This window comes from Sabulicella glaciei, assembly GCF_026183895.1.
GTDB classification, from domain to species: Bacteria; Pseudomonadota; Alphaproteobacteria; order Acetobacterales; family Acetobacteraceae; genus Roseococcus; species Roseococcus glaciei.
In genome coordinates, this window is record NZ_JAPFQI010000024.1 from 1 (window position 1) to 54,118 (window position 54,118).

Consider the following 54,118-nt stretch of genomic DNA (forward strand, 5'->3'; position numbering starts at 1 on the left):
AGGTTGCGAAGAACCGCCTGGCCAGCCGCGCCCACCCCGGCCCCGCCGGCCGAGCCGCCGCCCCCGCCCATCGGCCCCGTCACCGGCCTTCCCCTGCCGCGCTTCTCCGCGCTGCGCTCCAACGACGTGAACCTGCGCGTGGGGCCGGAGCGGCGCTTCCCGGTGGAGTGGCGCTACCAGCGCTCCGACCTTCCGGTGCAAATCATCCGCGAGCACGAGCAGTGGCGCCGCATCCGCGACCCGGACGGGGTGGAAGGCTGGGTGCATTCCTCCAACCTCCAGCCCGGGCGCCGCACCTTCCTGGTGAAGACGGAAGGCGACGTGCCGCTGCGCCGCCGGCCGGAGGATGGCGCCGCCCCCGTCGCGCGGCTGCGCCCCGGCGTGATCGGCCGCATCCGCGGCTGCGACGGCGACAGCGCCTGGTGCGAGGTGCAGGTCCAGGATCGGCGTGGCTTCATCCGCCGCGCGGAGATTTTCGGCGTTCTGCCGGAGGAGGAGATCCGATGACGGAAGTTCCCCTGAAGCACGATCTGGGCGGGTCGCCCCGCTTCCGCTGCACGCCGGTGGAGCCGGATGACGACGCGCCGCCGAATGATTTCGACAAGCGCGTGGACGCGGTGCGCTCCGTCCTGCGCGACAAGAAGCTGTTCACCGTGGACGAGATGCGGCTGAACATCGAGCGTCTGCACGAGACCGAGTATTTCGGCCTCACCTACTACGAGAAGTGGCTGCGCTCCGTGGTGGCCGTCATGGTCGCCAAGGGCGTCGTGACGTGGGAGGACCTGGCGTGAGCCGCTTCGCGCCCGGCGCGCGGGTCCGGGTGCGCGACGCCTGGCCGGAGCGCTCGGCGCCCATGCACCTGCGCACGCCGCACTACCTGCGCGGCCGCGAGGGCGAGGTGCAGCGGGTGCTCGGCACCTTTCCCAATCCCGAGGCCATCGCCTTCGGCCGCCCCGGCGAGCCGCGTCCCCTCTACCATGTGCTGTTCGAGCACAAGCCCATCTGGAACGAGGGCCAGGAAGGCGACACGGTGATGGTCGAGATCTTCGAGCATTGGCTGGAGGAAGCCTGACATGGCCGGCGAACCCACCGCGGAAAGCATCGCGCTCCTGGACAAGCTGGTCGCCGCGCTGAAGCGCCGCGGCGTCATGACCGAGGAGGACATCCAGGCCCGCGTGGCCTCGGCAGACCGCGCCTCGCCCGAAACGGGGGCGCGCATGGTCGCCCGCGCCTGGACCGACCCTGCCTACCGCGAATTGCTGCTGCGCGACGGGTCGGCAGCGGCGGAGGCGATGGGCGTCCGCATGGCGGGCAACCCGCCGCTCGGCGTGCTGGAGGACAAGCCGGACCTCCATCACCTCGTCGTCTGCACCCTGTGCTCCTGCTATCCGCGCGCGGTGCTGGGCTACCCGCCGCACTGGTACAAGTCGGTCGCCTACCGGGCCCGCGCCGTGCGCGAGCCGCGTGCCGTGCTGGCGGAGTTCGGCACCGCCCTGCCGGCCGGCGTGAAGATCCGCGTGGTGGACAGCACCGCCGACTACCGCTGGATGGTGCTGCCGCTGCGCCCCGCCGGCACGGAAGGCTGGGCGGAGGACCGGCTGGCCGCGCTGGTGACACGCGACCACCTCGTCGGCGTGTCCCTCCCCGCGCTCCAGGGAGCGACGCAGGCGGCGTGAGCGGCGCCACGGACGGTCTGCCGCAGGGGCGGCGCGCCGCCTCCGCGGCCGCGATCGCCGCTGCCATCTCCGTCACCGTGCTGGATGCGGCGATGGTCAACATCGCCCTGCCCTTCGCCGCCGCCGACCTCCACCTGACGCCGGCCGAGGCGGTGTGGCTGGTCAACGCCTACCAGATCACCGTGGTGGGTCTGCTGATTCCCGCATCGGCCCTGGGCGAGATCCTGGGCTTCCGCCGTGTCTGGGCCTGGGGCCTCGCCCTGTTCACGCTGGGAGCGGTGGCCTGCGCCTTCGCGCCCGGCTTCGCGCCCTTGCTGGCCGCGCGGGTGGCGCAGGGGGCGGGCAGCGCCGCGGTGATGGCGCTGACGGCCGCGCTGGTGCGCCACACCTATCCGCAGTCGCAGCTCGGGCGGGCCATCGGCGTCAACGCCATGACGGTGGCCGCGTGCTCGGCGGTGGGACCCAGCCTGGGGGCGGCGGTGCTGTCCGTCGCGCCCTGGCCGGCCGTGTTCGTGGCACATGTGCCGATCGGCCTCCTCGCCCTGCTCGCCGGGACGCGCCTCCTGCCCCGCCCCGAACCCGAAAGCCGGCCCTTCGATGGGGTGGCGGCGGCCCTGAACGCCGGGGCCTTCGGAGCGATGTTCCTGGGCCTCGACCTCTTGCTGCACGTGCCCGTCGCGGGGGTGGCGGCGCTGGCCGTGGCGGTGCTGTGCTTCCGGGCGCTGCTGCGGCGGGAGCTGGGCAAGCCGGTGCCCATGCTGCCGCTCGACCTGCTGCGCATCCGCGAGGTGCGGCTGGCCGTGCTCGCCTCCTCCTGCATCTTCGCGGCGCACATGGTGACGGTGGTGGCGCTGCCCTTCCACCTTTCCGCGGCGGGGCTGCCCGCCTGGCAGATCGGCTTGGCCCTTACCCCGTATCCCATCGTGCTCGGCGTGATGGCGCCCTTTGCCGGGCGCTGGGCCGACCAGGGGCATTCCTCCGCCCTGTCCTGCCTGCTGGGCGGGGTGGTGCTGGCGGTGGCGTTGCTGGCGCTGGCCCTGCTGCGGCCCACCGCGCCCCTGGCGGTGGGGGCGATCCTTGCCGTGGCGGGGCTGGGCTTCGGCTTCTTCCAGGCGCCCAACAACCGCACCATGCTGGCCGCCGCGCCGCGCGCCCGGGCCGGTGGCGCGGGCGGGATGCAGGCGACGGCGCGCGTGCTAGGGCAGAGCTTCGGCGCCGTGCTGGCCGCCATGGCCTTCACCCTGGCCGGCCCGCCCATGGCCTTCGTGGCGGGAGCCGTTCTTGCGGCGGGTGCAGGCCTGTTCAGCGCGCTGCGCCGTTGAAGCACGCGGGGCGCATTCCTATCTCCGCCCCATCGCAACAGAGCGGCCCGCCCCGGCGGCGCCGGCAATTCGGCCGGCCTTCCCCGCGCGCCCGAATCGAAAGGAGGTGATCCGGTGTCTCATCACTCGTACGGTCTCGCCAGCATCCAGTCCCGGGTCACCGTTCCCGCCATCGTGGGGACGGCCCAGGTCTGATCGCGGCCGCGAGGCCCGATTGATGGAAGGGCTCCGCGGCATCGCCGCGGGGCCCTTTGCATGTCCGGCGCCCGTCAGGCCGGGAAGTGCCGGCAGCGCGGGAATTCTAGCAGGAAGCGAAGCTGCGAGGCGTGGTCCGCGACCTCGCACAGCATCACGGCGCGAAGCTGCGCGTTCAGCCGCCGAACCTCGCCGGGCGGGACGGCGCTGCCCGACGTGTCGAACTCGACCAGCGCATCGCCTGCCGGCAGCGGGGGCAGATCCACGACCAGCAGCCGGTCCTCGGACGGAGCCAACGGCATCTCCCGCCAGGGCGAAGCCTCGCCCGAAGCGACACGCACCCGCAGACCCAGCGTGACCGGGGCGGGCGGCGCCGCCGCCTCCAGGAACAGGCGCGGCTGCTGCAAGCCATCGGGCAGCCGCAGGCGCAGGCGGGGCGGGGCGCCGCCTTCGGGCGGGTCCAGCAGCCACACGCCACTGCCCTCGGCGGCGGCCCAGCCCTCGCCCTCGCGCAGAAAGAAAGGCAGCAGCGCCCCCGGCTCCGGCAGGCCGTCGGCGAGGAGCGGCGCCTTGAAGGGCAGGCGCCAGCCCAGGGCGAGGGGCGCGCGCTCCAGCGGTGGGGGCGGCGCCTCCTCGCGCAGCAAGTCCTCGCGCAGCGCCTCCGCCACCTCCCGCCAGGATCGCAGCCGCAGGCGCGGCAGGAGGCGCCGCTCCGTCGCCTCGCGATGAGCGTCATCGGCGCAGAGCGGCCAAAGCAGGGACAGGAAGGACTCCTCCTCGCCGGGGGCGAAATACAGCCCTGCCTCGCCCCCAGCCTCGCGCAGGCTGGTGTGGTCGGGGGTGAGGACGAGGCGCCCGGCGGCCAGCGCCTCCGTTACCGGAAGGCCCCACCCCTCGCCGAAGGAGTTGAAGACGCAGAGCAGCGCGGCGCGGCGCAGCGCAGCCAGCGCGCCGTCGCCCAGGTCGCGCAGCCAATGCACCTTGCGGCGCAGCTCCGGCGCCTGGGCCAGCAGGCGCAGCGCCGCCTCCGCGCCGAACCCCTCCCGCCCCGCCAGGACGAGGTCGGGCACCGCCACCTCGCCATGGCGACGGATCAGCGTGCGCCAAGCGCGCAGGAGGAAGGCGTGGTCCTTGCGGGATTCCAGCGTGGCGACGCACAGCACAAAGCGCCGCCTGTCATCGAGCGGCGCGGGCAGGTCCTCGGGCGGCGGGTCCGGCAGCGTCGCGTCGAGCCGGAGCACTCCGGCGGGGATCTCCAGCGCCGGGAGGAAACGGCGCTGCCAGTGAAGGAACTCGCGCCGCGCATGCTCGCTCACCGCGATGACCCGGTCGGCGCCGAGGCACAGCACGCCGAAGAACCGGCCGAAATCCTGCACCAGATCCGGCGGGACGTGCTCGGGCAGCGAAAGCGGGAGCGCGTCGTGGAACAGGACGGCAAGCCGCGCTCCCGCCTCCTCCTGCCAGGGGCGCAGGCGCAGGAAATCCTCCGCGCCGCCGGGGCCGGGAAAGAAAAGGCGGTCGCCGCTGGCAATGGCCGGCGCGGGCGCGGCGTCCAGGCTGTCGTGCAGCCGGGTCAGCGCCGCGAGCCATTCGGGGTCGTCGGTCGGGCCGCCGGCCCCTGCCGCGTCCAGCACCGGGCGCAGCGCGGCGGGATCGACCCTGCGCAGCTCGCCGGCGCGCGCGAAGGCCACCGGCTGGAACAGGGCAGGCGGCTCAAGCCCCGCATCGAGCAGGGCCATCTGCACCCGGGCCATGCCCATGGGGGCCCGGTGCCCGCGGAAGAACCCGATCAGCCCCGAGACGTCGAGGAACAGCGCCGCTTCGCCCATGCCAGCCTTTCCCCCGCCCGGTGCCTCCAGGCTTGCCGCAAGCGGGGGCGGCGGGCAAGTTGCCGGCATGCCGCCATCCTCGCCGCGTATCTGGATCGACGGCTTTCCGTTGTCGCACCCGCTCGGCACGGGCATCACCACCTATACGCGCAACATGGTCCGCGCCCTGCGGCGCGAGGGCGCGCGCGCCGGGCTGCTTTTCGGTCATGTCCTTCCGAGCCGCCTGAAAGCGGCCGAGCGCGAGATCCGGTTCTTCGATGCCGTCCGCGCACGGGCGCCGACCCTGCCGGGCCGGCTGGTGCGGATGGCCCTTCAGCCCAACGGCCCCTGGGCACACGAGATCCCCCTCGGGGGAGTGGTGGACCGGCGCCTTTCCGCCGCGGCCGTCTATGAGGCCTTCTCCACCGCCAATGTGCCCGAGGCGGAGGAGGTGTGGAACGCGCGCGACCTGTTCGGCCGCTCCTGGGTGCATGTCGGGCTGACGCGGGGGCTGATGAACGTGCGCGTCGCCGGCGCGCCGCCGGCCGTGATGCATTGGATGCAGGTGCAACCCCTGCGGCTGCGCGGGGCGCTGAACGTCTACACGGTGCACGACCTGATCCCGCTGCGCATGCCCTGGGCAACCATGGAGCGGAAGCGCATCTGGCTCGCGGCCGCGCGCGCCATCGCGCGGGACGCCGACCACATCATCACCGTCTCCGAGCACGCGAAGCGCGACATCATATCGCTCCTCGGCGTGAAGGAGGAGCAGGTGACCAACACCTACCAGCCCGTCGCACCGCGCGAAGCCATGGCAGACGGCCCGGTGGCTGAGGCTCGGCTGCGCGGCGCCCTGCGGCTGGAACCACGCGGCTATTTCCTGTTCTTGTCCACGGTGGACCCGCGCAAGAACCTGTCGCGTCTGCTCGATGCCTATTATGCCTCGGGCAGCACGACACCCCTGATCATCGTCGGCAAGCGCGGCACCTACGCCGATGAGGAGTTGCGGCACCTGACCGAGGCGGGCGGCACGCGCTCCGCCGACGGACGGGTGCGGCACATGGGCTACCTGCCGCGCCTCGACGTGGACGTGCTGCTGCGCCACGCCAAGGCGCTGCTCTTTCCCTCGCTCTACGAGGGGTTCGGCCTGCCGGTGGTGGAGGCAATGGGGGTGGGCACGCCCGTCCTCACCTCCTCCACCACCTCGCTGCCCGAGGTGGCGGGGGATGCGGCGCTGCTGGTGGACCCGCTCGACCCCCGCGCCATGGCGGAGGCGATCCGTGCCCTGGACGGAGACGACGCGCTGCGGGCGCGGCTGGCGGCGATGGGCCCGGCCCAGGCCGCGCTGTTCAGCCCCGAGCGCCACGCCGCCCGGCTTCGGGAGGTCCATGCGCGGATCGGCGTGAAGCTCGGCGGAGTGGGATGACGCCGCGCGCATCCCTTCTGCTGCAGGGCAGCGACGAGGAGGTGGTGGAGAAGCTCTACCTCGCCTTGCTGGGCCGCTTCCCGGATGAGGGCGGGCGCCTGCACTACCTGGCCCGGCTGTCGGGAGGCCCCGGGGCGCGGGAGGCGGCGCTGCAGGAGATCCTCGATTCGGAGGAAGCGCGCGGGCGTGGAACGACGCTGCCCCCGGACCGGCCCGGAACGGCGGAGGAAGCGAGCCTCGCCCATCTCGCCCTGCAGGTCGCGGCGCTGCGGGAGGAACTGGCGGCGCTGCGGGCGCGGCCAGAAGGCGCGGGGCCGGAGATCCACGGCGAGATGGTGGCGCTGCGGCTGGAGCTCGAGGCGCTGCGCGCCGAGCTGCGCGAATCGGTGGGGCCGCAGCCCTAGGGCGGGAGAAAATGCGGCCCGGCTGGAAGGTTCCAGCCGGGCCGGGGCCCAGGGGCCAGTCTGGCGACGGCTTGCCGGGAAATGGCCGCCACCTGCGCCCCCGCACCCTGCCCGAAGACGGGCGGAACGGCGGCGAGGGAAATGCTGCGACGGAACGGCCTTCCCATGAATGGGGAAAAGATGAACATGCGGCCAGGAATCCCATGATTCGGCATTTAGTCGTGACTTGCGGATGCCCCCAAACCTCCTAGCCTCCGGGGAACAGGAGGAAGCGCCATGGAAAACCGGCCCGAGATCCGTCCCCTTTCCCCCGCGCTGGGCGCCGAGATCCTCGGCGTGGACCTGCGCGAGGACATGCCGGACGCCCTAGTGGCCGAGCTGCGCGACACCTGGCTGCGGCACGGCGTGGTCTTCTTCCGCGACCAGAACCTGCCGCCGCGCGAATTGGTGCGCGTCGCGCGGCGCTTCGGCGAGGTGGTGGAATACCCCTTCGTGAAGGGGCTGGAGGAAGCGCCGGAAGTCATCCCGGTGATGAAGCTGGAGCACGAGAAGGTGAATTTCGGCGGCGTCTGGCACACCGACACCGCCTATCTCGATCGCCCGCCCATGGCGACGATGCTGGTGGCGCGGGAGATCCCGCCCGTGGGCGGCGACACCATGTTCGCCTCCGGCGTCGCCGCCTACGAGGCGCTGAGCGAGGGGATGCGAAAGCTGATCGACCCGCTGCGCGCCGTGAACAGCAGCGCCAAGGCCGATGTGAGCAAAACGCGCGAGGATCGCCGCAAGGACAGCGGCCGCGACGACGCGAAGCAGGTCTACGAGGCCTTGCACCCCGTGGTCCGCACCCATCCCGAGACGGGGCGCAAGGCGCTCTACGTCAATGCCGGCCACACCAGCCGCTTCGAGGGGATGACGGAGGAGGAAAGCGCCCCGCTGCTGGAGTTCCTGTTCCGCTGGCAGGTGAAGCCGGAATGGACCTGTCGCTTCCGCTGGCGGGAAGGCAGCGTCGCCTTCTGGGACAACCGGCAGGTGCTGCACTACCCGCTGAACGACTACCACGGCCACCGCCGGGTGCTGCACCGGGTCACGCTGGAGGGCGACGTGCCGGCCTGACGGCCCCCTACCCTCCACGCGGCCCTGCCTGATGCTTTTGCGAGGCCGATTCGCCGCCGCGGTGATTTCGCCGCGGCGGATCAGGCTCTAGGATCGCGCGCATGAGCAAGCCGCGCGTCGCCCTTTTCGTCACCTGCCTCGTGGATCTGTACCGCCCGAGCGTCGGCTTCGCGGCGATCCGCCTGCTGGAGGAGGCGGGGTGCGAGGTGCTGGTGCCCGAGGCGCAGACCTGCTGCGGCCAGCCCGCCTACAACACCGGCGACCGCCGCACCGCGCAGGATCTCGCGCGGCAGGTGATGGATGCCTTCGCCTCCTGCGACTACGTCGTCGCGCCCTCCGGCTCCTGCGCCGCCATGATCGCGCATCACTACCCCGCCCTGTTCGACAACGACCCGCACGAGCGGGCGCGCGCCGTGGCGCTGGCGGCGCGGACGCATGAACTGGTCTCCTTTCTCGTGGATGTGCGCGGCATGAAGGAGGTGGAGGCGCGCTACGACGGCGTCGCCGCCTATCACGACTCCTGCTCCGGCCTGCGCGAGCTTGGGGTGAAGGCGCAGCCGCGCGCCCTGCTGGCGAGCGTCGACGGGCTGACCGTGCGGGAACTGGCCGAGCCCGAGCTGTGCTGCGGTTTCGGCGGCACCTTCTGCGTGAAGTATCCCGACATCTCGACCCGCATGGTGTCGGACAAGGTGGCTGACATCGCCGGCACCGGCGCCGACACGCTGCTGGCGGGCGACATGGGCTGCCTGCTCAACATGGCCGGGCGCCTGCGCCGCGAGGGGCGGGAGGTGCGCGTGCGCCACGTCGCCGAGGTGCTGGCCGGCATGGCGGCCGACACGCCGCCCATCGGGGAAGCGCCATGAGCAAGCTGCCGGATCGGGTGCGGAAGGACGGCTTCGCCCGGCTGCGGCCGGAGGAGGCGCAGGACGCGCTGGGCCTGCCCGCCTCCTGGCTGGCCGAATGGGCGCGAAGCTGGAACCGGCTGGAGACGGACGGCTTCATGGCCGATGGCGGGCGCTACCGCCGCCGCCGCCTCGCCAATTTCACCGCCCTGCCCGGTCTGCCCGGGCACCGGCGTGGCCTGCACCGCCCGCATTTCCAGGCCGAGGTGCATAACAAGCTGAATGGCGGGCTGGATCGCTGGTTCGCCCCGGTGGAGGATGACGTGGCCTGCCATGCCGCCACCCAGGGCCTGCTCACCCTGGGGCGCGAGGTCGCGGACGCCTTGCGTCCCGGCGCCCGCTTCTTCGTGGAGATGCATCAGTTCCGCGTCGAGGCGGCGCCCGGCACCCCTGGCCTGCCGACGCCTGAGGGCGTGCATCATGACGGGGTGGATTGCGTGCTCATCGCCATGATCGCCCGCGCCAACCTGCGCGGCGGCGAGACGGTGGTGACGGATGCGGAGCGGCAGGAACTGGCGCGCTTCACCCTGGAGGGGCTGCTCGACCTCGCGGTGATGGATGACCGCCGGGTGATGCACGGGGTCTCGCCGGTCGAGCCGGAAGACCCTTCCCGCCCCTCCTGCCGGGACGTGCTGGTCCTGACCTGGAAGGCGTGCTGACGCGCCTCAGGCGCTGCGCGTCGCCACCAGCCGCCAGGACGGGTCCCCCGAGGTCACGTCGCGCTGGAAGGTCCAGATATCCGTCACCTCGGTGATGGCGTCGGACCCGGCAACGATCTCGCCATTGCGGCCGGTGGTCAGGTTCACCTGGTCCGAGGTGATGCGCACCGTGACCTCGGCCGTGGTGCCGCGCAGGTCGGCGCCCTCGATCGCCATCTCGTGCATGGAACGGATCTCGGTGCGCTGGCTCTCGCCAGCATTCTCGCGGGAGCTGATCGCGCCCTCGAACCCGGCATAGGTGTCGTCCGAGAGCAGGGGACGCAGCGTCGCGCGGTCGCCCGCGGCGAAGGCGCCAACGATCATGCGGAAGGCGCCCTCGGCCCCATCCAGGAAGCCGTTCGGCTCGAAGCTGGGATCGGCCGCGCCGATCCGCGCGAGGCCCTGGCCCACCGGGCCGCGCGGGTCGGGGATGATGCGACGCGCCTCGCGCCGCGCGGGCGCGATCTCCTCCACCACGCCATCGGCGCGCGCCACGCGGCCATCGGGCAGGGGCTGAGGCTGGGGCTGGCGCTCGAAACCCTGCCGCTTGCCGAGCACCGACCGCAGGCGCAGCACCAGAAAGGCGGCCACCATGGCGAACAGAATCAGGTCAATGGGAAAACCGCCCTGCATCGGGACCTCCAGCCTAGGACATTACTTAGGCATGGCATGGCAGCCACGCAACATTGCCGCGCTGGACGTGCGCAAGGAAGCGAGGCTACGCCCATGCGCATGATCCTGCTTCGACACGGCCAGAGCGAATTCAACCTCCATTTTTCCGCCACCCGCCGCGATCCCGGCATTCCCGACCCCAAGCTGACGCCGCTGGGCCACCAGCAGGCGGAGGAAGCGGCCGAGGCCCTGGCCGGGCGGGACATCCGGCGCATCGTCGTGTCGCCCTATACGCGCGCCTTGCAGACCGCGCTTCCGGCGGCGCGGCGACTCGGCCTGCCGCTCACCGTCACGCCGACGGTGCGCGAACGCTACGCCTTTGTCTGCGACGTCGGCACGGCGGTGAGCGAGCTGCGCCTGTCCTTTCCCGACCTGGATTTCCCCGCGCTGGACGAGATCTGGTGGCCCGCGGTGGAGGAGCCCGCCGACCAGGTCGAGGCGCGCGCCGCCCTGTTCCGGGCGGAAATGGCGGCGCTGGACGATTGGCAGCACACGCTGGTCGTCTCGCATTGGGGCTTCATTCTCGCGCTGACGGGGCAGAGCGTGATGAACGGCCAGATGATCGAACTCGACCCCACCGCCCCGGGTCCCGACCGGATCGTCTGGCGCGCCTGACCCCTCGCGCAGCGGCCCGACGCGGCACGAAACGGGCAACAGCGCGAAGTATATTTTTCGGGTGGGATGATCACGGATATGCAGCTTATACGTGCATGTCGTAGTTCATCCGCACTCGACCAGGGTTTCATGTCGTGCCTCGCTGCCGCCGCACGCTTCTTTCCGCCATGGCCTCGCTTCCGGTCTGGGCGGCTCTTTCCGGCCCCGCACTCGGACGGCCGGACCGAGGCGATTCCAGGGCGGGCACCGACCGCGTCCCACGCAGCGAATGGAGCGCGTTTCAAAGCCGCTACATGACACCCGAGGGTCGGGTCGTGGACACGGCCAAGGCCCACATCTCGCACAGCGAGGGCCAGTCCTATGCCATGCTCCTCGCCGTCCACATGGAGGACCGCGCCGCCTTCGACCTGGCCTGGGACTGGGCGCGGCTGCACCTGCACCGGCGTGGCGATCACCTCCTGTCCTGGCGCTGGGATCCCCACGCCCGACCGCATGTCGCGGACCCCAACAACGCCAGCGACGGTGACCTCGTCGCCGCCTGGGCCCTGGCCCGCGCCGCAGCGCTTTGGCGGGAGCCGAGCTACCGGGAGCAGGCGCGTCGCATCGCCCGCGACCTGCTGCGCCTCTGCACCGTGGAGTGGAACAACCGCCTGCTTCTTCTCCCCGGCGCCCATGGCTTCCGGTTCCACGACCGGGTCGTGATCAACCTGTCCTACTACTCCTGGGCCGCGATGCGTGGCCTGTCGCGGGTCCTGCCGAGCCCGGCCTGGTCTAGGCTGGAGGCGGACGGGCTGGCCCTGCTGGAACAGGCGCGCTTCGGCCGCTTCGCCCTGCCGCCCGACTGGCTGGAACTGGGCGCGCGGGGCGCGATGCGTCCTGCCCCGGGCTGGCCACCACGCTTCTCCTGGGATGCGGTCCGCATCCCGCTGCATCTCGTCTGGGCCGGCCGCGGCACCGAGGCGCTGCTGCCGCGGGTGGAGCGATTCTGGTCGGCGCAGCGCCGTCGGGATGGCACGCCGGCCTGGGCGGATCTGGAGTCCGGCGACCTCGCCCCCTATCCGGGCCATGCCGGGCTGCGCGCCGTTGCGCGCGCCTCCCGCCACGCGCTTGGCCTTCCGGCCGGCCCGCCCGAATCCGTGGCCGATGCCACTGATTACTACGGCGCGGCGCTGGTGCTGCTGTCGCGCGTGGCCGCCACGGATGCGGCGGCACCGGCCACCGCCGGCGCCCTCCCGGCGCCTCCCGCCGAAGTCTCGGTCCCGGGCACCCAGGTCGCGGGGGCGGGCGAAGCGCAAGCGACCCCCACCGCCTCCTGGCGCGGCCGGGTCGAGGCGGTGGCCCCGGACGGGCTGCCGTCTTCCCTGCCGCTCGGCCTGCGCGTCGGGCCGCCGCTCTGGACGCCCAGCGCCCCCTGAGGGGGCTACTTCTTGGGTTGGATGGCGCCTTCGGCGAGGAGCACTTCGTGGGCGGCCTTGAAGGCGTCCAGCGCCGCGGGGATGCCGCAATAGGCGGCGGCGTGCGACAGCGTCGCCTTGATCTCGTCCACCGAAACGCCGTTGTTCAGCGCGCCCTTCACGTGCAGCTTCACCTCCGGGATCTTGCCCAGCGCCGTCAGCATGGCGAGGTTGATGATCGAGCGCGTCTTGCGGTCCAGCGTCGGGTCGCCCCACGCCATCCCCCACGCCCAGGAGGTGGTGATGCGCTGGAAGGCCATCATGAAGTCGTCGGCCTTGCCCAGCGAGGCGTCCACGTACTCCGCCCCCAGCACCTCGCGCCGGATCGGCAGCCCCTTCTCGAACAGCGCGTCGTCCTCGCCACCCATCGCCCTCTCCCTTTATCCTGCTGGCAGGACAGCACGGTCACCCGCGAACGCCACAGGGTCAAGGCGAGCGCCACCCCGCACGAGAATTGACCCGGCCCCGGCGCCCTGGCATCCCGCCATCATGCCCGACGCCGCCTTCGAGACCATTCCCGCCTGGCCCTTCGCGGAGGCGCGCCGCCTGCGCGAGCGCCTCCTGGCCAGCGGCAAGAAAGAGGCGCTGTTCGAAACCGGCTACGGCCCCTCGGGCCTTCCGCATATCGGCACATTCGGCGAGGTGGCGCGCACCTCGTGGGTGCGGCGCGCCTTTTCCCTGCTGACCGGCATGCCCTCGCGCCTCGTCGCCTTCTCCGACGACATGGACGGGCTTCGGAAGGTGCCGGACAACGTGCCGAATGGCGACGTGCTGCGCCAGCATCTCGGCAAGCGCCTGACCGAGGTGCCAGACCCCTTCGGCACGCATCCCAGCTTCGGCGCGCACAACAACGCCCGGCTGCGCGCCTTTCTCGATGCCTTCGGCTTCGAGTACGAATTCGCCTCCTCCACCGACTACTACACCTCCGGCCGCTTCGATGACGCGCTGCTGCGGATGGCCGCCCTGCACGCGGAGGTGCGCGAGGTGATCCTGCCCACCCTCGGTGCCGAGCGCCGCGCCACCTACTCCCCCTTTCTGCCCATCCATCCCGAGACGCGGGTGGTGATGCAGGTGCCGATGGAGGAGGTGCGGGCCGACGGCACGCTGGTCTGGACCGACGAGGACGGGAAGCGCTGGGAAACCCCGGTGACCGGCGGCCACTGCAAGGCACAGTGGAAGGCGGACTGGGCGCTGCGCTGGTACGCACTCGGCGTGGATTACGAGATGTCGGGCAAGGACCTGATCGACAGCGTGAAGCTCAGCAGCGCCATCTGCCGCGTGCTGGGCGCGGAGCCGCCCGTCACCCTCACCTACGAGATGTTCAACGACGAGCACGGCGGCAAGATCAGCAAGAGCAAGGGCAACGGCCTCACCATCGAGCAATGGCTCGATTACGGCCCGCCCGAGAGCCTGGCGCAGTTCATGTTCCCCTCCCCCGGCTCGGCCAAGCGGCTGCACAAGGGGGTGATCCCGCGCGCGGTGGACGATTGGCTCGCCAATGCGGAGAAGCTGCGCGGCAACCCGGACGATGCTGCCAACCCGGCCTGGTACATCCATGCCGAGGGCGCCCCGCCCGCCCCGCCGCCGGTTTCGTTTGCCACGCTGCTCAACCTCGCCGGCATCGCCAACACGGACGATCCGGCGCGGCTCTGGGCCTATCTGCGCAAGTACTACCCGGAGGCGACGCCGGAATCGGAGCCCCTGCTGGACCGGCTGGTGCACCATGCCTGCGCCTATTGGCGCGACTTCATCGCGCCCGAGCGCCGCTTCCGCGACCCGACGCCCGACGAGGCCGAGGGGCTGCGCCGCCTCGCCGCCCTGCTGCGCGAGCGGGAGGTGGAGTTCCTGGCCATGCCCCCGGGGCCGGAGCGCGAAAAGGCGCTGCAGGACACGGTCTATGACGCGGGCCGCTTCGGCCCCTTCCTCACGAAGAACAAGGACGGCTCGGACGGCGTCGGCCGCGCCTGGTTCCAGGCGCTCTACGAGGTGCTGCTGGGCAAGAGCGAAGGGCCGCGCTTCGGCGGCACGGTCGCGGTGATGGGCATCGAGGAGGCGGTGCGCCTCGTCGAGGGCGCGTTGGCCCGGGCGTGAAATCCGCCCTGCCCCTGCTGAAGCGCCACGGGCCGACCGTCTTCGGCCTGCTGCTGCTGGTGGGGGCGGTCTACGTGGTGCAGCGGGAGTTCCGCTCGCTTTCCGTCGGCGACGTCACCCGCGCGATGGGCGAGATCACCTCCGGCGCGCTGTGGCTGGGCGCGGGGTTCACGATCCTCGCCTACTTGGTGCTCGCCATCTACGACTGGCTGGGCGCGCGCTATGCGGGGCGCCCCTCCTCCTGGGGACGGGCGCTGCTGGCCTCGTTCTGCGGCTACTCGCTGGCGCACAATCTCGGCTTCGCGGCGGTGTCGGGCGCGGCGGTGCGGTTCCGGCTGTATTCCGCCTGGGGCTACACCCCGCTCGAGGTCGGCAAGGTGATCGGCTTCACTTCGCTCACCTTCGGCCTTGGCGGCATGGCGCTGGGCGGCGCGGTGCTGACCTTCGAGCCGGAGGTTCTGCCCTGGGTGGGCGACCACGTGCCACGCTGGGCGCTGCAGCTCACCGCCGTGCCGCTTTTCGGCGTGGTCGCGGCCTATGTGCTGCTGTCGCGCTTCCGCCGCTCGGTCCGCCTGTGGGGGCATGAGGTGGAGCTGCCCTCCACCTCCATGGCGCTGGCGCAGACTGTGCTGGCGGCGGTGGACGTGGCGGTGACGGCGGCGATCTTCTACGTGCTGCTGCCGCCCGTCGAGGGTCTCACCTTCCTGCGCTTCATCGGCATCTACCTCGCCGCCTATGCCGCCGGGATCGCGGCGCATGTCCCGGGCGGGCTCGGCGTCTTCGATGGTGCCATCATGATCGGCCTCGCCCCCTATCTCGGCACGGCGGAGGTGGTGGGGGCGCTGCTGGTGTTCCGTCTCTTCTACTACATCATTCCGCTCTTCGTGGCCGGGTTCCTGTTCGCGGGGTTCGAGTTGGGCCAGCGCCGCGCCTCGCTGGCTGGGCTGTCCGCCTTCGGGCGCGGCGCCATGCCGCTGGAGGTGCCGGTCCTCGCCGGGCTGGTGGCGCTGGGCGGCGGGCTGCTGATCTTCCTGGGCGCGCTGCCGGTGCGCCAGACGGTTCTGCTGCAATGGGCAGGATACGAGGCGGCGGTGGCGTCGCAGCTTGCAGCCTCCGTGGTCGGCTCGCTGCTGCTGGTGATCTCCTATGGCCTCCTGCGCCGCCTCACCCTGGCCTGGGGCGCGGCGATCTTCCTGCTGCTGAACGGGGCCGCCATCGCGGGGCTGCGAGCGGAGGAATGGTGGACCTGGGGCGCCTTCCTGCTCGTCGCCGGCTTCCTGGCGACGATGCGCGGCGCCTTCTACCGCGACTCCCGACTCATCGCGGAGCCGCTGTCGCAGCCCATGGCCCTGCCGCTGCTGGCTGTCGTGATCTGCGGCCTCACCCTGGCGCTGGTCGCCTATGCCGGGCGCGTGGCCGACGCGGCGTGGTGGGAGGTGCCGCTGTCCCGCATCGCCCCGGCGCAGCTTCGCTTCACCGTCGGGCTGACCGGTCTCCTCCTCCTGTTCGGGACGCTGCGCCTGCTGCGCCCGGTCCGCATCCGTCCCGCCCCCTTCGACACGGCGGCGCGGCTGTCCCTGCTGGCGGCGCACGGCAAGGCCCCCGTCGCGGGCGACGCAGTGATCCGCGGCGAGCGTGGCGAGGCGGCGCTGGTCTTCACCCGTGGCGAGGAGGTGTGGGCGGCGCAGGGGGATCCGCAGGGACCGCATGGTGACGCGGTTTCCGCGATCTGGCGCTTTCGCGACCTGTGCGAGCGCAACGGGGTGCGTCCCGCCTTCCTGGACGCCACGCCGCGCTTCCGCCGGGTCTATGACGATATCGGCCTGCAGATGGTGGAGGACCCGGCGCGGCCCGGCCGCCTCGTCGCCTGCGTGGCGGAGCGCGACCTCGCCGCGCTTACAGGTAGCGCCCCCGCTCCATGATCTCGAGCGCGTATTCGCGGTAGCTCATCCCAAGCTCCTCCGCGCGGGCGAGGCGGCGCAGCGCGATCTCGCGCGGCGGGGTCTTCCACGCCTTCTTGTGCGCCCGCTTCCAGTTCCAGTGCCGCCAGGAGGCGTGCGGGTCCTCCTCGTCCAGGGGCGGGCCGCCATTGTGGCTGCGCGGCGGAAGGGCATCGCTTGGCATGACAAGAGCCTATCCACTAAAGTTTCCGCATGTCCACCATGATGACAGAGCCCGACCCGCTCGGCGCCCTGCTCGCCGCCCGCATCCGACGGGAGCGCGAGGCGCGGGGCTGGAGCATCGCGGAGCTGGCCGAACAATCCGGCGTGTCGCGCGCCATGATCTCCAAGGTGGAGCGCGCGGAGGCCAGCCCGACCGCCTCGCTGCTCGGTCGGCTTTCCGGCGCGCTGGGCCTCACCGTCTCGACGCTGCTGGCGCGGGCGGAGGCCGATGGCGGTGCGGGTCGCCTGGCCCGCGCGGCGGAGCAGCAGCTCTGGACCGATCCCGAGACCGGCTATCTGCGCCGCTCGCTGACGCCGCCCGGGGCCGATCCGGAGCTGGTGCTCGTGGAATTGCCGCCCGGCGCACGGGTGGATTACCCCGCCGCGTCCTACGCCCTGCTGCGCGGGCAATGCGTCTGGGTCTTGTCGGGGCGCTTGGTGGTGACCGAGGGGGAAGAGGACACGGCGCTCGGGCCCGGTGACTGCTTGGCCTATGATCTGTCGCGGCCGCAGGACTGCGCCCTGTCGAATCCGTCCGGACGCCAGGCCTGCCGCTACCTGGTCGCGCTGGCGCGGCGATGAGGAGGCCGCCGCCCTCCTTTTGGAAGGGCGGCGGGGTGAAGGGGCGGGACGCGGTCCCGGCCTTGTCAGCCTACCTTGCGGCGACGGCGCATCGCGGCGACGCCGGCCAAGCCGAAGCCGAGCAGCGCCAGCGAAGCGGGCTCCGGCACCGGAACCGGATCGATCGGCTTGCCGCCCACCGTCACGCCGGCGATCGCCATGCCGGAGGCGAACTGGGTGTCGTTCCAGTTGGTGACGCCGAACTGAAGCTTGTAGTTGCCCGCCGCGGCGATCGTGTAGTTCGACAGGATCCAGCCGGTGTTGCCGCAGCCAGCGGTCGGGCCGTTGAAGCAGCGACCGCTGTCGGCACCGAGCGGCGACCAGATGGTCGCACCCGGGTTGATGGGGGTGGATGCCGGGGACAGCGTCGCCGCGGGGGTAGGCATGCCGAAGCCCGGCACGGTGTCGCCGCCCGGCGTGGTGCGCGCGGTGAAGAGCAGCGCCACTTCCACGTTCGCATCGGTCACCAGACGGGCCCAGGCATAGTCGGCGTACCCGGAACCATCCGAGGTGACGTAGTTGAAGGCGAAGTTCAGCGCGTCACCCGCCTGCGCCGCGAAGACCGGCGTGCTCAGCGTGGAGCCGTCCGTCGGAGACCCTGTCCCGCCGACACCCGGCAAGGAACCAACACCATTGGTCCCGCCCCAAGTGCTGACATACTGATAGGTGCTGCCGCCGACCGGGGGCGCCGTCACGACGCCATCGGCGCCGAGGGTGCCGCAAGCGCCAACGCAGGAATAGCCGGCCGGAATGGGGGCCGCTTCCGCGGCTTGCGGCAGGGCCAGGAAAGTAGCCCCGGCCAGCGCCGAAAACGCCACGCCGGAGCGCAGCCAGCGGCGCCACGTCAAATACTCACGCATGATATTCCTCCATGATGCGCAGCCTTGGTGACAGGCGGAGGAAAGAGCACCGCCCTCCCGGAAAGGCTGCGGCAGGGGGAAGGCAACAACTATGCCAAAGTGTCTTTTCATGCAAAATCAATTCGTTGCGACAGTATCTTTTTTGAAAGCATGCAACTTTGTAAGTTTCTCCGACGCAACAAATGCCCGGCGCCGTTCAGGTTGGTTCGATGGGCGCGTTTCCCATGGATATCGGTGAGCGCGGGCAGGTCCACACGGCCGCAAGGCCACGGATCGCCGCCAGCCAAATCCGTGCTCAATCAAACCTCAGGCCTCGATCTCGCGCAGGATTGCCTCCGTATGCTCGCCCAGCGCGGGTGCGGGGGCCGTCCAGGGCCCGATGCCCGGGATGGAGGCCATGGGCATGGCGCCCAGCCCCGGCTGCTCCATGGACGGCGCCACCTGCATCGCCTGGGCATGCGGATCGGCCAGGAAATCCAGCGGCGAGTTGACGCGGTCGCACAGGAGCCGCGCCGCCTGGAACCGCGTCACCCAATCCGCGGCCGTCCGGCCTTGCAGCAGCGGGCGTAGGATCTCCATCAGCGCCGGCTTGTGGCGCGCGCGCTCCGCGAAGGACACGAAGCGCGGATCCTCGGGCAGTCCGGGCACTCCGGCCTCGCGGCAGAAGGTCACCCATTCCTCCTCGCGCACCATGGCGATCATAAACCAGGCGCCATCGCTGCCCTGGTAGGTGCCGGCCGGCACATTCAACTCGGCCGGCATCCGGCCCAGCAGCCCGGACTCCGCGATGGGCAGCACCAGAAGCGCCGCCGCCGACTGCATCAGCGACACGTCCAGGTGGCGCCGCCGGGGCGGATTGCCCTCCCTGCGGTCGCGCGCCTGCTCGGCCAGGGCTGCCTGGCAGGCGGCGAAGGCGGACAGGCCGGTGAACACGTCCACCGGCAGCGTGTTCAGCCGGTGCGGGATGCCGTCCGCGCCCACGTTGCAGGCGACGAGGCCGGTATAGGCCTGGGCGACGCCATCCGTGCAGGGACGCTCGCGATGCGGCCCGCCCTGGCCGAAACCCGAGACGGAGATGCACACCGCATCCGGCTTCGCCGCTTCCGGCCCCAGCCCGATCCGCTGCGCCACGCCAGGGCGGAAGGCCTCGATCAGCACGTCCGCCCTCGCCGCCAGCGCCCGCGCCCGCTCCTGGTCCCGCGGGTCGGCAAGGTCGAGCACGACCGCCTCCTTGCCGCGGTTGAAGCAGGAATGCATCACGCTGTGCGAGTTGGCGCGCGTGGTCAGCCCGCGCGACCAATCGCCCTTGGGCGGCTCCAGCTTGATCACCCGCGCCCCCGCCTGCGCGAGAAGCTGGCCGCAATGCGGCCCGGCGATGCCCTGCGCGGCATCAAGGACGAAAATCCCCTCATAGGGTCCTGGCATTGGCGCGTTTCCTCCTGCGCCGGTATCGTGCCGCAAAACCACCGGATGGGAAGGGACGACCATGCGAAGCACGAGACGCGCGGCGCTGCTGCTACCGCTGGCCATGCCGGCCCTGGCGCAGCAACCGGAGTGGCCCTCGCGCCCCATCCGCTTCGTCGTGCCCTATCCGCCCGGCGGCCCCACCGACCTCGTGGGCCGCGTCGCCGCCGCCGCCATGCCGGTGCCGACGGTGGTGGAGAACCGCGCCGGCGGCAGCGGCTCCATCGGCGCGGGGGAAGTGGCGCGCGCCACGCCGGACGGCACGGTGTTCATGGTCAACGCCTCCGCCCACGTCATCGTGCCGCACCTCCAGCCGAACCTGCCCTATGACGCGCTGGCCGATTTCACGCCGGTGACGGAGCTGGTGAAGGTGCCGCTGGTGGCGGTGGTGCCTTCCGCCTCGCCCATCCGCGACATCGCAGGGCTGATCGAGGCGGCGCGGGCGCGGCCGGGGCGGCTCACCTACGCCTCCTCCTCCATCGGTGGCGCGCCGCACCTGGCCGGCGAGCTGTTCAAGCTGCTGGCGCGGGTGGACCTCACCCACGTGCCGTATCGCGGCTCGGGCCCCGCCCTCACCGACCTGCTCGGCGGCACGGTGGACGTGATGTTCGACAGCCTCGCCAGCAGCGCCGGGCATGTGCGCGAGGGGCGGCTGCGCGCCATCGCCGTTTCCACCGCCGCGCGCCTGCCGGAAACGCCCGATCTTCCCACCGTCGCCGAGGCCGGCGTGCCGGGCTACGAGATCGCCACCTGGTACGGGCTGTGGGGTCCGCCGCGCCTGCCCGACGCGGTGGCGAAGCGCATGCGCGACGCGCTGGCCCAGGGGATGGCGCAGCCCGAGGCCTCGGGACGCCTCGCCGCGATGGGCGCCATCCCGATCCTGTCCGAGCCCGCCGAGTACGCGCGCTTCGTCCGCAGCGAATCCGACCGTTGGGGCCAGCTGGTGCGCGACGCGGGGATCCGCGCCGAATGAAGGCGCTGGTCTGCCCCTCCTGGCGCTCCTGGAACGAGCTGGAGCTGCGCGACATCCCGCCGCCGCCGCTGCGCGAGGGCGCGGTGCGGCTGAAGGTGGAGGCGGCGGGCGTGTCCTTCGCCTCGCAGCTCGTCGTGGCGGGCAAGTACCAGCGCAAGCCGCCCTTGCCCTTCACCCCGGGCACGGAGGCGGTGGGCACGGTGCTGGAAGGTCCCCTCCCCGCCGGGACGCGCGTCTTCGCCGTGCTGGACTGGGGCGCGATGGCGGAGGAGGCGGTGGTGGACGCCATCCACTGCATCCCCATCCCCGAGGGCGTGCCCGATCCCCTGGCCGGGGTGGCCATGCCCATTTCCTATCCCACCGCCGCCTCTGCGCTGATCTGGCGCGGGACGGTGCAGCCGGGCGACTGGGTGCTGGTGCACGGCGCGGCGGGCGGCGTCGGCCTCGCGGGGGTGGAGGTGGCGAAGGCGCTGGGGTGCCAGGTCGTCGCCCGCGCCGGCGCCGCCAAGCACGCGATGCTGCACGAGCGCGGCGCCGACCTCGTGCTGGACAGCGCCCTGCCCTTTCGGGACGCGGTGCGGGAGGCGACGGAAGGCGTGCATTGCGTGCTCGACGTGTTGGGCGGCGACACCTTCGACGACTCGCTGCGCTGCCTCCGCGATGGCGGCACGCTGGTGACGGTGGGCTACGCCGCCGGTGGCATCCCGACCGTCGCGGCCAACATCCTGCTGCTGAAGAACATCGGCGTCGCCGGCCTGAACTGGGGCACCTATGTCGGCTGGTCGCCCGGCGACAACCGCCGGCTTCACGCCCCACGCGCCCGCGCCCTGTGGGACCGGCTGTGCGGCTGGTGGGCGGAGGGCAAGCTCCGCCCCGAGATCCACGCGCGCTTCCCGCTGGAGCAGTTTCGCGAGGCGATGGACGAGGTCGCCTCGCGCCGCTCCGCCGGGCGGGTGGTGATCACCCCGAACGGTTGAGGAACTGCCGGAAGATCGCCTGCGCCTCCTCGCCGCGCAGCATGCGGCCGAAGCTGTCCCGCTCGGCTTGCATCGTCGCCTCCAGCGCTTCCTTCTCGGCGGCGAGGACGAGGCGCTTGGTTTCGGCCATGGCGGCGGGCGGCAGGGCGGCCAGGGTCTCGGCCATGGAACGCGCCTCCTCCTCCACCGCGTCATCCGGCACGGCGCGGGTGACGAGGCCGGCCTGCGCCGCCTCGTGCCCGCTGACCGGGCTGCCGGAGAGCAGCCACCAGCGCGCCCGCGCCGCGCCCACGCGCCGCGCCAGCAGCATGGAGGACCCCGCCTCCGGAACCAGCCCAAGCTTGGTGAAAGGCATCACCAGACGCGCGGATTCCGAGGCGACCACCACGTCGCAATGCAGCAGCAGAGTCGTGCCGATGCCGACCGCATGGCCGCGCACCGCTGCCACCACCGGCTTCCGGAAGCCCACCAGCGCGCCGAGGAAGTGGAAGGCCTCGCTCGGCCCCTCCTCCTTGCGGGCAGCGAAGTCGGCGATGTCGTTGCCGGCGCAGAAATCCGTCCCGCCCGCCAGCAGCACGACGCGCACCTGCGGGTCGGCCTCCGCGGAGCGCAGCCCCTCGGACAGGTCGCGGTACATGGCCTGGGTGAGGGCGTTCTTCTTCTCGGGGCGGTCGAGGCGCAGCGTGGTCACCGCCCCCTCCCGCGTGACGGAGACGGTCACGGCGCTTCCTTTCTTTTCTAGAACAGGGAGGAAAAGGGAAGCACAGCCAGAGCGTCGCCGGGAGACACCTCCGTCACCGCTTCCGGCAATTCGGCGAAAGCATCGGAAAGGGTGAGCGAGGACAGCAGACCCGCCCCCTCGCGCGGAAATTTCTCCGCCTGGAGACCAGCTTCGCCGGACCATAGCGCGACCCGGACATATTCACGCCGCCCGGCCTTCTTGCGGTAGCCGAAGCGAGAAGATGCCGCAAAGCGTGAAAGGACTTCCGGCCGCGCGCCGGCAAGGCGCAGGATCAGCGGCCGCGCGAGGTGGAGGAAGGTGACCACCGCCGCGACCGGATTGCCCGGCAGCCCCACCATGGGCGTGCCGTCCACCACTCCCATCGCCGCCGGGCGCCCCGGCTTCAGCGCCAGCCGCCAGAAGACCAGCCGCCCCGCCGCTTCCACCGCCGCGCGCACGTGGTCCTCCTCGCCGGTGGAAACGCCGCCGGAGGACAGGAGCAGGTCGTGACGCGATGCCGCATCCCGCAGTGCCCGCGCCGTCGCGTCGCGGTCATCGGGCAGGATGCCGAGGTCGGACACCGCGCAGGGCAGGCGCGCGGCGAGCGCCATCAGGGTGAAGCGGTTGCTGTCGAAGGTTTGTGCGGGTCCGAGCGCGGCGCCCGGCTCCGCCAGCTCGTCGCCCGTGGAAAAGACGCCGACGCGCAGCTTCGGCCGCACCGGCAAGCTGGCATGGCCCAGCGCGGCGGCGAGGCCGATCTCCATCGCCCGCAGCCGCACCCCCTCGGGCAGCGCCTCGGCGCCCCGCGCGATGTCCTCGCCGGCCGGGCGGGCATTGCTGCCCGGCTTCAGCCCCGGGGGAAGCAGGAGCGCATCGCCCTCGGTGCGCGCATCCTCCTGCATCATCACCGTGTCGGCGCCTTCCGGCATGGGCGCGCCGGTAAAGATGCGCGCGGCCGTGCCGGGGGCGAGGGGGGAGGCTGCCTCCCCCGCCGCCACGCGTCCGGCGAGGCGCAGGCGGGTCTCTCCCCCGGGTGTGAGGTCGGCGTGGCGGAAGGCGTAGCCATCCACGGCGGAGTTGAAGAAGGGCGGCAACGGCGTGTGCGCCAGGAGCGGCCGGGCCAGCACCCGCCCGGCAGCCTCCGTCAGCGCCACCGCCTCCTCGCCGCCCAGCGGGGCGACGCGCTGGAGGATCAGCGTCTGCGCCTCCTCCACGCTGAGAAGGGGGCCGCCAAAGACGAAGCAGTCATCCGAGAGCTGGGCCATGGCTCAGAAACGCTCGGCGTGGCGAAGCATGGCGCGCGCGATGGCCTCGATGTCGTCGAGGCGCAGATGCGGCGGCGCGCCCGCCGGCGGGGCCACGTCGCTGGCGACGGCGAGGATGCGCGGGTCCTCCGGGTGCAGCCAGGGCTTGCCGTTGCCGGCGCGGTGCACCTCGATCTTCGGGTGGGCGTCGCGCTTGAACCCCTCGATGATGACGAGGTCCACCGGATCAAGCCGGCGCAGCAACTCCGCCAAGGGCGGCTCGGGCGCGCCGCGCAGTTCGGTCATCAGCGCCCAGCGCCGGGCCGAGGCGACCAGGACCTGGTGCGCCCCCGCCTCGCGATGGGTGTGCGAGTCCTTGCCCGGCTGGTCCAGGTCGAAGCCGTGATGGGCATGCTTGAGCGTGGAAACGGAAATCCCCTGCCCGGTCAGGCAGGGGATTACACGCTGGAGGAGGGTGGTCTTGCCGGCTCCGCTCCAGCCGGCAAGCCCGATCAGCCGCATTCAGTCGCCAGCGGGGCGGGCCCCGGCAGGGGCCACGACCTCGCGGGCCTTGGCCATCTCCTGGTCCACCCAGAGGCCGTGATGCTCGCGCGCCCAGTTCAGGTCCACCTGGCCGGAACCCATGGCGTCATAGGCACCCTCCATGCCGATGGAGCCGATGTAGATATGCGCCAGCATCGCGGCGATCATCAGCACCGACAGCACGCTGTGGACGATGTGCGCCAGCTGCATGTCGTTGACGTCGAGCGGGCCCCAGAAGGGGAAGATCAGGAAGTAGCCCGAGGCCGCGACGAGGCCGCCGCCCAGCACCGTGATCCAGAACACCACCTTCTGCCCGGCGTTGAACCGCCCGGCCTGGGGATGGGCGCCGCCGAAGAACCCGCCGAAGGACTTGAACCAGTCGACATCGGTCCGGTCGGGAATGTTGTCCCGCACCCAGAGCAGCAGCATCACGATGAGGCCGAGGGTGAAGGGGAAGGCCAGGAAGTTGTGCGCGATCTTGCCGTATTGCGAGACGAGGTAGAACGCCTCCGGCCCGATGAGCGGCAGCAGCAGGTAGCGGCCAAAGGTGATGTTCAGCCCCGACAGCCCCAGCACGATGAAGGAGGAGGCGACCATCCAGTGATTTGCCCGCTCCAGCGCGTTGAAGCGCTGGATCGTGCGGCCGGAGCGGCCTTCCGTCATCGCCATGCGCCCGCGCAGCAGGAAGAAGGCGACGAGGAGCAGCAGCATCCCGCCGACCGCGATGCCGCCCACCCAAGTGAGGGTGACGTTGTGGAACTGGCGCCAGGATCGCCCTTCGGGCTGCACCAGAATCCCGGCGGACTGGTTCGGGATGGTGACGCGGCCTTCGATGCGGCCGCCCTGGAGGGCGCGCTGCAGTTCCAGTTCCTCGGCCGAGGGGCCGCGCGCGGTCATCGGCGGCGGGGCCGGGATGGGCGCTGTCGGGGTGGGTGTCGCCTGCTGCGGCACGGGGCCGGGCGCTGCGCCGGTGGCGCGCTCGGGGTTGGCGGCTTCCGGATTCTGGCGCGCGGGCTGGCCGTCGCCCCGGCTTTCGCCGACGCCCGGCGCCGCGCTCTGCACGTCCGAGGCGCCAGGATTCGGACGCTCGGTCGGCATGGCCGGCGAGGGCGCGACGGTCTGCGCAGCCACCGGCGCCGCGAGAAGCAGCGCCGCGAGGAGAAGGGAGGAGATTCCGCGCATCAAACGTTCACCGTCTCGCGATAGGCCGTGCGCCAGCCCCAGGCGCCCGAGCCATAGCCGCGGCGCTGCACGCGCTCGCGATAGATCTGGGCGATGATCTCGCCATCGCCGGCCAGCAGCGCCTTGGTGGAGCACATCTCCGCGCAGAGCGGCAGCTTGCCCTCGGCGATGCGGTTGGAGCCGTACTGGATGTATTCCACTGCGCTGTTGTCCTGCTGCGGACCGCCGGCGCAGTAGGTGCACTTGTCCATCTTGCCGCGGCCGCCGAAGTTGCCGACGCGCGGATATTGCGGCGCGCCGAAGGGGCAGGCGTAGAAGCAGTAGCCGCAGCCGATGCAGGTGTCCTTGTCGTGCAGGACGAGGTGATCGGCCGTGAAATAGAAGCAGTTGGTCGGGCACACCGCCGCGCAGGGGGCGTCGGTGCAGTGCATGCACGCCATGGAGATGGAGCGCTCGCCCGGCTTGCCGTCATTGATGGTGACGACGCGTCGGCGGTTGATGCCCCAGGGCACCTCGTGCTCGTTCTTGCAGGCCGTGACGCAGGCGTTGCACTCGATGCAGCGGTCCGCGTCGCAAAGAAACTTCAGGCGGGCCATGGTGGTCTCTCCTTATGCCGCGCGGATCTGGCACAGCGTGACCTTGGTTTCCTGCATGTAGGTCACCGGGTCATAGCCATAGGTCGTGACGGTGTTCGCGCTCTCGCCGAGCACGATCGGGTCGGCGCCCTGCGGGTATTTCGCGCGCAGATCGTCGCCCTGGTACCAGCCGCCGAAGTGGAAGGGCATGAAGGCGACGCCCTTGCCGACGCGCTCCGTCACCAGGGCCTTCACCCGGACGCGGGCGTTGTTCTCGGGGCCCATCACCCAGACGAACTGCCCGTCGCGGATGGAGCGCGCGGCGGCGTCCTCCGGATGGATCTCGACGAACATGTCCTGCTGCAGCTCGGCGAGCCACTTGTTGGAGCGCGTCTCCTCGCCGCCGCCCTCGTACTCGACGAGGCGGCCGGAGGTGAGGACGATCGGGAAGTCGCGCGACACCGTGTTGGAGCGCGCCTGCACCGACTGCCCCAGATGAGGCAGGCGGAAGGCCCGGCGGTCCGGCATGGCCGGATACTGCGAAAGCAGGTCGGTGCGCGGCGTGTAGATCGGCTCGCGATGCACCGGCACCGGGTCAGGCAGGTTCCAGGCGACGGCGCGCGCTTTGCCGTTGCCGCAGGGCGAGCAGCCATGCTCCATCGCCACGCGGATGATGCCGCCCGAAAGATCGGTCATCCAGGACACGCGGTCCTCGTTGCCCTCGCCCACGCGGGCGATGGTCGCCTTCTCCTCCGCCGTCAGCTCGTCGAACCAGCCGAGGCGCTTGAGCACTGCGACCGTGAACTCCGGATACCCGTCCTGGATCTCCGACCCGCGGGAGAAGGAGCCCTCGGCCAGCAGGGTCTGCCCGTTGCGCTCCACGCCGAAGCGGGCGCGGAAGGCGCCGCCGCCCTCCTTCACGTGCAGGTTGGTGTTGTAGAGGATGTGCGAGCCGGGGTGGCGCATCTCGGGCGTGCCCCAGCACGGCCAGGGCAGGCCGTAGAAGTCGCCGCGGATGCTTTCTGGCGCGTCGTCCTTCGCGCGCAGCGTCACCAGGTCGAACTTGTCCTGGTTGGCCATGTGGGCCTTCAGCCGCTCGGGGCTGATGCCGGTGTAGCCCGTGCCCCAGGCGCCGCGGTTGATCTCCTTCAGGATGCTCTCGGCCGTCGGCTCGCCGTTGACGATCTCGTACGGCTTGAAGATGTCCTGGGCGAAGCGGATGGTCATGTTCGCCCGCTCCGCCGCGCCGTCGAGCGCCTTGGACAGGTCGAACATCACCCGGTAGTCCGAGCGGCTCTCGAAGATCGGGTCCACGATCTTGTTGCCCCACTGCACCGAGCGGTTGGAGCAGGTGCGCGAGCCATTGGTCTCGAACTGCGTGCAGATGGGCAGGAGGTAGGTGTTCTCCCGCCGACTGCCCATCACCGCGAGCGTCGTCGGATGCGGGTCAGCGATGACCAGCAGGTCCAGCGCGTCGAGGCCCTTCACCGCCTCCGGCATGCGGGTGACGGTGTTGCCGCCATGGCCGAACACGACCATGCCCTTGATGTTGTCGCGCTGCTGCACCTGGTCGCGCGGCAGGAGGATGCCGTCGAAGTAGCGGGTGGTCGGGATGCCCGGCGTGTTCATCATGGCCGGCGTGTCGAAGCGCGCGCGCATGCTTTCGAAGGACACGTCCCAGACGCGCGACCAGTGGCGCCATGCCGCCTCATCGATGCCGTAATAGGCGGGCAGCGACGCGACATCGAGGCCGAAGTCGGACGCGCCCTGCACGTTGCAGTGGCCGCGGAAGATGTTGGCACCCGTGCCCGGCGCACCCACGTTGCCCGTGGCCAGCAGCAGGATGCAGTAGGCGCGGACATTGGCCGTGCCGACTGTCTTCTGCGTCGCGCCCATGCACCAGATCAGCGTCGAGGGCTTCTGGGTGGCGAACATCTGCGCCACGCGCTTCAGCTGCTCAGCGGGAACGCCGGTGACGCGCTCCACCTCGGCCGGGTGCCACTTCGCGACCTCGGTGCGCACCTCCTCCATGCCGTAGACGCGCTGGCGGATGAACTCCTTGTCCTCCCAGCCATTCTCCAGGATGTGCCACAGCATGCCCCAGACGATGGGAATGTCCGTGCCCGGGCGGATGCGGATGTACTCGGTGGAGTGGGCGGCGGTGCGGCTGTAGCGCGGGTCGATGACGATGAAGTTGGCGCGGTTGATCTCCTTGCCGCTCAGCACGTGCTGCATGGCGATCGGATGCGCTTCCGCGGGATTCCCGCCCATGACGATCATGGTCTTGGAATTGCGGATGTCGTTGTAGGAATTGGTCTGCGCGCCGTAGCCCCAGGTGTTGGCGACGCCCGCCACCGTGGTGGAATGGCAGATGCGCGCCTGGTGGTCGACGGAGTTCGTGCCCCAGAAGGCCGCGAACTTGCGGTACAGGTAGGAACCCTCGTTGGAGAACTTGGCGGAGCCCAGCAGGAACACGGAATCCGGGCCGGAGCGGCGGCGGATCTCGATCATCTTCTCCGCGACCTCGCGCATCGCGACGTCCCAGGAGATGCGCTGCCACTGGCCGTTCACCAGCTTCATCGGGTATTTCAGGCGCCGGTCGCCATGCACCAGCTCACGCACCGAGGCGCCCTTGGCGCAATGCGTGCCGCGGTTAATCGGCGATTCCCAGGTCGGCTCCTGGCCCACCCAGACACCGTTCTGCACCTCGGCCGTCACGGTGCAGCCGACGGAGCAATGGGTGCAGACATTCTTGATGCGCTGCACCGGCGCGCCGTGGTCGATCACCCCGGCGGCGGCGCCGACGCGGATCGCCTGGGCATCGGCCATGCGCGGAGCGATGCCGGCCAGCGCCGCCACGCCTGCGCCGGCAAGCCCGGCATTCTTCAGGAAGGAGCGGCGGTCCAGCCCGCCGGAGGACAGGCCCTGATAGGCCGAGGCGAGGCGCTGGCGGGAGGCGCGGCCGTCGGTGCGCTTGATGAGCATGGCGGCGTTTCCTCAGTACTCGTAACGGTTGGTGCGGATGAAGGCCTGCACGCCCGGCGCATTCGGCTGGAATCGCGCGGCGCGGCGGTTCTCCTGGCTTTCCTTGCGGGCGTCGCGCGCGGGAACGGCATCGGCGCGCGGATTGGCGGCCAGGGCCGGGGCGGTGGAAGCCGCGGCGGCAGCGGTGCCCAGGCCCAGCGTCTTCAGGAAGCCGCGGCGCCGGCTCGCGTCTTGTTGGTCGTTCGGCATGGCCTCACCCTTTCCGCTCATTCAGGCCGCCAGCTCCGCCGCGGCCAGTTCCACATCCATCAGGGCACGGCCCAGGCCGCCGACGGCACGGTAGAACACCGCGGCCTCGGCCAGCTCCAGGTCGGCGAAGAAGCGCATCGCCCACGGGCGAAGATGGCGGGCGAAGAAGGCATCCACCTCCTCCGGCGCGCCGCGCAGCAATCCGGCCATCACCTCGCACTCGAAGGCGATGTGGTCCTCCGGCTCCGGCACCGCGGCGGCGCGCGCGATGCCGAGCCGGGCGAGGTCGCCGCGCAGCTCGGCCAGGGGCCGCTCGTGCAGGAAGCCGGTCAGGTAGTAGGAGGCGAAGGGCAGCAGCTCGCCGCGCCCCAGCCCGATGAAAAGGTCGTGATACTCGCGCCCGGCCGAGATCGGGTCGGCGGCCCGCGCCGCTTCCCCTAGCGCGCCAAGCGCGGTGCCCACCGGCGTGTCGTCCCCCGGCAGGGCGGAAAGCCGCCGCAGCATGGCGGAATCCGGGGCGGCGGCAAGGAGATGGCCCAGCAGAGCGTAGAGATTGGCCCGGCCTTCGCGCAGCGGATCGGGCGCGGCGACGGGGGAAGCGGCCTCGGGCCACAGGTCGGGGCGAAGGCGCTGGCGGGGAATGCCCGTCGCAGCCTCCACCTCGGGCACGCGCTCGGCCGGGATGCCGGACTGCTTCCACAGGAAGACGGTGCGGCGCGCGATTCCGAGCTTCGCCTGGAAGGATTCCATCCCTCCGGCGGCCGTGATGGCGGCCTCCAGACCGTCCACAGGCAATTCCCGACCCATGCGATAAGTTGTGCAGAAGTTTTGCACCATGGTCAAGCAAACCATGACGCAAGGGGGCCCTTTGACGACCGAATTATTGCGTCGCAACAGGGTTTTATAACGGACTCGTGTCGTCCTGTTTCCCGTTACTTGCAATTGCGAGTAATTCTCAAAAGAGGAGTTCTAGGCCGGCAGGGCGCCCCCGTGCCGCCGGCGCGGCATCGCCTCATCCCCGTCCACCTCCGGCGAGAGGGCAGGCGGCACCTCCGCGACCAGCAAGGGCGGCTCCGGCTCGGGCGCGGCTTCCTCGACCGGAACGGGGGCATCGGCCTCCGGCTCGGCTTCCTCCGCCGCGGCGACGAGCTCGGGCTTCTCCGCCTCCGGTTCCGGCTCGCCGATGGCGCGGCGCAGCAGTTCCTTCACCTTTTCCGCCGTCTCGCCGAGCGTGTCGGAGAAGCCAGGGGGCAGGCCGCCCGGCGTGTTGAAGTCCCAGCCGTAATCGAGCGGCGACAGGTAGTCGCGGATCAGCGGGTCCGCCACCCAGGCCTTGCGCAGCGCCGCGTGGCGCAAGGCCAGCGGCACGCCCTTGCGGAGAAAGGCCGTGAAGTCCGAGCCCGCGTGCAGCGCATCCAGCGGCGGCAGGCTCGCGAGGCCGAACTCCTCTTCGGTCTCCGCTTCCGGTTCCGGCGCGGCGACCGACGCCTCCGGAGCAGCTTCCGCCACGGGTGGAATGAAGGCAGGCGGCAGCTCCACCTCGACGGCCGGCGGGGCGGGCGGTGCCTCGGTCTCGGGCACCGTTTCCTCGCCGCGCAGCGCGGCGCGCTTGCGCTGCGACCAGCGCCCGAGGAAGCCGCTCATTTCGGCTGCCTCCGGCCCATGGAGTCCGGATCCTGCCGGTCACGCTTGCGCTTGTGGAACACGCGCTCGACATGGTGCTCGCGCACGAACTCCGCCAGCAGGGATTGGATCCCCGGCGGCATGGGCAGGGATTCCAGGATGTCGCGCGGGCCCTCGGTGAAGATCTCCGCCTCGCCTGGATCCACGGTGACCGCTTGCAGCATCACCCCCTCGCCATCCGGCTCCGGGCGCAGCAGCACCCAGATCAACGGCTGCGCGGCCTCCAGATTGTCCTTGTAGTTGGGCGTGTCGGTGCGGTGCAGCGTCACCTCGGCGGCGCCGGCAAAGAACACCTCTCGCCCAGCCTCCTCGCGCAGCCGCGTCCAGGCGGGGACGGGCGGGGCTTCCTCCAGCACCGCCAGGGGGCGCCAGACGCGCGCCTGCCAGACCGTCACGCCGGGCCGGCTTTCCGCCAGCACGGCGACGGGCACGGACAAGGTCGGCGGCAGGCTCATGCCGCGTCCGCCGCCGCGACCAGCGGCAGGTTGGTGGCGAGGTTCTGCGCCTTCATCCGCACGCGCTGCGCCGCATCCATCGCCAAGGCCAGATAGACCGGCTTCCCTTGGGCGCGCGGCAACACCCGCGTCGCATCCTCGAATTCCAGCACGCCCAGCCACAGGATGCGCGCGAGCTCCGCCTGGGACACCTTCTTGCCTTCCCACAGCGCGTTGCTGATGCGCGTCGCCTCGGCATCCAGCCCGACATGCCAAGTCCAGTTGCGGTCCTCGATGACAGGCACGGGGCGGATCGCGACGCGCTCGCCGAGCAGGTGGTGGATGAAGCGCTCCAGGGCCCGGGCCATGCCGTGCTGGCCGGGCCGCCCCTCAGCGATGTCCAGCGCCAGGTCGTGCGCGTCGGAACGGGCGCGATAGCCAGGGGCGAGCGCCTCGCTCAGCACCTCCAGCTCCACCTCGCGCGGCGGTGCGCCGGCCTCGGTGAGCAGCCGGCCCAGGGCGCCGAGGTCGCCCCCGGCGTGACGGGTGTCCACCACCTCCTCATCGGCGAGCAGGGTCGCGCCCACCGTGATGGCGGCGCGCTGGGTGCGGAACAGGCACTCCGCGGCGCGCAGGGTGAAGGCATCGCCTTCCCCTTCCATCGCCGCGCGGGCGACGAGGTGGGTCAGCATGCCGAGAAACAGGGGCGGCACTCCCGAAACCCCCTCGCGGAACAGGCGCAGCCACGCCGCCTCCAGCGTCGGCGCGGCGGACACGCGGTTGCGGAAGGACAGGAAGACCTGCCAGTTCTCCACGGCATCCGGGTCGGCGAGGCGCGTGGGGTCCACCGCGGCGCCCGGCTCCTCCAGGAGCCGCGCATGCAGGGCGCGCTCGGCGTCGCAGGCCTCGGGCGGCGGGAGGAGTTCGGGCCGGGCCAGGAAGGCGCGCCACAGATCGGGGGTGGCGAGCAGCCGTCCCTCCTCCGACACGTCGCAAAGATGGTGGCCGGAGGCGACCCAGAAATCGCCGGGCGACAGCAGGCTCATTGCCGGTCCTTCAGCAGCGCGGCGAGGTCGGGACGTTCCTCCGCCGCCTCCTCCACCTCGGCGATGGCGAAGACGGGCAAGGCGCCGAAATCGCGATGAGGCACCTCGCGCCGGTGCAGCGTGCGGAAGGCCTCGCGCTGCTCGCCGTTCTCGTCGTGGGAGCGGTGCAGCGCCAGCACGGTTCCGGCGGGCTGGTCGCGGCACAGGGATTCCGCGAAGCCCAGCTCCTCCTCCGCCGCGCCAGTCGCCGCCGCCTCGTCCGGCGCGCCATAGGCTTCGCGGATATGCGCTGTCAGGGCGTGCAGCGCGGCCGCGCGCCCCTCCGGCGGGCAGTCCGCAACCTCCACCAGCGTGGACCAGCCGAAGGATCCGAGACCCAGGAAGCCGGAGCGGAAGGCCTGCTGCCGCTTGCCGGACAAGGAGGCCGGCGCGTCGTCCCAGAAGGCGAAGCCGCCGGGAACCGCCCATTCCCCCGGCTCGGCGGCGACAGGAAACACCAGCGCGTCCGACGCGTCGAGGCGCAGCGTGCGAAGCAGCTTGCCGCTCACGGCAGCGCCCTCGTTTCGCGCTGGCCATCCTGCTCGAGGACCAGGGCGCCGGTCGCGGGGTCGATGCCGCGCTTCGTCCCCTGCCCGTCCTCCAGCCTCGCCAGGTACTTGTCGGAAACGCGGCGCAGGCCCCGCGCCTCCCATTCATCCATGTTCGCCATCAGGTGGCGGGCGAAAAGTTCGGTGACGATCGCCGGATCCAGCTCGTCGAAGCCTTCCTCGAAAAAGGACGTCTCGCCCGGGCGCTCGCCGGGAATGACGCTGGCGGGCCAGCGCAGCCGCAATTCGAAGCCGAGTACCAGCCAGGCGGGGATCTCGCCTTCCGCCGCATCGGGGGGCAGCGCCATGCGCATCTCCCCCACCACGCCGTCATTCACCGTGAGCGTGCCGGGCCAGCGCCAGCGCACCGGCAATTCGGGCGGGGCGATGGCGCAGACCGCGTCGGCCAGGGCGTTGCACCCGGTGAGGAAGGCGATGCGCGCCAGGCCGAGCGGACGATCCGGCTCCAGCACCACCGCCGCCTCCGCCCGCTGGGCCGAGCCGACCCAGCACAGCGTCCCGGCCCCGCGCGTGGGCGCCAGCGCGATGGCGCGGGCCATCGCATCCCCCGCCTCGCGCAGGCGAAGTGGCGAAAATACGCTGGGCAGCGGCGGAAGCCCTTCGACCTGCAAGCGGAAATCCCCATCTATCCCGAGTGTCGCGGGGGGATATAAGCGCCCGCAAGCCCGCCGGGAAGAAAGACCACCACCATGACCGCTCCCACGCGCCTCAACCTCGTCTGCTCCTGCGAGGACACGATGGACCTCGACGGCCGCGCCATCGCGCGCGGCTGCGGCGGCGAGGTGCGGACGGCCGAGCAGCTGTGCCGGACGCAGCTGGATCGCTTCCTCGCGGCGCTGGGCGAGAACCGTCCCGTCACCGTCGCCTGCACCCAGGAAGCGCCGCTTTTCGCCCAGGAGGCGGAGGAGGCGGGGTTCCGCCATCCCCTCGACTTCGTGAACGTGCGCGAGCATGCGGGCTGGTCCGCCGAGGGGCGCGAGGCGGGGCCGAAGATGGCCGGGCTGCTGGCCGGGGCGGCGGTGCCCATGGGCGACACGCCGCTGGTCGCGCTGGAGAGCAAGGGCGTGGCGCTGATCCTGGGCCGCGACGCAGCGGCACTGGAAGCGGCGCGCGCCCTGATGGACCGGCTGGACGTCACCGTTCTGCTGACGGGCGAGGCGGAGGTGCAGCCCCTGCGCCGCGCCGAGTTCCCGGTGGCCAAGGGCCGCGCCCGGGCGGCGACGGGCTGGCTCGGCGCCTTCTCTGTCACGGTGGATGGCTATGCCGCCCCCTCCCCTTCCTCGCGCGGGACCTATGCATGGGGGCCGGAGAAGAACGGCGCCAGCTCCCGCTGCGACCTGATCCTGGATCTTTCCGGCGGCACGCCCCTCTTCCCGACGCATGAGCTGCGCCAGGGCTACCTGCGCGCCGCGCCGGGCGACGCGGCTGCGCTGACGCGCGCCATCGCCGCTGCGGGCGAGCTGGTCGGCACCTTCGACAAGCCGCGTTTCGTCCACTTCGATGCCGGGCTCTGCGCCCATTCGCGCAACCGCCGCACCGGCTGCACGCGCTGCCTCGACCTTTGCCCCACCGGCGCCATCACTCCGACCGGCAAGGATCACGTGGAGGTCTCGGCCGAGATCTGCGCCGGCTGCGGCGCCTGCGCGGCGGTCTGCCCCACCGGCGCCATCACCTATGCCTTGCCGACCGCCGACGCCCTGGCGCGGCGCATGCGCGCCACCCTGCTGGGCTTCCGCGAGGCGGGCGGGCGCGATCCCATCATCCTGTTCCACGACGAGGGCCATGGCGAGGCGCTGCTGGACGCGCTGTCCCGCCACGGCGACGGGCTGCCCGCACGCGTCATCCTCCTCAAGGTGAACGAGGTGTCGCAGCTGGACCTGTCCCTGCTGGCCGGCGCCTTCGCCTGGGGCGCGGCGGGGGTGCGGCTGCTGTTGTCCGCGCGCCGCCCGCACGGGACGGAGGGCGTGTTCCGCAACCTCGGCTTTCTGCAGGCCGCGCTGGACAGGTTGGGGCTGGGCGGCACCCGCGCCACGGCGATCGAGACGGACGACCCCTTCACCCTGGGCGAGGCGCTGCGCGACACGCGCGGCCTGCGCGCGACCTGGGAGGCTGATACCTTCCTGCCGATGGGCGCCCCGCGGGAGGTGGTGCGCCAGGCCTTCCGCGCCCTGGACGCGGCAACCGGCGGGCATCACCCCGTCATTGCCATGGAGGAGAAGGCGCCCTTCGGCGTGGCGCGGGTCGAGGTCTCGGGCTGCACCCTGTGCCTCGCCTGCACCATGGTCTGCCCGACCAGTGCCCTTTCCGCCAACCCGGAAACGCCGCAGCTGCGCTTCTTGGAGGAAGCCTGCGTGCAATGCGGGCTTTGCGCCGCGACCTGCCCGGAACAGGTGATCACGCTGGAGCCGCGCCTGGATCTACGGCCCGAGGCCGCGCGCATCGCGGTGGTGAAGGAGGAGGAGCCCTTCCACTGCCTGCGCTGCGCGAAATCCTTCGGCATGAAGTCCTCCATCGAGCGGGTGAAGAGCAAGCTGGTGGCGAGCGGCCACTGGATGTTCCGCGACCCGGCCCGGCTGCGCGCCCTGGAGCTTTGCGAGGATTGCCGCGTGGTGGAGGCGACGGAGAACGCCCTCGACCCCTACGCGGCTGCCGAGCGCCCGCCGAGCCGCACCACCGAGGACTACCTGCGCGAGGCGGAGCGGGCGAAGCGCCTCAACTGAGCGCCTTCACCTCCGCCTCCAGCGCCGCGATCTCGCCGCGCAGCCCGGCGAGGTGACGGTCGCGCTGCTCGTGCTCGGCGGCGGTCTTGAGCTTCCAGCCATGCGCCTGGTCCACCTCGGCGCGCTTGCGGCGCAGCAGGGCGGTGATTTCGCCCCGTCTTGCCTCACGCTGCGCCAGTTCGGCCGGATCGGGCTCGGGCTCGGGCGCGGCGGGCGGCGGAACGGGCGGCGGCGGGGGTGAAGCCTCAGGCCGGAAGGCACCGTCCAGCGCCATCGCGCGAAAGGCGCGGCGCGGCGCGGAGGGGCGACGATGGCGCAGTCGCCGCGCGGGCCCGCCGCCCTGCGCGGCGTGGGCGTGCCAGCCGCGGAGGGCGCGGGCCGAACCCGGCCAGGAAATCCTCCAGCACCGGCTCATCCAGGCTGGAGGCTGCGTGGCGGCGCCAGCGCCGCAGGAGGGCCGCGGCGGCGAGGCGCGCTTCCAGCCGCTGGGCGGCGCGCGGGCTGAAGGCCTCGGCAAGCCAGTCCCAGCCCTGCGCGGCCGCGTCCCAAAGAAGCAGCGCCGCTTCCTCGAGGAGCCAGGCCAGGGCGCGCAGCCGCCACAGCAGCCACAGCGCAGGCGGGACCAGCAGCCGCGCATCGGGCGTCAGCAGCGCGAGGAGCGCCAGGGCCAGCGCCACCGCATCGGCCAGCAGGGCGCCCAGAACCAGCAGCTTGGGACCAAAGGCGGCGCGGCGTCGCGGCGGTTCGGCGAGAAGCTGGCGCGAAACGGCGATCAGTGCCTGCGTGCGCTCATCCCCTGCCCGGGGGGCGAGCCGTTCCAGCGCCTCCACGAGACGCGCCAGTTCCGCCAAGCGGGCTTCCTCCATGCGCATGGATGGAGGATCGCCGCTGGAGGTGAAGAAAGCCTTGTCAGATGCGCCAGGAAAGCCCGGCGCGGCGCACGCGAAGGGCGACGAAGCCGGTCCAGGCCAGCTGCGCCAGCAGGGCGGGCAGCACCACCAGCGGCTTCTCGGGCGGCGGCAGCTGCAGGAAGACCAGGGAAAGCACGGCCCCCAGCGCGGCGAAGCCCCAGTGCAGCCCGGCGATGACGGGCACGCGCATGCCGGCCCGCTGCGCCATCTGGTACAGATGCGTGCGGTGCGGATCGCTCACCCGTTCGCCCAGCAGGGCGCGGCGCAGCAGGGTGAAGCCGGCATCCCAGAGCAGGCCGAAAAGCAGCAGCGGCACGACCAGAAAGGAAACCTGGCTGCTCTCGAACCCCGCCGCCGCGACGGCGAGCACGGCTAGGATGAAGCCGGCGAATTGCGAGCCGACATCGCCCATGAAGATGCGCGCCGGATGCAGGTTGAAGGGCAGGAACCCGGCGAAGCCCGCTGCCAGGAACAGCCCGGCGGCGAAGACGAACCAGCCACCCTCCAATGCGCCGATCAGCGCCAGGGCGAGCGAGGACACGAGCACCACGCCGGCCACGAGCCCGTCCATCCCGTCCATGAAGTTCACCGCATTGGTGCAGCCGACGATCCAGAACAGGGTGATGGCGAGGCCCAGTGCGCCGAGCTCCACCTCGCCGAAGAACGGCAGGGACAAGCGCTGGAGCACGAGGCCCGAGCCCATCGCCACCAGCGCCGCGCCGGCCTGCGCCGCCAGCTTCACCAGGAAGCGGAAGTCGCGGATGTCGTCGGCCAGCGCCACCGCCGCCATGGCGATCGCGGCCAGCACCACGCCGGTGTAGCGCGTGTCGGCCAGCGGCATCAGCGGCGTGACATGGTGCAGCGCCAGCATGCCGAGGATGAAGGCCAGGACCGGCCCGAGCCCGCCCCCCTTGGGCGTGGGGTTGTGGTGCGCCTTGCGGTGATCCGGATGGTCCAGGATGGGCCGTGCGATCATCGCGCGCACGGCGATGGCCGAAACCAGCGCGAGCGGAAGGGCGAGGAGCAGGTGGGGCAGGAAACTGGGCATCGAGGGGCCCGGCCATGCCACGACGCGGGGCGCGGCGCCACCCCCGTCAGGCGGCGCGAGGAAGCGGAGGCTGCGCCGCCAGGGCGCGCAGGAAGCGGTCGCGCTTCCATTCGAGCAGCTTCCACGAGGCACGGGCCGCGAGGGCGGAAAGCCGCCCGCGCGGCTCCAGCCCCACCGCCTTGAAGATCATGCCCATGCCGCGCTCGATGTGGCGGAAGCGGTAATAGGTCATGGCCCGACCCATGTAGCCGGCGGAACAGCGGGCGTGGTCGTAGGAAACGTCCGGCCCGTCATTGGCGCAGTGGAAGGCGAAGGCGAGCTCGTCATCCTCTGTCTCGCCGACGCGGCCCAGAGCCACGCGCAGCCGCCGCGGGAAGGACAGGTTCTCCCGGCGCAGGTACCGCTTCATGTGATCGTAGAAAAGCTTGAAGTGCCGGTACTCGTCTGCGGCAATGAGGCGGCAGATCTCCTTCAGCACTGGCTCGTCCGAGGCTTCGCCCAGGGCGGTGTAGTAGGAGGAGGTTCCAGTCTCCACCATGCAGCGCGCGATCAGCTCCCCGGTGAGGGAGCCGCGGATGGAAGCGTCGGCCTTGGTGTCGACCGTGTAGCCGGCGCGATACTTCGCGAAGGCGGCCATGTAGTCGAAGGACGGGTCGGCCAGGGTGGACCACTTGCCCAGCGCGTCGCCGTGCTGGATTTCCTCCACCGCCCAATTGTCGGCGGCAAGCTGGAAATCCGGGTCGTCCTTGAAGACGGATTTGAGGTAGAGCGCATAGTCGTCGCCGTTGCGCTCCACCATGGCGGCGGCCTTCACCAGCGGGATCACCGCCGGGTCCACCTTTGCGGGATCGAAGCGATCCCACGCCACCTGCTCGATCGTCCAGTGCTTCATGGCACGGAGATGCGCGGGCGGCGGGCGGGCTTCAAGCCGCCTGAGCCGCGTCGCGCATGGCACGCATGGACAGCAGGCGAGCCATGGCGGCGTCGCGGCGCTCCGGCGTGTCCATGGCGGCCTCGGCATAGGCCGCCTCGGCCTCGGCGATGCGGCGCTCCGCCTCGGCGCGCGAAAGATCGGCGACCGGGGTCGCCTCGTCGGCCAGCACGGTCACGCGGGTCGGCGTGATCTCGGCGAAGCCGCCGGCGACGAAGAGGCTCTCCGTCTCCACCCCGTTCTCGCGCACGCGGATGGTGCCGCCACGCAGCGCCACGATCATCGGCGCGTGGCCGGCGAGGACGCCCATCTCGCCCTCGGCGGCGGGGATGATCGCCATCTCCACCTCCCGCGAGAGGAGGAGCTTTTCCGGCGAGACGAGTTCGAGCTGGAAGTTGGCCACGTGCGCCCCCTGCTACCCAAAAGAAGCGGCTGCCCAACAAAGGCGGGCACCGCCCAACGAGAATGCGCCGGTAAGGCCGGCGCCGCGCCCCAACCGACTTTCAGTCGGCGCACCTTTGCGTGGCGCGGAAGCCAAGGCGGCGGAGCCGCCGCCTGGCGTCTGAGGGCAAGAAACGCAGGCCGCTTAAGCGGCCTGCTTGAGCGTCTCGCCCTTCTTCACGGCCTCTTCGATCGTGCCGACCATGTAGAAGGCCGCCTCGGGAAGGTGGTCGTACTCGCCGTTGCAGATGGCGGCGAAAGAGCGGATCGTGTCCTCCAGCTTCACGAACACACCGGGCGTGCCCGTGAACACCTCGGCCACATGGAAGGGCTGGGACAGGAAGCGCTGGATCTTGCGCGCGCGCGCCACGACCAGCTTGTCCTCCTCCGACAGCTCATCCATGCCCAGAATGGCGATGATGTCCTGCAGCGACTTGTAGGTCTGCAGGATACGCTGCACCTCGCGGGCCGTGCGGTAGTGCTCGTCGCCCACCACGCGCGGGTCGAGGCCGCGGCTCGTGGAGTCGAGCGGGTCCACCGCCGGGAAGATGCCCAGCTCCGCGATGGAGCGGTTGAGCACTGTCGTCGCGTCGAGGTGCGCGAAGGAGGTGGCCGGGGCCGGGTCGGTCAGGTCGTCGGCGGGCACGTAGATGGCCTGCACCGAGGTGATCGAGCCCTTCTTGGTGGAGGTGATGCGCTCCTGCAGCGCGCCCATGTCGGTGGAAAGCGTCGGCTGGTAGCCCACCGCGGAAGGGATGCGGCCCAGCAGCGCCGACACCTCAGCGCCCGCCTGGGTGAAGCGGAAGATGTTGTCGATGAAGAACAGCACGTCCTGGCCCTGCTCGTCGCGGAAGTACTCCGCGATGGACAGGCCCGACAGGGCGACGCGTGCGCGGGCGCCCGGCGGCTCGTTCATCTGGCCATAGACCAGGGCCACCTTGGAGCCCTCGGTCGTGCCCTCGCCCAGCTTGATGACGCCGGCATCCACCATCTCGTGGTAGAGGTCGTTGCCCTCGCGGGTGCGCTCGCCCACGCCGGCGAAGACGGACACGCCGCCATGCGCCTTGGCGATGTTGTTGATCAGCTCCTGGATGGTCACGGTCTTGCCGACGCCAGCGCCGCCGAACAGGCCGATCTTGCCGCCCTTCAGGTAGGGGGCGAGGAGGTCGATGACCTTGATGCCCGTCACCAGGATCTCGGCCGAGGTCGCCTGCTCGTCGAAGGAAGGCGCCTCGCGGTGGATCGGGTAGAACTGCGTGGCCGGCACCGGGCCGCGCTCGTCGATCGGCTCGCCGATCACGTTCATGATGCGGCCCAGCGTGCCGGCGCCGACGGGGACGGAGATGCCCGCGCCCGTGTCCGTCACCTCGGCGCCGCGCACGAGCCCGTCCGTCGTGTCCATCGCGATGGTGCGGACGGTGCGCTCGCCGAGGTGCTGCGCGACCTCGAGCACGAGCTTGGAGCCGTTCACGTCCACGGTGAGCGCGTTGAGGATGGCGGGGAGCTCGGCGGGGAACTGCACGTCCACCACGGCGCCGAGCACCTGCGTCACCTGACCGACATTGTTCTTCATGGCCATGGTTCCTTTCTCAGACCGCCTCGGCACCGGAGATGATCTCGATCAGCTCCTTGGTGATGTTGGCCTGTCGGGTCCTGTTGTAGTTCAGCGTCAGCTTGTTGATCATCTCGCCCGCGTTGCGCGTGGCGTTGTCCATCGCGGTCATGCGGCTGCCCTGCTCGCCCGCCGCGCTTTCCAGCAGCGCGCGGTAGATCTGGATCGCCAGGTTCTGCGGCAGGAGCTGCGCGAGGATCTCCTCCTCGGTCGGCTCGTACTCGTAGAGCGCGCCGCCCGCGTCAGCCGACCCCTCGCCCTCGGGCAGCGGGGCCGGGATCAGCCGCTGCTCCGTCGGCACCTGGGTGATGACGTTGCGGAAGCGGTTGTAGAGTAGGGAGCAGGCGTCGAACTCGCCGGCTTCCAGCATCGCGGTGATGCGGTGCGCGACATCCTGCGCATCGGCGAATTCCAGCCGCTTCTTGCCGGCCAGGGTGATCTCCCCGATGAAGCGGGAGGCGAATTCGCGCTTCAGGTACGCGGCGCCCTTGCGGCCGACGGACAGGATCTTGACCGTCTTGCCCTCGCCCTCCAGCGCCCGAATGCGGGCGCGCGCGAAGCGGCCCACATTGGTGTTGAAGGGCCCGGCCAAGCCACGGTCGGCGGTGACGACCACCAGCAGGTGGACGTTGTCCGCCCCGGTGCCCACCAGCATGCGCGGCGCGTCGGGGCTGTTCGCCACCGAGGCGCCGAGCGACGCCAGCATGCGCTCCATCCGCTCCGCATAGGGGCGGGCGGCCTCCGCCTGGCTCTGCGCGCGGCGGAGCTTGGCGGCGGCCACCATCTTCATGGCCTGCGTGATCTTGCGCGTGGACTTCACGCTGTTGATCCGCATGCGCAGGCTCTTCAGGCTGGGCATCGGGCGATCCCGTTCAGAGCGTCAGGCGAAGGACTTGGCGAAGCTGTCGAGGAAGGCGACGAGCTTGGTCTCGGTCTCCTTCTTGATCTCGCGGTCCGTACGGATGCTGTTCATGATGTCCGGCGCCGCCGACTTCAGCTCGCCCAGCATCCGCGACTCGAACTCACCCACCTTGTTGACGGGAAGCTTGTCGAGGTAGCCGCGCGTGCCGGCGAAGATCGCCACCACCTGCTCCTCCACCGGCACCGGCTTGAACTGGGGCTGCTTCAGCAGCTCCGTCAGGCGGGCGCCACGGGCCAGCAGTGCCTGGGTCGAGGCGTCGAGGTCCGAGGAGAACTGGGCGAAGGCCGCCATCTCGCGGTACTGCGCGAGCTCCAGCTTGATCTTGCCGGCGACCTGCTTCATCGCCTTGATCTGCGCCGCCGAACCCACGCGGGACACGGAAAGGCCGACATTCACGGCGGGGCGGATGCCCTTGAAGAACAGCTCCGTCTCCAGGAAGATCTGGCCGTCCGTGATGGAGATGACGTTGGTCGGGATGTAGGCCGACACGTCGCCCGCCTGCGTCTCGATCACCGGCAGGGCGGTCAGCGAGCCCGCGCCGAAATCGTCGTTCATCTTGGCGGCCCGCTCCAGCAGGCGGGAATGCAGGTAGAATACGTCGCCCGGATAGGCCTCGCGGCCCGGCGGACGGCGCAGCAGCAGCGACATCTGACGGTAGGCGACGGCCTGCTTGGACAGGTCGTCGTAGAAGATGACCGCATGCATGCCGTTGTCGCGGAAGAACTCGCCCATGGCGCAGCCCGTGTAGGGCGCCAGGAACTGCATCGGCGCCGGGTCGGAGGCGGTGGCGGCGACGATGATCGAGTACTCGAGCGCGCCGCTCTCCTCCAGCTGCTTCACCAGCTGCGCGACGGTGGAGCGCTTCTGCCCGATCGCGACATAGATGCAGTAGAGCTTCTTCGACTCGTCGCCGGAGGCGTTGACGCCCTTCTGGTTGATGATCGTGTCCACGATCACCGCCGTCTTGCCGGTCTGGCGGTCGCCGATGACCAGCTCGCGCTGGCCGCGGCCGATGGGGATCAGGGCGTCGATCGCCTTGATGCCCGTCTGCATCGGCTCGTGCACGGACTTGCGGGGGATGATGCCCGGCGCCTTCAGCTCGGCACGGCGGCGCGTCACGTCCACTAGCGGGCCCTTGCCGTCGATGGGGTTGCCCAACCCGTCCACCACGCGGCCCAGCAGGCCCTTGCCGACCGGCACGTCCACGATGGCGCCGGTGCGCTGCACCGTGTCACCCTCGCGCACACCCTTGTCGTCGCCGAAGATCACGATGCCGACATTGTCGGTCTCGAGGTTCAGCGCCATGCCCTTGATGCCGGCGGAGGGGAACTCCACCAGCTCGCCGGCCATTACGTTCTGCAGCCCGTAGACGCGCGCGATGCCGTCGCCGACGGTCAGCACGGTGCCGACCTCGGCCACGTTGGCCTCGGCGTCGAAGCTCGCGATCTGCTGCTTCAGGATCTCCGAAATCTCAGCCGGACGGATTTCCATCTCAGGCGGCCCCCTTCATGGCATACTGCAGGCGCTGCAGCTTGGACTTGATCGAATTGTCGTAGAGGCGCGAGCCGATCCGCACGATCAGCCCGCCCAGGATGGAGCGGTCCACCGTCTCGGAAAGCTGGACGCCGGAGAAGCCGCTCTCCGTCAGGCGCGCGACGATCTGCGCGCGCTGCGTGTCGTTGAGCGGGAAGGCGCTGGTGACATGGGCCACCTGCTGCCCGCGGCGCTCGGCCAGCTTGGCGCCGAAGGCGGCAGCCACGGCCGGAAGCTCCGCGAGGCGGCGATTGGCGATGAGCACGCCCAGAAGGTTCCGGACCTCCTTGCCCACCCCGGCCTTGTCGGCCAGCGCGAAGGCGGCACCCTGCTGCTGCGTGGCCGAAAGGCGCGGATCGGCCAGGAAGGCGCGGAACCCGGCATCCTCGCGGACGATCCGGGCGAAGCCCTGCAGATCGGCCGCGATGCGGTCGAGCGTTCCCGGATCCTGGGCCCGCAATTCATCCGCATGGGCCAGCATGGCCAGCGCGTAGCGCTCCGCGACGCTACCGGCGGCGGGCGTGTCTTGGGAAATGGTCTCGGCCACCTGGCGGTCCCGGTCCTGTTCCTGGAAGGCCTTCAGGGACGACCCCTGAAAGGCGCGGGCGCTCTAACACAGGGCTTGCAGGACGGCAACCAAGCGTGAACCGTCTATTTCCTCTTGGACAGGGCGCTGAGCACGCTGCGGCCGGTCCGAAAGGCCCGCCCCGCCTCGGCAAGGGGGGAGAAACGGGCATCCTCCGCCCGCAGCCGCGCTTCCCGCGCCCGTCGCGCGGCAGACTTCGCAGCCACCAGGGCCGCCGCCAGCGCCTCCAGCCCCCAAGGGGTTCCGTTGGGCGGGAAGGCGACGGGATGGACATCGGCCACGTCCAGCGCCTCCGCCACCGCGGCCCGGGCCTTGTCCAACGTCGCGCGCTTGGCGGGATGGCTCTCGGGCGGCCACTGGTTGGGCGGCGGGAGGAGGTCGGCGCCGGTCATGGCGACCAGGATGGGCGGCGGCGCCAGCCCCGCCTCCTTCCGCAGCGCTTCCAGCAGGGCCAGGTCCTCGGCCCGATCCGGCCGCATGGCGGGGGAAACGAGCAGCACCGCGTCCGCCCCGCGCCAGGCGCCGCGTTCCAGGAGGGCGAAGCCCGCCTCCCGCGCCGCCGTCTCCAGCGCCGCCGCCAGGGTGGTGACGCCTGCCCCCGGTCGCCCGGTGATGGCGAGGCGCAGCGGCGCCGCCTCGGGCACCGGCTCGGTGATGGCGTTGATCTCGGCCTCTGTCATGCGGAGACGGCCGGAATACAGGGCAATGGCCGCATCCCCGGCCTCGCGGATCAGGAAGCGATGCGCCTCCCGCCCCGCCGTGTCGGTCAGGAGGCCGAAGGTGGACACGTCGGCGACGCGCGCCGCCTCGCGGAACACGGCGGAGGCGGGGTTGCGGGCGAAGCGCGACACGCGCCACAGCGCGTCCGCCGCCTCGTAGAGCCGGGTCAGCGTGCCGCCGTGCCGGTCCCAGAACTCGGCGCCGGAGACCAGTCGCTCCAGCTTGGTGCGGTGCAGCAGGGGAAAGTCGCGGATCAGCCCGCGCAGCCGGTTGCTCAGCCGCTCCATCAGCAGCAGCAGCTCGGGCGGGGTGATCTGCAGGGCGGGGCGCTTGGCGGCGGGATGGTAATGCGCCGCCACCGCCTCCACCGTTTCCCGCAGCGTCCGCTCCACCGCCTCGCGATCGGTGAGGTCCAGCGGGCCGGCCTCGGCGGCGCGGCGGTTGACCATCTCCCGCGCCGCGATGTCCTCCGCCGTGTCCTCCGTGGGGTCGAAGCCCCGCCGCGAGGCCGCGACCTGCGTGACGCGCGCGATGGCGCGGCGGCGCACGGCAACGCGCAGCGGCCAGGCGGCCAGGGCGAAGAGGGCGGCGCCCACCGCCCACCAGACCACGCGCCCCGCCTCCCACAGCCACAGCCCGCCCAGCACCATGAGCGACAGCCAGGGCGCGGCGAGGCAGAAGCCGAGCAGGGCCTCGCGCCAATAGCGGCGGAGGTAGCGGCGCAGCCCGATCCTCATCGCGCCCAGGCGCCGCGCAGCGTCGCCGCGAAGACCTCCCGCAGCTCGCGGGCCGAGGCGGCCTCGCCCAGGCGGCGCCGGGACAGGTAGGCGATGGCCGCCTCGCCCAGCGCCGTGGTGAGGGCCGCGGCAGCGGCGGCATTGGCAGCCCCGGCCAGCACCGTGCCGAGGCCCGGCAGGAGCTTGAACGCCTCGGCGAGGCCGTAGCGCAGAGCGACGCCCAGCAGCGACCCGGTGCCGAGCGAGCCGATGAACTCCGCCCAGTCGCGCCGGGTCCAGGTGACGCCGAAGCGCTCGGCCAGGGCGCGCAGCATCAGCGCCTGGAGCGTGGCGAGGCCGCCCAGTCCGGCGAGCGGCACCGGCACCGCCCCCGCCCCGCCGGCCAGCGCCGCATAGGCATAGACGGTGCGGCGTGCCTGCCGGACCAGCCGGTCCTGGCCCTCATCCGTGTCGATGCGTCGCAGTGCCACCGCCACCTCGGCGGAGGCAGTTTCCAGCGCCTCGCGCAGCGCCTCCACGCGATACAGGCGCGGGGAAAGTCCGGCCTCCTCCTCGGTGAAGTCCAGCGGGACGAAGCGCGCCCCCAGCCCGTCGAAGAGGCGGCGCTGCACCTCCAGGGCGCGGCGCAGCGCCTCGGGCGCCGCGGCCTCGTCCCAGGTCTCGGCATGGGTGACGCCGGGTGGGTAGAGGCGATGGAGGCCGGTCTGCGCCACCACCAGCGGCCATTCGGGATGGCGGCGCCGCGCCTCGCGCACCACGCGAAGCACCGCGCCCTGGTCGGGGTCGGAAGCCTGCATCACCGCGAGCAGAAGATGGGCCTGCGCCTCGCAGAAGGCGATGTCCTCGGCGGGATCGTAGCGCGCCTCGCCGAGGCCGCGCGTGTCGAGGAAGCGCACCACCGGCGCCTCGGATGGCACGTCGTAGAGGCGGGATTCGCGGGTGCAGGGGGCGAAGCCCTGGCCGATCTCGGCGCGGCTGTCGCCGGTCAGGGCGGCGACGATGGCGGTCTTGCCGGCCTGGGTCTTGCCCAGCATCCAGATGACGGGCGCCGTCGCCTCGGCGGCCTGGCGCGCCCGGTCCTCGACCCGGCGGGCGAGAAGCGCGTCCTCGACCTCACGCCACAACCTGTTGAGACGATTCCACATGGGCGGAGAAGGTGCGCAGCCCCGCCCCGGGTTGCAAGCTGAGCGTCAGCGCCGCTCGGTGCGGCCGGCGAAGCGCCCCTGCGCGTCGTAATGCCGCGTCTCGCCGTTCCGCGTGTCCGAACGGCCCTGGAACCTTCCCTGCGCATCGTAATGCCGGGTTTCGTTGCCGCGCGTCTCGCTGCGTCCCTCGAAGCGGCCCCGCGCGTCATAGAGCCGCGTCGCGTCGCCGCGCGTCTCGGCCCGCCCCTGGAACCGGCCTTCCCGGTCATAGTCCCGCCGCTCGCCGTCGCGGAACTCGGAGCGCCCGGTGAGGCGGCCGCCCGCGTCATAGGCGCGGCTTTCGCCGGGGCGGTGCTCCGAGCGGCCGCCGAAGCGACCCTGCGCGTCGTATTCGCGCCGGGTCTGCGCCGGGGCTTCGGGGATGGAGAGCAGCAGGGCTGCAAGAAAGGCGGGCCACATGGGAAGGATGCGACCCTGCCAGGGTGGCGGTTTCAGGGCAGCAATCGGGCAATCGTCACCACACGCTCCGTCCGGTCCTCCAGTTCCAGCGAGGTCGGGACCCGGTGGACGGAAAGCGCCTCCAGCCCGTCGCGCGGCAGGTAGGCGCGGCCAGGATCGGCGAGGCGCACCTCCGCCCCTGCCCCCGCCATGGCGCGCAGCCAGGGCAGGATATGCGCGGTCATCGGCGCCTCGTAGCAAACGTCGCCAGCCAGGATCAGATCCCAGCGGCGGGGGCTGCCCACCACGTCACCCTCCGGCGTGCCGAGCGCGACGCCGTTCAGCGCCGCGTTCAACCGGCAGGCTTCCAGCGCCAGCGCGTCGACCTCGGCGCATTCCACCTCGGCGCCGCGCAGCGCCGCCGCGATGCCCGCGATGCCGCAGCCGGCCGCGAAGTCGAGCACGCGGGTGCCCCGGAGGTCCGGCCCGTCGAGCACGGAGCGCGCCAGGGCCTGCCCGCCCGGCCAGGCGAAGGCCCAGAAAGGCGGCTCGATGCCGTTCTCGCGCAGGAATTCCTCCGTCGCGCGCCAGATCGGCGTGATCTCCGTGGCGAGATGCAGGGCGATCTCGGGCACAAGGGGGGCGCGGGCGATCGCGGTGTGCGCCGCGATAAACCCCCCGGCGCTCACCAACGGCCGATCAGCAGGGCCAGGGCGACCAGCAGCCCCACCTCCCGGTTCGCACGGAACAGGGCGAGGCAGCGCGCCGGGTCGTGGATGTCCAGCGCCTGCGCCTGCCGCCACAGCAGGATGGCGGCGGGCAGCAGCGCGAGGGCGAAGAGCGGCGACAGCCCCGCCACCCACCCGGCCAGCAACAGCAGCGCGAGGGTCACGCCGTAGCAGGCCAGCAGAAAGGGCCGCGTCCGCTCGCCGAAGCGCAGCGCGGTGGAGCGGATGCCGACCAGCGCGTCATCCTCGCGGTCCTGGTGGGCATAGATCGTGTCGTAGCCGAGGATCCAGGCGATGCTGGCGGCGTAGAGCAGCCACCCGGCCGGGGTGATGGCCTCCACCGAAGCGGCGGTGCCGAGCAGCGCGCCCCAGCCGAAGGTGAGGCCGAGGACGAATTGCGGATAGTCCGTCACCCGCTTCGCCAGCGGATAAAGCACCACCGGCACCAGCGAAACGACGCCCACGGCCCAGGCGAAGCGCGGCAGCGCGAGCAGGACAAGCAGGCCGACGATGCACAGGCCCGCGAGGAACCAGAGCGCCTGCCAGGGCGAAACCAGCCCCGCCGCCAGCGGCCGGCCGCGCGTGCGCTCCACCTTCCGGTCGATGTCGCGGTCCCAAAGGTCATTCACCACGCAGCCCGCGCCGCGCATCACGAAGGCGCCGACAAAAAACAGCGCGGTGAGCCACAGCCCCTGCCACCCGTCCCGCGCATGCAGCGCGATGGCCCAGAGCCCGGGCAGGAACAGCAGCCAGGCGCCGATCGGCCGGTCGGCCCGCATCAGCAGGGCATAGGGGCGCCAGGATTCCGGCAGCCGCGCCACCCAGCCCTCGCGTCGGATGTCGGTGTAGCCTTGCACCGGGCCATGCAGCACGGCAGATGGGCGCATGTCCATCCCGCGCCTCCACGTGGAATCGGCCCTGCGCGAGGGGGCGGAGATCGCCCTCACCCCGGCCCAGGCGCATCATCTCGGCACGGTCTTGCGCCGCGCCGCCGGGGCGGAGCTGCGGGTGTTCAACCCCGGCGATGGCGAGTTCGCGGCGACGCTCACCGCGCTGCGCAAGGATCGCGGCGCCATTGCCCTCGGCGCCCGGATGCGCGCGCCGGAGGCGGCGGAGGCAAAGCTGCGCCTCGTGCTGGCCGCGCTGAAGCGCGAGGCGATGGATTGGGCGGTGGAAAAGGCGACCGAGCTGGGCGCGACGCGCATCACCCCCGTGCTGACGCGGCGCTGCGTCGCCACCCACAGCAACACCGAGCGCCTGTCCGCCATCGCCCGCGCCGCGGCGGAGCAGTGCGAGCGTCTTTCCATCCCCACCGTGGACGAGGCCCGGCCGCTCTACGCGGTCCTCGATTCCTGGGAGGGCGGGCGGCTGCTCGCCGCCGCCGAGCGTCGCGAGGCCGCGCCCCTCGCGACGCTGCTGCCCGCGGAGGCGCTGCTGGTGGGGCCGGAGGGAGGGTTCGAGCGGGGCGAACTTGACGACCTCGCCCGGCGACCCTTTGTTACGCTGGCCTCGCTCGGCCCCCGCATCCTGCGCGCGGAGACGGCGGCGGTGGCCGGCCTGGGCGCCCTTGCCTTCGCGCAGGATGCCGGCGGCCGCCTTCCTGTGACGAAAGCGAGCGAATGAGCAATCCCGGCCAGGCCGACCCGACGCCGTTCACCTCCGCGCGGCAGCTGGCCGAGTGGTTCGCCTCCGGCGCAAAGCCGCGCGAGGCGTGGCGGATCGGCACGGAGCACGAGAAGATCGGCTTCCGCCGCGACGACCTGTCGGCACCAGATTACGAGACGCGCGGCATCGGCGCGATGCTGGAAGGAATCGGCAAGCTCGGCTGGGAGCCGATCACCGATCGGAACAACGTCATCGGCCTGACCCGCGGCGCCGAATCGGTAAGCCTGGAACCGGGGGGGCAGTTCGAGCTGTCCGGCGCGCCGGTGGAAACGCTGCACGAGACCCGCCTGGAACTCGCGGCGCATCTGCGCGACGTGCATGCCGTGGCGCAGCCCCTCGGCCTCGGCTTCGCCGGGATGGGGTTCCACCCCGTCGCGACGCGCGAGGCGATGCCGTGGATGCCCAAGAGCCGCTACGCGATCATGCGGCGCTACATGCCCCTGAAGGGCTCGCTCGGCCTCGACATGATGCTGCGCACCGCGACGGTGCAGGTGAACCTGGATTTCGGCTCCGAATCCGACATGGCGGAGAAGCTGCGGATCTCCCTGGCGCTGCAGCCGCTCGCCACAGCGCTCTTCGCCGCCTCGCCCTTCCTGGAGGGCAAGCCCTCGGGTTTCCTGTCGCTGCGCGGCCGCGTCTGGACCGACACGGACCCCGACCGCACCGGCATCCCCGATTGCGTCTTCGAGGAGGGGTTCGACTTCGAGCGCTTCGCCGAGTACGTGCTGGACGTGCCCATGTACTTCGTGGCGCGCGACGGCCAGCTCTGGGACCTGGCCGGCGCCTCCTTCCGCGACCTGATGGCGGGCAAGATCCCCGGGCTGCGCGCGACGATGGGCGATGCCTGCGACCACGTCACCACCGTCTTCACCGACGTGCGGCTGAAGAAGTTCCTGGAGATGCGCGGCAGCGATTCCGGCTCCGCCCCCATGCTGCTGGCCAAGCCCGCCTTCTGGGTCGGCCTGCTCTACGACGACGCGGCGCAGAAGGCCGCCGCCGCGTTGGTGCGCCCCTGGAGCGTGGAACAGATCCGCGCCCTGCGCGCCGAGGTGCCAGCGAAGGCGCTGCGCGCGGAGATCGCGGGCCGTTCCCTGCAGGACGTGGCGCGCGACGCGCTGGCGATCAGCGAGGCCGGGCTGAAGGCGCGCGGCCTGGGCGAGGAAGCCTACCTCGCCCCCCTGCACGAGATCGCAGCGAGCGGGCAGACCCAGGCGGAGCGGATGCTGGCGCTGTTCGACGGCCCCTGGCGCGGCGATGCCGGCCAGGCGCTGCGCTTCATGGAAGTGTAGCGCCCACCCGGCCGACCGGACCGAACCCGCCCCAGCACCCGTCGCCGCGATGGCTGGCGGCGCGCACCGTGCCGCCCGTCACCTCGAAGGTCACCTCGCAGCGCGTGCGGCGCACCGCATCCACCGGGAAGCGCCAAAGATACGGGCTGGCGGGGACAAGCTCGTCGCGCGCCGTCTCATAGGTGGCGAAGCGTCGGCCCTGCACCTCGGCCGTGCGCTGCGGCACGCCCAGCCGCGCCACCATCTCCGCCTCCGGCAATCCGATCATGCCGGCGAGGCTGTCCTGGAAGGACGGCACCGCGCAGCCGGCGAGGAGGAGCAGGACGAGGAGGGGGCGCTTCATGGCCCACCCCCAACGCCCCGCGACGGCAGGCGGCTTCAGCTCAGCCGGATGCCCAGCGCGTCGATCAGCTCCTTCTCCTCCGTCATGGTCTGCTGGACGAAGGCGACGTACTCGGCCGGGTCCTTGTGGTCCGGGATCATGTCGTAGCGGTCGAGCACGGCGACGTGGGTGGGGTCGAAGATCGCCTCGCGGAAGGCGTCGTGCAGGCGGCGCACCACGGCCGGGTCCATGCCCTTCGGCCCGGCGAGGCCATAGGGGCTGATGGAGGCGATGTTGATTCCCTGCTCCTTCAGCGTGGGGATGTTGGGGAAGCGCTTGGCGCGGGTGTTGCCCCAGGTCGCCAGTACGCGCACCCGTCCCTCCTCGGCCATCGGGCTCCAGCCCGAGCTGTCGGCCAGCACGTCGGTCTGCTTGCCCAGCAGGCTCTGGATGTTCTCGGCGAAGCCGCGGAACGGCACGTGCGTCCACTCGATGCGCTGGTTGCGCGCGATCTGCTCCATGGTCAGGTGCAAGGAGGTGCCGACCCCCGGCGTGCCGTAGTTCAACTTGCCGGGATTGGCCCGTGCATGCTCCACCAGCTGCGTCATGTCCTGCCAGGGCGCGTCAGGGTGCACCACCGTGCCGAACAGGTAACCCGTGACGTGGACGACGTAGGTGAAGTCCTTCAGCGGGTCAAACAGCGCGCGCGAGTTCATCAGCGGCTGGCGAAACACGCTGATCGGCATCTGCGACAGGGTGTAGCCGTCGGGCTGCGCGGTCAGCAGCGCCTGCGCGCCCAGCACGCCGCCGGCGCCCGAGCGGTTCTCCACCACGACGGGCTGGCCGAGGCGGCGCGCCGCCTGCTCGCACAGGGCGCGCATCTGCACGTCGGTGGTGCCGCCCGGCGCCCAGGGCACCAGCATGCGGATCGGGCGGGTCGGGAAGGTCTGCGCATAGGCGGGCGCGGCCAGGGCGGCGAAAGGCAGGGACAGAGCGGCGCGGCGGCGAAGCGGGATCACGGCATTTCCTCGTTGAAGCATGGTTGCGGCTCCTATCGCGCCAGGGCGGAGTCGCGGCAAGCCCGAGGGCCGCCTTGCCACCGCCGGCATGTGGCGGCAGGGAAGCAGGATGCGACGCCGCACCCTTCTCGCCCTGCCGGCCTTCCTGTCACAACCCGCACGTGCCCGGTCCGGCTTCGTCCCGACGGAGCAAGGAATCGCACTGCTGCGTGGCGGCGGGCTGAATCTCTACCTGCGCCACGCCATCACCGACCGCAGCCAGTCCGACACCGGACGGCGCGGCGACCGCGCCGCGCAGCGCAACCTGAGCGCGGCAGGGCGTGCCCAGGCCGCCGCGCTGGGCGAGGCCTTCCGCCGCCACGGCATCACGGTGGCGGAGGTGCTTTCCAGCGAGGTGTTCCGCGCCCGCGACACGGCGGAGCTCGCCTTCGGAGGAGCACGGATCGTCCCCTCCCTGATCGCCGACGATTACACGTCGGGCGACGCGCGGGCCGATGCGGCGGAGGTGTCGCGCCTGCTCGGCCAGACAGTGTCGGGCGGCAACCGCGTGCTGGTGGGGCACATCGTCCCGATGGGGATGATCCTTGGCCGCTCCCTTGCGCAGGAAGAGTTCCCGGAGGGAGCCATTGGGCTGTTCCGCCCCTCCGGTGCGGATTGGCGCTTCCTGGGCTTTCTCGCGGCCGGTCAGCTGACTGGAAACTGAACCGAAAATAACAACCACTTCATGTTTGGGCCGTTCCTTGAGCAAGAAACGCTCACGGAGGTTTGCCATGCTTCGGCTCCCTGGCTGGCGCGCGACGCTTCTGGGCAGCGCCGCCCTTGCATTGCTTCTTCCGGCCGCGCCGGTGCCCGCGCAGCCGGTCACGCCATCCGCCGTGACCGCTCCCGAGATGCAGGCCGTGCTGGAGGCATGGCAGGCTCTCGGTGCCCGCCCGGTGGAGCAGCTGGATGTCGCCCAGGCCCGTCAGATGCCCGGCCCCTCCGACGTGGCACGGCACATGATGCGCGAAGGCAATCTCCGCGCCCCTGCCGTGATGCGCGGCGTCCGCTCGCGCGACATGCAGGTGCCGGGCGCGGAGGGGATGATCCCCGCGCGGCTCTACCTCCCCGGCGGTCAGGCTGGCTCGGCCATGGGCGGCTTCCCGCTGATCCTCTACTGGCCCGGCGGGTTCTGGGTGGCGAACGGGCTGGTTTCTCACGACCTGACGCCACGCGCCCTGGCGGGTCTCTCGGGTTCCGCCGTGCTGGCGCTGGGGCATCGCCTCGCACCGGAACATCCCTTTCCCGCCGCGCGGGACGACGCCCTCGCCGCCTGGCGCTGGGTCACCGCCCATGCGCGCGACTTCGCCGCCGACCCCGAGCGCATCATCCTCGCCGGCGAGGGCTCGGGCGCGAACCTCGCCCTGCATGTCGCCCTGACGGCGCGCAGCGAGACGAGGGCGTTCCCGCCGCGCCATGTCCTCGCCGCCTATCCGATCGCGGGGGTGGATGGGGCGACCGAGTCGCACGCCTCCGGTGCCGTAGAGGGGCAGGATTCACGCGGAAACCTCCCCGCGACCCCCGGAATGGGAGGGATGCCGCCGGTCACCGTGATTCTCGCCGAGGCCGATCCGATGCGCCCCGAGGGCGAGGCGCTGGCCGCGCGGCTGCGCGAGGCAGGCGTGGATGCTGAGGCGCGGATCTTCCCGGGAACCGTGCACGGGTTCATGGGCCTGGCGCCGGTGCTGGCCGTGGCGCGCGAGGCGCAGGACTACGCGGTAGAGCGGATGCGCCCCGTGCTCGACCTCGGGCGTGGCTCCCCGCCCGCGCCGCTGGGCGCGGGGGGCGGCATCCGCGGCTCCAGCACCCCGGTTGCGGCCGGACGCCTCCTGCTCGACCTGCGCGGCCTTGATGCGGGCACGGTGGAGGAGGTGGTGGTGGATGCCGAAGGCCAACCGCTGGGCGCGGTGGTGAGCTGGGGCGGCTTGGCCGGGCGCGGGATGCGCCGGGCCCTGGTGCCGGTGGAGCAGATCGACGCTGAGGGCGACCGCCCGCGCCTGCTTTTCACGCGGGAGGAGCTGGAGGCGATGCCGCGCTTCGAGCGCGGGCGGCTGGAGGAGGCGGCGCGCGACCAGGGCTGGGCCGGCAACGTCAGCACCGTCCGGCGCTGAGGCGCGCTACCAACCGAGGGAGAAGCTGTATTTCAGCCCGACCCGAAGCCGCAACCGCGGCGAGTCGCGGTTCAGCCCGGTCCCTGCCAGAAAGGCGAGGTCGAGGTCCTGGCCGAGGCGCCGGGAGAAGCCAGCCTCCACCATGTGGAGGTCGCGCTGCCCGCGATCTCCCGTCTCGTGCAGCATGGTGGCGACCAGCAGCGTGTCGCGGTCCAGCACGTGGCTCACCGCCGCACCCAGGCGGTGCCCGTGGCGCCGCTCGGCGCCCACGGGGTCGGGCCGCGCCACCCAGCCGGCATTGAGGTGCAGCCCCCAATTCCCCGGCCCGCGCCCCGTGAGGTGGCTGGTGATGATCGCAAGCTCGGTCGCCGTGCCGGGCCGGCTGGTCAGCGGCACCGACACGTCGGCTAGGATCGCCACGGCCGGGCGCCAGCCGCGCTGCTCCAGCGCCTGCCAGCGAAAGCCCGGGGTCACGGTCGTCCGGTCGCGGTCGTCGCG

58 protein-coding genes (1 of these 58 cut by a window edge) are annotated in these 54,118 nt (G+C 71.5%); 22 read left to right on the forward strand and 36 right to left on the reverse strand.

Annotated elements, in window-relative coordinates:
* From OF850_RS20180 to OF850_RS20195, 5 genes are all read left to right on the forward strand, one after another.
* Positions 1-507: SH3 domain-containing protein (locus OF850_RS20180; RefSeq protein ID WP_368044709.1), on the forward strand; the 507-nt coding region annotated here is incomplete at its 5' end.
* Positions 504-791, forward strand: a complete 288-nt coding sequence (locus OF850_RS23780) for a nitrile hydratase (RefSeq protein ID WP_368044710.1) — start codon at positions 504-506, stop codon at positions 789-791. The genes OF850_RS20180 and OF850_RS23780, both read left to right, overlap by 4 nt.
* The gene (locus OF850_RS23785; protein WP_368044711.1) at positions 788-1,072 is read left to right on the forward strand and encodes an SH3-like domain-containing protein; all 285 of its coding nucleotides are present in this window, start codon (positions 788-790) and stop codon (positions 1,070-1,072) included. Before OF850_RS23780 ends, OF850_RS23785 begins: the two co-directional genes overlap by 4 nt.
* A 1-nt stretch (position 1,073) precedes the next feature.
* Positions 1,074-1,676, forward strand: a complete 603-nt coding sequence (locus OF850_RS20190) for a nitrile hydratase subunit alpha (protein WP_301592138.1) — start codon at positions 1,074-1,076, stop codon at positions 1,674-1,676.
* Entirely contained in the window at positions 1,673-2,998 is a 1,326-nt protein-coding gene (locus tag OF850_RS20195; protein WP_301592139.1) for an MFS transporter, read from the forward strand. Before OF850_RS20190 ends, OF850_RS20195 begins: the two co-directional genes overlap by 4 nt.
* A gap of 269 nt (positions 2,999-3,267) precedes the next feature.
* On the opposite strand, the gene OF850_RS20200 is transcribed toward OF850_RS20195, so the two are convergent.
* Complete coding sequence (locus tag OF850_RS20200) at positions 3,268-5,022, reverse strand: glycosyltransferase (RefSeq protein WP_301592140.1); 1,755 nt, start codon at positions 5,020-5,022, stop codon at positions 3,268-3,270.
* 67 nt (positions 5,023-5,089) lie between these two features.
* Here OF850_RS20200 and OF850_RS20205 point away from each other — a divergent pair, with 67 nt between their 5' ends.
* The 5 genes from OF850_RS20205 to OF850_RS20225 all read left to right on the forward strand — a co-directional run bounded on the left by OF850_RS20205 (position 5,090) and on the right by OF850_RS20225 (position 9,505).
* Positions 5,090-6,427: a glycosyltransferase family 4 protein gene (locus OF850_RS20205; RefSeq protein ID WP_301592141.1), complete on the forward strand. Its 1,338-nt coding sequence runs from the start codon at positions 5,090-5,092 to the stop codon at positions 6,425-6,427.
* The gene (locus tag OF850_RS20210) at positions 6,424-6,831 is read left to right on the forward strand and encodes a DUF4214 domain-containing protein (RefSeq protein ID WP_301592142.1); all 408 of its coding nucleotides are present in this window, start codon (positions 6,424-6,426) and stop codon (positions 6,829-6,831) included. The genes OF850_RS20205 and OF850_RS20210 overlap by 4 nt, the downstream gene beginning before the upstream one ends.
* Positions 6,832-7,107: 276 nt before the next feature.
* Entirely contained in the window at positions 7,108-7,944 is an 837-nt protein-coding gene (locus OF850_RS20215; protein ID WP_301592143.1) for a TauD/TfdA dioxygenase family protein, read from the forward strand.
* 101 nt (positions 7,945-8,045) lie between these two features.
* Positions 8,046-8,807: a (Fe-S)-binding protein gene (locus tag OF850_RS20220; protein ID WP_301592144.1), complete on the forward strand. Its 762-nt coding sequence runs from the start codon at positions 8,046-8,048 to the stop codon at positions 8,805-8,807.
* On the forward strand, positions 8,804-9,505 hold the full coding sequence (locus tag OF850_RS20225; RefSeq protein ID WP_301592145.1) for a 2OG-Fe dioxygenase family protein: 702 nt from the start codon (positions 8,804-8,806) through the stop codon (positions 9,503-9,505). Before OF850_RS20220 ends, OF850_RS20225 begins: the two co-directional genes overlap by 4 nt.
* A 6-nt stretch (positions 9,506-9,511) precedes the next feature.
* On the opposite strand, the gene OF850_RS20230 is transcribed toward OF850_RS20225, so the two are convergent.
* A complete protein-coding gene (locus tag OF850_RS20230; protein WP_301592146.1) occupies positions 9,512-10,177 on the reverse strand; it encodes a Tim44/TimA family putative adaptor protein in 666 nt (221 codons plus the stop codon).
* A 99-nt stretch (positions 10,178-10,276) separates the two neighbouring features.
* Between OF850_RS20230 and OF850_RS20235 the strand changes: the two genes are divergently transcribed.
* Both OF850_RS20235 and OF850_RS20240 read left to right on the forward strand, forming a co-directional pair.
* Positions 10,277-10,831 carry a histidine phosphatase family protein gene (locus OF850_RS20235; RefSeq protein ID WP_301592202.1) on the forward strand — a complete coding sequence of 185 codons (555 nt, stop codon included), beginning with the start codon at positions 10,277-10,279 and terminating at the stop codon, positions 10,829-10,831.
* Positions 10,832-10,998: 167 nt separating this feature from the next.
* Complete coding sequence (locus tag OF850_RS20240; protein ID WP_301592203.1) at positions 10,999-12,246, forward strand: glycosyl hydrolase family 8; 1,248 nt, start codon at positions 10,999-11,001, stop codon at positions 12,244-12,246.
* 5 nt (positions 12,247-12,251) lie between these two features.
* On the opposite strand, the gene OF850_RS20245 is transcribed toward OF850_RS20240, so the two are convergent.
* The gene (locus tag OF850_RS20245) at positions 12,252-12,653 is read right to left on the reverse strand and encodes a carboxymuconolactone decarboxylase family protein (RefSeq protein ID WP_301592147.1); all 402 of its coding nucleotides are present in this window, start codon (positions 12,651-12,653) and stop codon (positions 12,252-12,254) included.
* A gap of 121 nt (positions 12,654-12,774) precedes the next feature.
* Between OF850_RS20245 and OF850_RS20250 the strand changes: the two genes are divergently transcribed.
* Positions 12,775-14,376, forward strand: coding sequence for a lysine--tRNA ligase (locus OF850_RS20250; RefSeq protein WP_301592148.1), 1,602 nt, complete (start codon positions 12,775-12,777; stop codon positions 14,374-14,376).
* The gene (locus OF850_RS20255) at positions 14,373-16,298 is read left to right on the forward strand and encodes a phosphatidylglycerol lysyltransferase domain-containing protein (RefSeq protein ID WP_301592149.1); all 1,926 of its coding nucleotides are present in this window, start codon (positions 14,373-14,375) and stop codon (positions 16,296-16,298) included. Before OF850_RS20250 ends, OF850_RS20255 begins: the two co-directional genes overlap by 4 nt.
* Here OF850_RS20255 and OF850_RS20260 read toward each other — a convergent pair.
* Entirely contained in the window at positions 16,273-16,500 is a 228-nt protein-coding gene (locus OF850_RS20260; RefSeq protein ID WP_301592150.1) for a hypothetical protein, read from the reverse strand. The two genes, OF850_RS20255 and OF850_RS20260, sit on opposite strands and share 26 nt — an antisense overlap.
* 38 nt (positions 16,501-16,538) lie before the next feature.
* On the opposite strand from OF850_RS20260, the gene OF850_RS20265 reads away from it, so the two are divergent.
* Entirely contained in the window at positions 16,539-17,120 is a 582-nt protein-coding gene (locus OF850_RS20265) for a helix-turn-helix domain-containing protein (RefSeq protein ID WP_301592151.1), read from the forward strand.
* 65 nt (positions 17,121-17,185) lie between these two features.
* Here the strand turns inward: OF850_RS20265 and OF850_RS20270 are convergent, their stop codons facing one another.
* Both OF850_RS20270 and OF850_RS20275 read right to left on the reverse strand, forming a co-directional pair.
* Entirely contained in the window at positions 17,186-18,019 is an 834-nt protein-coding gene (locus OF850_RS20270) for an NF038132 family protein (protein ID WP_301592152.1), read from the reverse strand.
* A gap of 306 nt (positions 18,020-18,325) precedes the next feature.
* Positions 18,326-19,444 (reverse strand): CaiB/BaiF CoA transferase family protein, encoded by a 1,119-nt coding sequence (locus OF850_RS20275; RefSeq protein WP_301592153.1) that lies wholly within the window; start codon positions 19,442-19,444, stop codon positions 18,326-18,328.
* 61 nt (positions 19,445-19,505) lie between these two features.
* On the opposite strand from OF850_RS20275, the gene OF850_RS20280 reads away from it, so the two are divergent.
* On the forward strand, positions 19,506-20,456 hold the full coding sequence (locus OF850_RS20280; RefSeq protein ID WP_301592154.1) for a Bug family tripartite tricarboxylate transporter substrate binding protein: 951 nt from the start codon (positions 19,506-19,508) through the stop codon (positions 20,454-20,456).
* Positions 20,453-21,433 (forward strand): NADPH:quinone oxidoreductase family protein, encoded by a 981-nt coding sequence (locus OF850_RS20285; RefSeq protein WP_301592155.1) that lies wholly within the window; start codon positions 20,453-20,455, stop codon positions 21,431-21,433. Before OF850_RS20280 ends, OF850_RS20285 begins: the two co-directional genes overlap by 4 nt.
* Here the strand turns inward: OF850_RS20285 and OF850_RS20290 are convergent.
* The 13 genes from OF850_RS20290 to OF850_RS20355 form a co-directional block, all read right to left on the reverse strand.
* A complete protein-coding gene (locus tag OF850_RS20290) occupies positions 21,417-22,154 on the reverse strand; it encodes an enoyl-CoA hydratase-related protein (RefSeq protein ID WP_301592156.1) in 738 nt (245 codons plus the stop codon). The genes OF850_RS20285 and OF850_RS20290 overlap by 17 nt on opposite strands.
* 17 nt (positions 22,155-22,171) lie before the next feature.
* Positions 22,172-23,419 (reverse strand): molybdopterin molybdotransferase MoeA, encoded by a 1,248-nt coding sequence (locus OF850_RS20295; RefSeq protein ID WP_301592157.1) that lies wholly within the window; start codon positions 23,417-23,419, stop codon positions 22,172-22,174.
* A gap of 3 nt (positions 23,420-23,422) precedes the next feature.
* Positions 23,423-23,920, reverse strand: coding sequence for a molybdopterin-guanine dinucleotide biosynthesis protein B (gene mobB / locus OF850_RS20300; protein WP_301592158.1), 498 nt, complete (start codon positions 23,918-23,920; stop codon positions 23,423-23,425).
* A complete protein-coding gene (locus tag OF850_RS20305) occupies positions 23,921-25,123 on the reverse strand; it encodes a formate dehydrogenase subunit gamma (protein ID WP_301592159.1) in 1,203 nt (400 codons plus the stop codon).
* A complete protein-coding gene (fdh3B, locus tag OF850_RS20310; RefSeq protein WP_301592160.1) occupies positions 25,123-25,719 on the reverse strand; it encodes a formate dehydrogenase FDH3 subunit beta in 597 nt (198 codons plus the stop codon). The genes OF850_RS20305 and fdh3B overlap by 1 nt, the downstream gene beginning before the upstream one ends.
* A 12-nt stretch (positions 25,720-25,731) precedes the next feature.
* Positions 25,732-28,683 (reverse strand): formate dehydrogenase subunit alpha, encoded by a 2,952-nt coding sequence (locus OF850_RS20315; protein ID WP_301592161.1) that lies wholly within the window; start codon positions 28,681-28,683, stop codon positions 25,732-25,734.
* Between the two features lie 12 nt (positions 28,684-28,695).
* Complete coding sequence (locus OF850_RS20320; RefSeq protein ID WP_301592162.1) at positions 28,696-28,953, reverse strand: twin-arginine translocation signal domain-containing protein; 258 nt, start codon at positions 28,951-28,953, stop codon at positions 28,696-28,698.
* On the reverse strand, positions 28,954-29,721 hold the full coding sequence (locus tag OF850_RS23790) for a molecular chaperone TorD family protein (protein WP_368044712.1): 768 nt from the start codon (positions 29,719-29,721) through the stop codon (positions 28,954-28,956). It abuts the gene before it with no gap.
* Between the two features lie 180 nt (positions 29,722-29,901).
* Positions 29,902-30,576, reverse strand: coding sequence for a DUF3306 domain-containing protein (locus OF850_RS20335; RefSeq protein WP_301592163.1), 675 nt, complete (start codon positions 30,574-30,576; stop codon positions 29,902-29,904).
* Positions 30,573-31,070 carry a DUF3305 domain-containing protein gene (locus tag OF850_RS20340; RefSeq protein ID WP_301592164.1) on the reverse strand — a complete coding sequence of 166 codons (498 nt, stop codon included), beginning with the start codon at positions 31,068-31,070 and terminating at the stop codon, positions 30,573-30,575. The genes OF850_RS20335 and OF850_RS20340 overlap by 4 nt, the downstream gene beginning before the upstream one ends.
* On the reverse strand, positions 31,067-32,095 hold the full coding sequence (locus tag OF850_RS20345; protein WP_301592165.1) for a DUF6352 family protein: 1,029 nt from the start codon (positions 32,093-32,095) through the stop codon (positions 31,067-31,069). The genes OF850_RS20340 and OF850_RS20345 overlap by 4 nt, the downstream gene beginning before the upstream one ends.
* Positions 32,092-32,643 carry a DUF6505 family protein gene (locus OF850_RS20350; RefSeq protein WP_301592166.1) on the reverse strand — a complete coding sequence of 184 codons (552 nt, stop codon included), beginning with the start codon at positions 32,641-32,643 and terminating at the stop codon, positions 32,092-32,094. The genes OF850_RS20345 and OF850_RS20350 overlap by 4 nt, the downstream gene beginning before the upstream one ends.
* Complete coding sequence (locus OF850_RS20355; protein WP_301592167.1) at positions 32,640-33,314, reverse strand: biotin/lipoate--protein ligase family protein; 675 nt, start codon at positions 33,312-33,314, stop codon at positions 32,640-32,642. Before OF850_RS20355 ends, OF850_RS20350 begins: the two co-directional genes overlap by 4 nt.
* Positions 33,315-33,392: 78 nt before the next feature.
* Between OF850_RS20355 and OF850_RS20360 the strand changes: the two genes are divergently transcribed.
* Positions 33,393-35,423 carry a 4Fe-4S dicluster domain-containing protein gene (locus OF850_RS20360; protein WP_301592168.1) on the forward strand — a complete coding sequence of 677 codons (2,031 nt, stop codon included), beginning with the start codon at positions 33,393-33,395 and terminating at the stop codon, positions 35,421-35,423.
* Here the strand turns inward: OF850_RS20360 and OF850_RS20365 are convergent.
* The 14 genes from OF850_RS20365 to ubiA all read right to left on the reverse strand — a co-directional run bounded on the left by OF850_RS20365 (position 35,416) and on the right by ubiA (position 48,068).
* Entirely contained in the window at positions 35,416-35,697 is a 282-nt protein-coding gene (locus tag OF850_RS20365; RefSeq protein ID WP_301592169.1) for a hypothetical protein, read from the reverse strand. The two genes, OF850_RS20360 and OF850_RS20365, sit on opposite strands and share 8 nt — an antisense overlap.
* Entirely contained in the window at positions 35,669-36,295 is a 627-nt protein-coding gene (locus OF850_RS20370; protein ID WP_301592170.1) for a hypothetical protein, read from the reverse strand. The genes OF850_RS20365 and OF850_RS20370 overlap by 29 nt, the downstream gene beginning before the upstream one ends.
* Positions 36,296-36,332: 37 nt before the next feature.
* On the reverse strand, positions 36,333-37,382 hold the full coding sequence (locus OF850_RS20375) for a glycosyltransferase family 4 protein (protein WP_301592171.1): 1,050 nt from the start codon (positions 37,380-37,382) through the stop codon (positions 36,333-36,335).
* Between the two features lie 46 nt (positions 37,383-37,428).
* The gene (locus OF850_RS20380) at positions 37,429-38,274 is read right to left on the reverse strand and encodes a ferritin-like domain-containing protein (protein WP_301592172.1); all 846 of its coding nucleotides are present in this window, start codon (positions 38,272-38,274) and stop codon (positions 37,429-37,431) included.
* 31 nt (positions 38,275-38,305) lie between these two features.
* Positions 38,306-38,716 carry a F0F1 ATP synthase subunit epsilon gene (locus tag OF850_RS20385; RefSeq protein WP_301592173.1) on the reverse strand — a complete coding sequence of 137 codons (411 nt, stop codon included), beginning with the start codon at positions 38,714-38,716 and terminating at the stop codon, positions 38,306-38,308.
* A gap of 183 nt (positions 38,717-38,899) precedes the next feature.
* A complete protein-coding gene (atpD, locus tag OF850_RS20390) occupies positions 38,900-40,327 on the reverse strand; it encodes a F0F1 ATP synthase subunit beta (protein WP_301592174.1) in 1,428 nt (475 codons plus the stop codon).
* A 16-nt stretch (positions 40,328-40,343) separates the two neighbouring features.
* Complete coding sequence (locus OF850_RS20395) at positions 40,344-41,225, reverse strand: F0F1 ATP synthase subunit gamma (protein WP_301592175.1); 882 nt, start codon at positions 41,223-41,225, stop codon at positions 40,344-40,346.
* 21 nt (positions 41,226-41,246) lie between these two features.
* Positions 41,247-42,779 carry a F0F1 ATP synthase subunit alpha gene (atpA, locus tag OF850_RS20400; RefSeq protein ID WP_301592176.1) on the reverse strand — a complete coding sequence of 511 codons (1,533 nt, stop codon included), beginning with the start codon at positions 42,777-42,779 and terminating at the stop codon, positions 41,247-41,249.
* Between the two features lies 1 nt (position 42,780).
* Positions 42,781-43,368, reverse strand: a complete 588-nt coding sequence (atpH, locus tag OF850_RS20405) for an ATP synthase F1 subunit delta (protein ID WP_301592177.1) — start codon at positions 43,366-43,368, stop codon at positions 42,781-42,783.
* 104 nt (positions 43,369-43,472) lie between these two features.
* Positions 43,473-44,864 (reverse strand): hypothetical protein, encoded by a 1,392-nt coding sequence (locus tag OF850_RS20410; protein WP_301592178.1) that lies wholly within the window; start codon positions 44,862-44,864, stop codon positions 43,473-43,475.
* Complete coding sequence (locus tag OF850_RS20415) at positions 44,861-45,988, reverse strand: GTPase family protein (RefSeq protein ID WP_301592179.1); 1,128 nt, start codon at positions 45,986-45,988, stop codon at positions 44,861-44,863. The genes OF850_RS20410 and OF850_RS20415 overlap by 4 nt, the downstream gene beginning before the upstream one ends.
* Before the next feature lie 66 nt (positions 45,989-46,054).
* The gene (locus OF850_RS20420; protein WP_301592180.1) at positions 46,055-46,468 is read right to left on the reverse strand and encodes a type IV secretion protein Rhs; all 414 of its coding nucleotides are present in this window, start codon (positions 46,466-46,468) and stop codon (positions 46,055-46,057) included.
* Positions 46,469-46,500: 32 nt separating this feature from the next.
* A complete protein-coding gene (locus OF850_RS20425; protein ID WP_302474513.1) occupies positions 46,501-47,139 on the reverse strand; it encodes a class I SAM-dependent methyltransferase in 639 nt (212 codons plus the stop codon).
* Positions 47,133-48,068: a 4-hydroxybenzoate octaprenyltransferase gene (ubiA, locus tag OF850_RS20430; protein WP_301592182.1), complete on the reverse strand. Its 936-nt coding sequence runs from the start codon at positions 48,066-48,068 to the stop codon at positions 47,133-47,135. The genes OF850_RS20425 and ubiA overlap by 7 nt, the downstream gene beginning before the upstream one ends.
* Between ubiA and OF850_RS20435 the strand changes: the two genes are divergently transcribed.
* Positions 48,061-48,798, forward strand: coding sequence for a 16S rRNA (uracil(1498)-N(3))-methyltransferase (locus OF850_RS20435; protein ID WP_301592183.1), 738 nt, complete (start codon positions 48,061-48,063; stop codon positions 48,796-48,798). The genes ubiA and OF850_RS20435 overlap by 8 nt on opposite strands.
* Positions 48,795-50,129: a glutamate--cysteine ligase gene (locus tag OF850_RS20440; protein WP_301592184.1), complete on the forward strand. Its 1,335-nt coding sequence runs from the start codon at positions 48,795-48,797 to the stop codon at positions 50,127-50,129. The genes OF850_RS20435 and OF850_RS20440 overlap by 4 nt, the downstream gene beginning before the upstream one ends.
* On the opposite strand, the gene OF850_RS20445 is transcribed toward OF850_RS20440, so the two are convergent.
* Complete coding sequence (locus OF850_RS20445; RefSeq protein ID WP_301592185.1) at positions 50,116-50,472, reverse strand: hypothetical protein; 357 nt, start codon at positions 50,470-50,472, stop codon at positions 50,116-50,118. The two genes, OF850_RS20440 and OF850_RS20445, sit on opposite strands and share 14 nt — an antisense overlap.
* Before the next feature lie 35 nt (positions 50,473-50,507).
* Complete coding sequence (locus tag OF850_RS20450) at positions 50,508-51,470, reverse strand: tripartite tricarboxylate transporter substrate binding protein (protein ID WP_301592186.1); 963 nt, start codon at positions 51,468-51,470, stop codon at positions 50,508-50,510.
* Positions 51,471-51,579: 109 nt separating this feature from the next.
* Between OF850_RS20450 and OF850_RS20455 the strand changes: the two genes are divergently transcribed.
* Together OF850_RS20455 and OF850_RS20460 are read left to right on the forward strand one after the other, a co-directional pair.
* Positions 51,580-52,173 (forward strand): histidine phosphatase family protein, encoded by a 594-nt coding sequence (locus OF850_RS20455; protein ID WP_301592187.1) that lies wholly within the window; start codon positions 51,580-51,582, stop codon positions 52,171-52,173.
* Between the two features lie 67 nt (positions 52,174-52,240).
* Entirely contained in the window at positions 52,241-53,620 is a 1,380-nt protein-coding gene (locus OF850_RS20460; protein WP_301592188.1) for an alpha/beta hydrolase, read from the forward strand.
* Positions 53,621-53,626: 6 nt separating this feature from the next.
* On the opposite strand, the gene OF850_RS20465 is transcribed toward OF850_RS20460, so the two are convergent.
* Positions 53,627-54,118, reverse strand: the 3' portion of a protein-coding gene (locus tag OF850_RS20465; RefSeq protein ID WP_301592189.1) for a hypothetical protein. The gene runs 267 nt beyond the window's last position; the window shows 492 of its 759 coding nt (coding positions 268-759); its start codon lies off the right edge, out of view; the stop codon is at positions 53,627-53,629.

What these genes read in the sequence shown, in the direction of transcription:
- OF850_RS20370 (WP_301592170.1), bottom strand. Translation starts at nt 36,295, where the DNA reads ATGCGCATGGAGGAAGCCCGCTTGGCGGAACTGGCGCGTCTCGTGGAG.
- OF850_RS20410 (WP_301592178.1), bottom strand. Translation starts at nt 44,864, where the DNA reads ATGAGGATCGGGCTGCGCCGCTACCTCCGCCGCTATTGGCGCGAGGCC.
- OF850_RS20205 (WP_301592141.1), top strand. Translation starts at nt 5,090, where the DNA reads ATGCCGCCATCCTCGCCGCGTATCTGGATCGACGGCTTTCCGTTGTCG.
- OF850_RS20280 (WP_301592154.1), top strand. Translation starts at nt 19,506, where the DNA reads ATGCGAAGCACGAGACGCGCGGCGCTGCTGCTACCGCTGGCCATGCCG.
- OF850_RS20440 (WP_301592184.1), top strand. Translation starts at nt 48,795, where the DNA reads ATGAGCAATCCCGGCCAGGCCGACCCGACGCCGTTCACCTCCGCGCGG.
- OF850_RS23780 (WP_368044710.1), top strand. Translation starts at nt 504, where the DNA reads ATGACGGAAGTTCCCCTGAAGCACGATCTGGGCGGGTCGCCCCGCTTC.
- OF850_RS20320 (WP_301592162.1), bottom strand. Translation starts at nt 28,953, where the DNA reads ATGAGCGGAAAGGGTGAGGCCATGCCGAACGACCAACAAGACGCGAGC.
- OF850_RS20220 (WP_301592144.1), top strand. Translation starts at nt 8,046, where the DNA reads ATGAGCAAGCCGCGCGTCGCCCTTTTCGTCACCTGCCTCGTGGATCTG.
- OF850_RS20360 (WP_301592168.1), top strand. Translation starts at nt 33,393, where the DNA reads ATGACCGCTCCCACGCGCCTCAACCTCGTCTGCTCCTGCGAGGACACG.
- OF850_RS20335 (WP_301592163.1), bottom strand. Translation starts at nt 30,576, where the DNA reads ATGAGCGGCTTCCTCGGGCGCTGGTCGCAGCGCAAGCGCGCCGCGCTG.
- OF850_RS20265 (WP_301592151.1), top strand. Translation starts at nt 16,539, where the DNA reads ATGATGACAGAGCCCGACCCGCTCGGCGCCCTGCTCGCCGCCCGCATC.
- OF850_RS20315 (WP_301592161.1), bottom strand. Translation starts at nt 28,683, where the DNA reads ATGCTCATCAAGCGCACCGACGGCCGCGCCTCCCGCCAGCGCCTCGCC.
- OF850_RS20190 (WP_301592138.1), top strand. Translation starts at nt 1,074, where the DNA reads ATGGCCGGCGAACCCACCGCGGAAAGCATCGCGCTCCTGGACAAGCTG.
- atpA (WP_301592176.1), bottom strand. Translation starts at nt 42,779, where the DNA reads ATGGAAATCCGTCCGGCTGAGATTTCGGAGATCCTGAAGCAGCAGATC.
- fdh3B (WP_301592160.1), bottom strand. Translation starts at nt 25,719, where the DNA reads ATGGCCCGCCTGAAGTTTCTTTGCGACGCGGACCGCTGCATCGAGTGC.
- OF850_RS20375 (WP_301592171.1), bottom strand. Translation starts at nt 37,382, where the DNA reads ATGCCCAGTTTCCTGCCCCACCTGCTCCTCGCCCTTCCGCTCGCGCTG.
- mobB (WP_301592158.1), bottom strand. Translation starts at nt 23,920, where the DNA reads ATGCGGCTGATCGGGCTTGCCGGCTGGAGCGGAGCCGGCAAGACCACC.
- OF850_RS20235 (WP_301592202.1), top strand. Translation starts at nt 10,277, where the DNA reads ATGATCCTGCTTCGACACGGCCAGAGCGAATTCAACCTCCATTTTTCC.
- OF850_RS20340 (WP_301592164.1), bottom strand. Translation starts at nt 31,070, where the DNA reads ATGAGCCTGCCGCCGACCTTGTCCGTGCCCGTCGCCGTGCTGGCGGAA.
- OF850_RS20305 (WP_301592159.1), bottom strand. Translation starts at nt 25,123, where the DNA reads ATGCGCGGAATCTCCTCCCTTCTCCTCGCGGCGCTGCTTCTCGCGGCG.
- OF850_RS20215 (WP_301592143.1), top strand. Translation starts at nt 7,108, where the DNA reads ATGGAAAACCGGCCCGAGATCCGTCCCCTTTCCCCCGCGCTGGGCGCC.
- OF850_RS20270 (WP_301592152.1), bottom strand. Translation starts at nt 18,019, where the DNA reads ATGCGTGAGTATTTGACGTGGCGCCGCTGGCTGCGCTCCGGCGTGGCG.
- atpD (WP_301592174.1), bottom strand. Translation starts at nt 40,327, where the DNA reads ATGAAGAACAATGTCGGTCAGGTGACGCAGGTGCTCGGCGCCGTGGTG.
- OF850_RS20245 (WP_301592147.1), bottom strand. Translation starts at nt 12,653, where the DNA reads ATGGGTGGCGAGGACGACGCGCTGTTCGAGAAGGGGCTGCCGATCCGG.
- OF850_RS20420 (WP_301592180.1), bottom strand. Translation starts at nt 46,468, where the DNA reads ATGTGGCCCGCCTTTCTTGCAGCCCTGCTGCTCTCCATCCCCGAAGCC.
- OF850_RS20445 (WP_301592185.1), bottom strand. Translation starts at nt 50,472, where the DNA reads ATGAAGCGCCCCCTCCTCGTCCTGCTCCTCCTCGCCGGCTGCGCGGTG.
- ubiA (WP_301592182.1), bottom strand. Translation starts at nt 48,068, where the DNA reads ATGGACATGCGCCCATCTGCCGTGCTGCATGGCCCGGTGCAAGGCTAC.
- OF850_RS20250 (WP_301592148.1), top strand. Translation starts at nt 12,775, where the DNA reads ATGCCCGACGCCGCCTTCGAGACCATTCCCGCCTGGCCCTTCGCGGAG.
- OF850_RS20435 (WP_301592183.1), top strand. Translation starts at nt 48,061, where the DNA reads ATGTCCATCCCGCGCCTCCACGTGGAATCGGCCCTGCGCGAGGGGGCG.
- OF850_RS20365 (WP_301592169.1), bottom strand. Translation starts at nt 35,697, where the DNA reads ATGGCGCTGGACGGTGCCTTCCGGCCTGAGGCTTCACCCCCGCCGCCG.
- OF850_RS20210 (WP_301592142.1), top strand. Translation starts at nt 6,424, where the DNA reads ATGACGCCGCGCGCATCCCTTCTGCTGCAGGGCAGCGACGAGGAGGTG.
- OF850_RS20230 (WP_301592146.1), bottom strand. Translation starts at nt 10,177, where the DNA reads ATGCAGGGCGGTTTTCCCATTGACCTGATTCTGTTCGCCATGGTGGCC.
- OF850_RS20260 (WP_301592150.1), bottom strand. Translation starts at nt 16,500, where the DNA reads ATGCCAAGCGATGCCCTTCCGCCGCGCAGCCACAATGGCGGCCCGCCC.
- OF850_RS20285 (WP_301592155.1), top strand. Translation starts at nt 20,453, where the DNA reads ATGAAGGCGCTGGTCTGCCCCTCCTGGCGCTCCTGGAACGAGCTGGAG.
- OF850_RS20380 (WP_301592172.1), bottom strand. Translation starts at nt 38,274, where the DNA reads ATGAAGCACTGGACGATCGAGCAGGTGGCGTGGGATCGCTTCGATCCC.
- OF850_RS20225 (WP_301592145.1), top strand. Translation starts at nt 8,804, where the DNA reads ATGAGCAAGCTGCCGGATCGGGTGCGGAAGGACGGCTTCGCCCGGCTG.
- OF850_RS20460 (WP_301592188.1), top strand. Translation starts at nt 52,241, where the DNA reads ATGCTTCGGCTCCCTGGCTGGCGCGCGACGCTTCTGGGCAGCGCCGCC.
- OF850_RS20455 (WP_301592187.1), top strand. Translation starts at nt 51,580, where the DNA reads ATGCGACGCCGCACCCTTCTCGCCCTGCCGGCCTTCCTGTCACAACCC.
- OF850_RS20295 (WP_301592157.1), bottom strand. Translation starts at nt 23,419, where the DNA reads ATGGCCCAGCTCTCGGATGACTGCTTCGTCTTTGGCGGCCCCCTTCTC.
- OF850_RS20275 (WP_301592153.1), bottom strand. Translation starts at nt 19,444, where the DNA reads ATGCCAGGACCCTATGAGGGGATTTTCGTCCTTGATGCCGCGCAGGGC.
- OF850_RS20395 (WP_301592175.1), bottom strand. Translation starts at nt 41,225, where the DNA reads ATGCCCAGCCTGAAGAGCCTGCGCATGCGGATCAACAGCGTGAAGTCC.
- OF850_RS20345 (WP_301592165.1), bottom strand. Translation starts at nt 32,095, where the DNA reads ATGAGCCTGCTGTCGCCCGGCGATTTCTGGGTCGCCTCCGGCCACCAT.
- OF850_RS20240 (WP_301592203.1), top strand. Translation starts at nt 10,999, where the DNA reads ATGGCCTCGCTTCCGGTCTGGGCGGCTCTTTCCGGCCCCGCACTCGGA.
- OF850_RS20200 (WP_301592140.1), bottom strand. Translation starts at nt 5,022, where the DNA reads ATGGGCGAAGCGGCGCTGTTCCTCGACGTCTCGGGGCTGATCGGGTTC.